The sequence below is a fragment of the Microbacterium sp. MRS-1 genome, from assembly GCF_000585455.1.
GTDB classification, from domain to species: domain Bacteria; phylum Actinomycetota; class Actinomycetes; order Actinomycetales; family Microbacteriaceae; genus Microbacterium; species Microbacterium laevaniformans.
In genome coordinates, this window is record NZ_JAUF01000020.1 from 1 (window position 1) to 56259 (window position 56259).

Here is a 56259-nt window from a genome sequence, read left to right on the forward strand (position 1 = left end):
ACATCCTGCCCGGAGGTCTTCGCCTACCTCACCCGTTCACAACCTCCCGGGGAAGTACACCTAGAGTCGGGAACGTCACCCGGCGCGGTGCCCAGGCGCGCCCGGAGGCCCCGTCGGACCCGATCGAAGGAGCACCATGGCCCGTATCGGCATCGTCCGCGAGCGGGACGGCGAGACCCGCGTCGCCGCGTCCCCCACCACCGTCGGCAAGATCCGTGCGCTCGGCTACGACGTCGTCGTCGAGGCCGGCGCGGGCGCCGCATCGTCGTTCCCGGATGCCGCCTACACCGCCGCCGGCGCCACCGTCGCCACCCGCGACGACGCCTGGGGCGCCGATGTCGTCCTGTCGGTCGCGGCCCCCACGGATGCCGAGATCGCGCTGCTGCAGCCGGGGGCGACGCTCGTCGGCATCCTGAGCCCGGCGCTCAGCCCCGACCTGCTCGCCGCCCTCGCCGCCCGCGGCGTGACCGCCCTCGCGATGGATGCCGTGCCGCGCATCTCCCGGGCGCAGTCGATGGACGTGCTCAGCTCGATGGCCAACATCGCCGGCTACCGCGCGGTCGTCGAGGCCGCGAACGAGTTCGGCCGCTTCTTCACCGGACAGGTCACCGCCGCCGGCAAGGTGCCGCCCGCGAAGGTGCTGGTCGCCGGGGCCGGCGTCGCCGGTCTCGCCGCGATCGGCGCCGCCTCGAGCCTCGGCGCGATCGTCCGCGCCACCGATCCCCGCCCCGAGGTCGCCGACCAGGTCGCCTCGATCGGCGGCACCTACCTCGAAGTCGTCGTGCCCGACGAGCAGAAGGAGGTCTCGGCCGACGGCTACGCCAAGGCCACCAGTGCCGCCTACGACGCCGCGGCCGCCAAGCTCTACAGCGACCAGGCCGCCGACGTCGACATCGTGATCACGACGGCGCTCATCCCGGGCCGCGCCGCCCCGCGCCTGCTCACCGCCGCCGACGTCGCCGCGATGAAGCCGGGAAGCGTCATCGTCGACATGGCCGCGGGCCAGGGGGGCAACGTCGAGGGCTCCGTCGCCGGCGAGCGCGTCGTGACCGCGAACGGCGTCATCATCCTCGGCTACACCGACCTCGCCGGCCGCCTCCCCCAGCAGGCCTCGCAGCTCTACGGAACCAACCTGGTGAACCTCCTCGCCCTCCTCACCCCGGGCAAAGACGGGCAGCTCGCGATCGACGACACCGACGTCGTGCAGCGCGCCGTCACCGTCACGCGTGACGGCGCCGTCACCTGGCCGCCGCCTCCCGTACAGGTCTCTGCCGCGCCCACGACGCCGGGTACGGATGCCGCGGCATCCACTCCCGCCCCGTCCGCCAAGAAGGGGCTCTCGGCGGGAGCGAAGAGCGGCCTGATCGTCGCCGGCATCGCCGCCCTGTTCCTCGTGTGCGCCGTCGCGCCCGCGCCCCTGCCCCAGCACATCCTCGTGCTGACCCTCTCGGTCGTGATCGGGTTCTCCGTCATCGGCAGGGTCGCCCACGCCCTGCACACGCCGCTGATGAGCGTCACCAACGCGATCAGCGGCATCATCGTCGTCGGCGCCATGAGCCAGATCGTCGTGCCGAACCCCGTCGTGCAGGTGCTCGCGGCGATCGCGGTGCTCCTGGCATCCATCAACATCTTCGGAGGCTTCGCGGTGACCCGTCGCATGCTCGCCATGTTCCAGAAGGGCGACCAGAAGTGACCATCGTCGCCACCTCCGAGACGGCCGGGGCGCTCGCGCTCGCCCAGTCCGTCGCCACCGCAGCGTACATCGTCGCGGCGCTGCTGTTCATCCTCGCCCTCGCCGGGCTCAGCACACAGGAGACCGCGCGCCGCGGCGTCGTGTACGGCATCGTCGGCATGACGATCGCCCTGCTGGCCACCCTCGTGCTCGTCGTCGCGAACGGCACCCTCGTTCTGGACGGCGCTTCCGCCGCGCTCGGGATCGGGCTGCTCGTCGCCGCGGTCGTGGTCGGCGGCGCCATCGGCCTGTGGCGGGCGCGCGTCGTCGAGATGACCGGCATGCCCGAGCTCATCGCCCTGCTCCACTCCTTCGTGGGCCTCGCGGCCGTGCTCGTCGGCTGGAACGGCCACCTGTACGCCGACGGGATCGCGCCCGAGCTCATCGGCATCCATCACGCCGAGGTGTTCATCGGCGTCTTCATCGGCGCCGTCACCTTCACGGGGTCGATCGTCGCCTTCCTCAAACTCTCCGGGCGGATGTCGTCGAAGCCGCTCATGCTGCCCGGCAAGAACGCCCTCAACATCGGCGCCCTGGCACTCTTCCTCGTGCTCACGGTCTGGTACGTCGCGACCCCGTCGATCTGGCTGCTCGTCGCCGTGACCGCGCTCGCCCTCGCCCTCGGCTGGCACCTGGTGGCCTCGATCGGCGGCGGCGACATGCCGGTCGTCGTCTCGATGCTCAACAGCTACTCCGGCTGGGCTGCGGCCGCCGCCGGGTTCCTCCTGAACAACGACCTGCTCATCGTCACCGGCGCCCTCGTCGGTTCGTCGGGTGCGTACCTGTCGTACATCATGTGCAAGGCGATGAACCGGTCGTTCCTCTCGGTCATCGCCGGCGGATTCGGCATCGAGGCTCCCCGCAGCGCCGAGGCCGAGGAGGGTGAGCACCACGAGACGGATGCCGCAGCCGTCGCCGAGCTCCTCCGCGACGCACGGTCGGTCATCATCACCCCCGGCTACGGCATGGCCGTCGCCCAGGCGCAGTACCCGGTCGCCGACCTCACGAAGCGGCTGCGCGAACGGGGCGTCGAGGTGCGCTTCGGCATCCATCCCGTCGCCGGGCGCCTGCCGGGCCACATGAACGTGCTGCTGGCCGAGGCCAAGGTGCCCTACGACATCGTGCTGGAGCTCGACGAGATCAACGACGACTTCGCCGACACCGACGTCGTGCTCGTCATCGGGGCGAACGACACGGTCAATCCCGCCGCGGCAGAGGACCCCGGCTCGCCCATCGCGGGCATGCCCGTGCTGCACGTGTGGGAAGCGCGCAACGTCGTGGTGTTCAAGCGGTCGATGGCCTCCGGCTACGCGGGCGTGCAGAACCCGCTGTTCTTCCGCGACAACACGCAGATGCTCTTCGGCGACGCCAAGCAGCGGGTGGAGGACATCCTGCGGGCACTGTGACCCGCCGCCCGCGTGCGCGTTCCGTATTCAGTCTGGTTGCGATGCGGCGTGGTGACGCAGCGTGCCAAGACGGGCCGCAGCGGGATGCCGCGGGCCGCGGAGACTGAATACGCGACGGCGGGACGGCGGGGCGCCGACCCCAGCGCGGGGGCCAATACGCTGGATGCCATGCGCATCGCCACCTGGAACGTCAACTCGATCCGCGCCCGCGTCGTCCGCACCGTCGACTTCGCCGTCCGCGAGGGCATCGACGTGCTGGCGATGCAGGAGATCAAGTGCAAGCCCGAGCAGTTCCCGTACGAGGCTTTCGAAGACGCGGGCTACACCGTCGAGGCGCACGGGCTCAACCAGTGGAACGGGGTCGCGATCGCCAGCCGTGAGCCGATCGAGAACCTGCAGGTCGGATTCCCGGGCATGCCCGGCTTCGCGAAGGGTCACGATGGCCCCGGCGCTCCGCTCGAGGCCCGCGCGCTCGGCGCGACCATCGGCGGCGTCGAGGTGTGGAGCCTGTACGTGCCCAACGGGCGCGGCCTCGACGATCCGCACTATCGCTACAAGCTCGACTGGCTCGAAGCGCTCCGCGGCTACACCGCCGACACGCTCGCGGCCGATCCCGACCGGGCGCTCGCGCTCACCGGCGACTTCAACATCGCCCCCACGGATGCCGACAACGGCGACCCCACCGTCATCGAAGGCGTGACCACCCACGTCTCCCCGCCCGAGCGCGCCGCCTTCCAGGCGCTCCTGGATGCCGGCTTGGCCGACACCGTCCGCCCCCTCGTTCCCACGGGGTACACCTACTGGGACTACAAGCAGCTGCGCTTCCCCCGCAACGAGGGCCTGCGCATCGACTTCATCCTCGGCTCGCACGCGTTCGCCGACGCGGTGACCGCGGCATCCATCCACCGAGACGAGCGCAAGGGCGAGATCCCGAGCGATCACGTCCCCGTCGTCGTCGACCTGGACCTCGACGGCCCGGACGACGACGACCGCCCGATGATCTGGTGACCGGGCGAACTCAGGTCATGTCGCCCGTGACGACGTCGCCGTCGGGGGCGTAGCGCAGCAGAAGCGTGCCGGTCGGTCCCGATACGGCGGGTGCGATCAGCCGCAGCCGTGCCGGTGCCGCGCCGTCCGGAAACACCTTCTTGCCCCGACCGAGCACCACCGGGTGCACCCACAGCTTCAGCTCGTCGTACAGACGGGTGCGAAGCAGCGTCTGCGAGAAGTCGACGCTGCCGATCACGTGCACCTCGGCGTGGCGGTCGCGCAGCGCATCCACGGCCGCCGCGACCTCGGCGTCCGAGCCGGTCAGCACGCTGGTGCCCGCCCATTCCGGGTCGACACCGGCCCGGGTCGCCACATACTTCGGGATGGCATCGAAGTGCCGACCGATGAACCCCTCCGGCCCGTCGGTGTGATGCGGCCAGTACCCGGCGAAGATGTCGTAGGTGCGTCGGCCGAGCAGCAGCGCGTCCATCCGGCGGATGCCGCTGCCGACGTCCTCGCCGATGACGGCGTCCTCGAACGGCGCCTGCCAGCCGCCGAACGGGAACCCGCCGCTGGTGTCTTCGTCGGGGCCGCCCGGCGCCTGGGCGACGCCGTCGAGCGTCGTGAACAGGTCGATGACGATCCGCCCGCGCATCACGCGGTCTCCGCCGGGGGTCCCTGCTCGGCCGCGACGGGGTCCATGTAGAGGAAGCCGAGGCTGTTACCGTCCGGATCGTCCAGGTCGCGGCTGTACATGAAGCCGTAGTCCTGAACGGGGTGCGGCTCGGTGCCACCGGCAGCCACGCCCGCCTCGACGATCGCGTCGACGTCGGCGCGCGAGTCCCGCGTGAACGACAGCGACACCTGGGCCCACTCCTTGGGCTCTCCGATGGGCTTGTCCGTGAAGGTCGCGAAGAACTCCCGGCGCAGCACCATGAAGAAGATGTCGTGCGACCAGACGACGCACGCCGCGTTCTCGTCGGTGAAGTTGGGGTTGATGGCGCAGCCGAGCGCCCGGTAGAAGGCGACGCTGCGCTCGAGGTCGTTCGTCGGAATGTTCACGAAGATGCTCGTCATACCCAGAGCATGCACCCCCGGCGCGATGAGGTCGAGACCCTCTCCCTCTCAGGGGGGATGCCGCGGCATCCGGCTGCCCCTAGCGTGGAAGGATGAGCTCCGCCGCCCTCGTCCGCACGACCACGCCCGCGCAGCGTCGCAACGATGTGTGGCTCGCGCTCGCACTGTTGATCAGTGCCGTGATCAGCGCGTGGCTAGGCACGGTGGCCGGCTTCTACGGTGAGAACACCCCCGCCTTCGGCTGGGCGCTCGTGTACGTCGCCGCCCTCACTCTCCCTCTGGCCCTGCGCCGGCGCTTTCCCGAAACGACGCTCATCGTCGTCGCGCTCGCATTCTTCGTCGGTGTCTCGGTACGCATCCCGGAGATCTACGTCGGCAACGTGGCCCTGTTCATCGCCATGTACACCGTCGGGGCGTGGGTGAGCGACCGCCGGCGCGCAACCGTCGTGCGGCTCGCGGTGATCGCGGGCATGTTCGTCTGGCTTCTCGTGGTGACCTTCCAGAGCGCGACCGATCCGGACGGCGACGGGCCCTCCCGGGCGGGCCTGTTCTCCCCGTTCGCCGCGTACATGATCATCCAGTTCCTCGTGAACGCGGCCTACTTCGGCGGCGCGTACTTCTTCGGAGAGCGCGCCTGGGCCGACGCCCGTGCGCGCGCGGTGCTCGAAGAGCGCACCGCCGAACTCGAACGCGAACGCGAGATCACCGCCGCCCAGGCGGTCGCCCTGGATCGCGTCCGTATCGCCCGTGAACTGCACGACGTCGTCGCCCACCATGTGTCGGCCATGGGCGTGCAGGCGGGGGCGGCGCGCACCGTGCTCGACGACGACACCGCCGCAGCCCGGGAGGCGTTGGTGACGGTGGAGACGTCGGCGCGCGAGGCGCTGACCGAGCTGCGCCAGCTGCTCGAGACCCTCCGCACCCCCGACGCCGACACCCCCGCCGCCTCGACGGTGCGCCTGGATTCGATCCCCGAGCTCATCGCGCACGCGAATGAGAACGGCATGCCCACGACCTTCGCGGTGGTAGGTGACCCGACCGAGCTGCCCGAGCTGGTGCAGGTGAACCTGTACCGCATCGCGCAGGAGGCGCTCACGAACGCGCGGCGTCACGGAGGTCCGGATGCCGCGGCCGACGTCCGGCTGCGCTTCGACGACGATCACGTCGAGCTCGAGGTCGCCAACCGCGGCCGCGAGCAGGTCGCGGGGCGGGCCGGGCTCGGCATCGTCGGGATGCGCGAACGCGCGGCGGCGTCGGGCGGAACACTCGAAGCAGGGCCGCGGCCGCGTGGCGGTTTCCTCGTGCGCGCCCGCGTGCCCTCACGGCTCGGAGGCTCCTCGACCCGAACATCATCGCCTCGCGCGGCAACGATCGCGGAGGCAGGGCGATGAGTGAGCCGGTGCGGGTGCTGCTCGTCGACGATCACGCCGTCATGCGAGCCGGCTTCCGCATGATCCTGGAGGCGCAGCACGACATCACGGTCGTGGGCGAGGCCGCAACGGGATCGGAGGCGATGGCTGCGGCATCCGCTCTGCATCCCGATGTGATCTGCATGGATGTGCAGATGCCCGATATGGACGGGCTCGAAGCGACCCGTCGCATCGTGGCCGACCCGTCGGTCACGGCCGTCGTCGTCATCGTGACCACGTTCGACCGTGACGACTATCTGTTCCACGCGCTGCACGCGGGCGCGAGCGGCTTCCTCCTGAAGAATGCCGGCCCGGAGGAGCTCGTCACCGCGGTGCGCGTCGCCGCCGCGGGCGACGCACTCCTGTCGCCGGCGGTCACCCGCCGCGTGATCGAGCGGTTCGCGGCGTCGCCGGTCGACACCGACGCCCGGATTGCCGCCGCGCTGCCACCGGCGCCCGGGCCGGCCTCGTCAGCGACCGTCCGCACAGCGCCGGCGATCGAACTCACCGAGCGTGAGGATGACGTCCTGCGTCTGCTCGCCGAGGCCTACAGCAACGCCGAGATCGCCGCCGCCCTGTTCATCGGCGAGGCGACCGTCAAGACGCACGTGTCGAACGTGCTGCAGAAGCTCGGAGCGCGAGACCGCGTGGCCGCCGTGGTCTACGCACACCGGCACGGCATGGTCTGACGCGAGCTGGCCGCCGTGTCAGGTCAGCGAGCGGCGACCGGGATGGAGCCGGTGGTGGCCGTCGTCGCGGCGCGCGCCAGGCGCTCGCGCAGCGAGACCAGGGTCGCGTCGGGACGCCACAGCACCACGAGGCTCCAGCCGAACATGCCGACCAGCAGCACGTTGCGAGCGAGCAGCACGCCCGCGGCGAACGGGTGAGCATCGATCAGCGGCAGGTACAGCACCGGGAACACGAGGGTCGTCAGGAAGCACGTGACCGCGAGCCAGACGGCGATCGACGTCCACGCCTTGCGGTCGATCAGCAGACCGGCGGCGACGACGGGGGCAAGCCACAGCATGTACTGCGGCGAGCCGACCTTGTTGAACACGATGAGCGCCGAGGTCAGCGCGAACGCACCGCGAAGGATGAGGTGCTGCTCCCCGATACGGGAGAGGGCACCCTCCTGAAGCGCGCGACGACGCGCACGCCACAGCAGCACGAGGATCACCATGAAGGCGATCGGCATGGCGTAGCCGACCAGCACGCCCGCGGCGGTGGCGCCGGGACCGGCGACCTCACGCGTCGCGAGCACGTAGTTCTGGTGGATCTGAGCACCGGGAAGACCCAGCACCGTCGCCCACACCCACGGCGTCGCGACGGGAGCCTCGAGCTGCAGGGCACGGTCGCCCTGGATCGTCGCGAAGCTGAAGAGGTTGGAAGCGCCGCCGAAGCCGACCACGAGGCCGGCGATCGCGGCGCTCAACGCCAGTCCACCCGCGATGATGCGAAGGCGCAGTGACGAGACGGCGACCGCGGCGGCGGCGAGAGCCGCCGGCGCGACCTTGATCCACGTCGCGGCGGCGATCAGCACGCCCGCGATGAACGGGCGTCGGACGAGCCAGACGAGACCGGCGATGGCCAGCGGCGCGGCGAAGCCCTCGAGACGCAGCATCGACACGGGCGCGAGTAGCACCTGGATCGCCAGCCAGTACCAGGCCGCGACGTAGCCCTTGCGGTTGCGCAGATTGTCGGTGAGGGCGAGCACGGCGAAGAAGTTCGCCCCGACCATCATGAGGAGCCAGACCAACTGGTAGTTCCAGGGGCCGACGACGATCGCGGCCATGATCGGCGCGAGAGCACCGGCCGGGTAGACCCACGGCATGTCGATCACGGGCCAGTGCCCGTGGGCCGCCTGCTCCGCCCACAGACGGTACAGCGGCAGATCGCCCACGGTTCCGCCGAAGATCATCACCTTCAGCAGGGCGAGGAAGAACAGGGCGTGCACGACGGCGAAGCCGATGAGCAGGCCTCGACGGGTGAACGCGAAGTGCAGGGCGCGGGGCCACCACTCGCGGGCACGGTCGGATACACGGGCGCCGAGGGCGCGGGTCACCTCAGGAGCGCTCGTCACTCGACAGAGTTTAGGAGAAGCCGCCTGAGCAAATGGTGGACGCCGTGTTACCCGTTCCTGGGAGTTCGCCGAGTGCGCCGCGGTTCTGCGCCGTGATTACTCCGCCCGACCGCTCCCCCGCACGGGGGAGATGGTCAACCGGCGGATGCCGCCGCGCACCGGATCACGCTGCGGATTCCCGCCCCAGGGGGGAGGTTCGCGGCATCCGCCCTTCCTAACGTGGAGTCAACGGCAAGCCGAGGAGGAGAACATGCTCGAACTGAACGGCATCACCAAGAGCTACGGCGTGAAGCGGGTGCTCGACGACGTGAGCTTCCGCGTGGCGTCGGGGCGCCTGACCGGATTCGTGGGCGGCAACGGCGCGGGCAAGACGACGACCATGCGCATCGTGCTCGGCGTGCTCGGCCGCGACAGCGGCGAGGTCACCCTCGACGGCGCCCCCGTCACCGCGGCCGACCGACGCCTCTTCGGCTACATGCCGGAGGAGCGCGGGCTGTACCCGAAGATGCGGGTTCTGGAGCACATCGTCTACCTCGCCCGTCTGCACGGGTTCGACAAGGCCGAGGCCACCGCGCGCGCCGAGGCGCTGCTCGTGGAGCTCGGTCTCGGCGAGCGCCTCCGCGACAACGTCGAGACCCTCTCGCTGGGAAATCAGCAGCGCGCGCAGATCGCCGCCGCTCTCGTGCACGACCCGCAGGTGCTCATCCTCGACGAGCCGTTCTCGGGTCTCGATCCGCTCGCCGTCGATGTCGTCGCGGGCGTGCTGCAGGCGCGGGCGGCCCAGGGCGCGGCCGTGCTGTTCTCGTCGCACCAGCTCGACGTCGTCGAACGGCTCTGCGACGACCTCGTCATCATCGCGGACGGCACGATCCGCGCGGCGGGCACGCGCGACGCCCTCCGCGCCGAGCACGCCCAGCACCGCTACGAACTGATCTCCGGGGGAGATCTCGGCTGGCTCCGCGACGAGCCCGGAGTCGATGTGCTCTCCTTCGACGGCGGCTATGCACTCTTCGACGTCGACGGGGATGCCGCCGCGCAGCGCGTGCTGCAGCGCGCGGTCTCCTCCGGCGATGTCGCGAGCTTCTCCCCCCAGCAGCCCTCTCTCGCCCAGATCTTCAAGGAGGTCATCCAGTGAATGTCGGCGCTCCGTCCTTCGCCCAGAGCACGTGGCTCGTCGCCGAACGCGAGGTGGGATCCAAGCTGCGCAGCAAGGCCTATCTCATCTCCACCGGCATCCTCTTCGTGCTCGCGCTCGTCGGTGTGCTGTGGGGAGGCTTCTCGGCACAGTCCGACAGCCGCACCCCCGTCGCCGTCACCGCCGACACCGCGGCTTCGGTCGCCGAGAACCCGCTCGTGAAGTCGACCGAGGTCGCCGACGCCGATGCGGCGCGGGCTCTGGTGCAGGACGGCACCGTCGACGCCGCGCTCATCCCCGGCGGCGCCGCGCCGTTCGAGTACACCGTCGTCGCGAAGGAGACGCCCCCGTCGTCCCTGCTGCAAGCGCTGAGCCTCACCCCGCAGGTGGAGCTGCTCGACCCGTCGAGCGTGCACCCGGGACTGCGCTACCTCGTCGCGCTCGGATTCGGGCTCATCTTCTTCATGGCGGCACTGACCTTCGGCTCGACGATCGCGCAGTCCGTCGTGGAGGAGAAGCAGACTCGCGTTGTCGAACTGCTCATCTCCGCCGTCCCCGTACGGGCGCTGCTGGCCGGCAAGGTCATCGGCAACACGATCCTCGCGATGGGCCAGATCATCGGCCTCGCCGCGATCGCGATCATCGGCTTCACCGTCACCGGGCAGAGCAGCCTGCTCGCCGGGCTCGGCGCCCCCATCGCCTGGTTCGCCGTCTTCTTCCTCTTCGGCTTCATCCTGCTCGCCGCACTGTTCGCCGCCGCGGCCGCGATGGTGTCGCGGATGGAGGACATCGGCTCGACCACGACGCCGCTGACCATGCTGGTGATGGCGCCGTACTTCCTCGTCATCTTCTTCAACGACAACCCGCTGGTGATGACGATCATGTCCTACGTGCCGTTCTCGGCCCCCGTCGGCATGCCCGTGCGCATCTTCCTGGGTGATGCGCAGTGGTGGGAGCCGCTGTTGTCGCTCGCCATCATGCTGGTCACGTGCGCGGCGGCCATCTGGGTGGGCGCGAAGATCTACCAGAACTCGCTGCTGCGGATGGGAGCGCGCGTCAAGCTCTCCGAGGCGCTCGCGGGATGAGCCCGTCGGGTCAGTGATCGGCGGATGCCGGTGCCGTCGCGGGCGGCGCGAGCACCGGCATCCGCCGATTGACGAACTGCGGAACGGCGATGCCGTGCAGCAGGATGCTGCCGACGACGGTGAACACCATGATCGCGAGGACGTCGTACGCCTCCGCGTCGGGCAGCTTGTTGAACGCCAGCAGCCCGAACACGATCGTCGCCGTGCCGCGCGGACCGACGACCCCGATGAGAGTGCGCGACCCCCACGGGACGGGCGATCCCAGCATCGACACGTACACCGGCACGATGCGGAACAGCGTGAGCGCCAGGGCAACGAGCACGAGCAGACGCCAGTCCACGCCGTTGACGATGACAACGGTGGTCATGGCCCCCAGGACGAACCACACGATGTTGGCGGCGAGGGTGCCGGCTTCTTCGACGAGAAGGATCTCGGCGTGCGGGATGGTGCGCTCATCGGTGCGCCTCGTCCGTGCGATGCGGTAGACGATGCCGGCCACGAAGGCCGCGACGAAGCCGTTCGCCGCGACGTCGCTGAGTGTCGCGACGCCGAAGGCGATGAGCGGAACGAGAAGCATGACGTAGCGGATGCCGGGGGCGTCGGCCCAGCCCCGGCGCGACGCCCAGCGCACGCACAGGCCGAAGGCTCCGCCGACGATCGCTCCGACGAGGATGGCGATCGCGGTGGCCGGAACCGCCCCGAAGAACGCCTCGAAGAACTCACCCAGCCTCTCCTCGAGCTGCGACTGGTTCTCGGGCGACAGGTTGTCGGAGTTGACCGCCGCCAGGATCGTCGGCCAGGCGATCGCCGCGGCCAGTGCCATGCCGAACACCGGCGAGACCAGCCCGTCGTTGTAGCCGCTCTCGACATTCAGGATCTGGCGCACGCGGGCGGGGATGCGCGGCGAGCGCAGCAGCGTCGCCGCCGGCGCGAAGTCGGTCGGCATGATCACGCACGCGATGACGATCAGGATGAACAGGCTGAGGTGGGGCAGCAGGAACAGTCCGCTCACCACGACCGCCAGGATCGACAGCGGCAAGGCCACGAGCACCAGCCGAGCGATCGTCCTTCCTTCGCCGCCGAAGACGCCGCCGCTCACCTCACAGGCGTCGACGAACAGCAGCACGGCGAGGATCAGCTCCACGACGTGCTCGGCGGCGTCACTGCCCACCGCATCGGAGAAGCCGGTGACGTCGATGAGCACGAGCACCGCTCCGGCAAGAGCGAGCACGGCCGGACCGGCCACGCCGGTGCGTTCGAAACGATGAGCGACGACCGACCACAGACCGATCACGACGAAGCCCAGCAGGAAGATCAGCGGCACCGTTCACCTCTCCTCGGCTGTCTCGGGCGCACGGCCCCCGGTTTCCGGGATCAGTCTGCCAGTCGATGCCGCCGCCGCGTGTCAGCGCTCCACGAGCACGCCGTCGGCATCCGCCCAGACATGGGCCCCGGGACGGAACACGACGCCGGCGATCTCCACCGGCACGTCGAGCGCGCCGACGCCCGCCTTGGCGCTCTTGCGGGGGTTCGAGCCGAGGGCCTTGACACCGAGATCGAGCGCGGCGATCGCAACCCGGTCGCGGATCGCGCCGTGCACGATGAGGCCGGCCCAACCGTTCGCGACCGCGGATGCCGCGATCAGGTCGCCCACGAGCGCCGATTCCAGCGAGCCGCCGCCGTCGATCACGAGCACGGCGCCCTCGCCCGGGGTCGCGAGCGTCGCCTTGACGAGCGCGTTGTCACGGTGGCAGCGGATCGTGCGGACCGGGCCGTCGAACGCCGCCCGTCCGCCGAAGTCGTGCAGCTGCAGGGCGAGCGAGTCCAGCGCGTCCCCGCGCTCGTCGTACAGGTCGGCCGTCGCGATGGTGGTCATGACGCCACGCTAACGAGACGCGGGGGCGCGGGGCGCCGTCATGAGCGCGGAAGTTCCGGCATCCTTCCGCCGCCGGCAAACTCATAGGTCCTCACGGGAACAAGACGTCGGTTGCATACGGTTGCATCGACCGGGCCGATGGCGTTCCACCGACAAACCGTCCTTCATCCTTCTTCAGGAGACGACCATGAGCACCATCGCCGCACACCCCGCCGACACCGACGCGCCGATTCTCGACGTCCTCGCCGAGCGCTGGAGCACCCGTATCTTCGACCCCGCGACGCCGATCGACGAGGATGCGCTCGCCAGCGCGCTCGAGGCGGCCCGCTGGGCGCCGTCCGCCAACAACACGCAGCCGTGGCGCTTCGTGGTCGCGCGCCGCGGCTCGGCCGCGCACGCGCAGATCGTGGACGCCCTGATGGGCTTCAACCAGTCGTGGGCTGCAGACGCCGCCGCTCTCGTCGTCTTCGCATCGGCCGCCGCGCTCGACGGCAAGCCGCTGCCGTGGGCCGCGTACGACACCGGCCAGGCGGCCGCCCACTCCACGGTTCAGGCGCACGCCTCGCGCCTGCACACCCACCAGATGGGCGGCTTCGACCGTGACGCGATCGCCGCGGCGTTCGGCTTCGGCGACGATCTCGTGGCCGTGACCGTGATGGCCGTCGGCGCCCTCGGCGACATCGACGCCGCTCCCGAGGCGCTGCGCGAGCGCGAGCTGGCCCCGCGCGTGCGCCGCCCCATCGCGGAGTCGCTCATCGTCAACGACTGACGCGCGGCGCCGCCCCCGACGCCCCGCCCCGCGAGAAACCACTCCCCGCACGAAAAACCACTCCCCGCACGAGAAACACGTGCAGGAGTGGTTTTTCGCATCCGGAGTGGTTTTTCGCGAGTTGTCAGTCGTCGAGCAGTTCGGCCTCGATCACGTCGTCATCGTCGGATGCCGCGGCATCCCCGCTCTCGTCGGGTGCCGCTCCTGCGCTGGTGAGCACGAGACTCGAGCCGTCGGCGGCGACGTCGACGCGCACGAGGTCGCCGTCTCGGACACCGCCCGAGAGCAGCGCCATCGCGAGCCGGTCCTGGATCTCGGACTGGATGAGGCGACGCAGCGGACGGGCCCCGAAGATCGGGTCGTACCCGCGTTCGGCGAGCCACGCCCGCGCGTCGGGGGTGACCGCCAGCGTGAGCCGACGATCGCGCAGCCGTCGCTGCAGAGCATCGACCGACAGCTCAACAATCTGAGCCAGGTCGTCCTGGCTGAGCGCATGGAACATCACGATGTCATCGAGCCGGTTGAGGAACTCGGGGCGGAACGCCGTGCGCACGAGCGCCATGACCTGCTCACGCTTCTGCGCGAGCGTGAGCGTCGGGTCGATGAGGATCGGCGAGCCGAGGTTCGACGTCAGGATCAGGATCGTGTTGGTGAAGTCGACCGTGCGCCCCTGACCGTCGGTGAGCCGGCCGTCGTCGAGCACCTGCAGGAGGATGTCGAACACCTCCGGGTGCGCCTTCTCCACCTCGTCGAGCAGCACGACCGAGTAGGGCCGGCGGCGAACGGCCTCGGTGAGCTGTCCGCCCTGCTCGTAGCCGATGTATCCCGGAGGGGCGCCGACCAGCCGCGCGACGGCGTGCTTCTCGCCGTACTCGCTCATGTCGATGCGCACCATCGCACGCTCGTCGTCGAAGAAGAACTCGGCGAGCGCCTTGGCCAGTTCGGTCTTGCCGACACCCGTGGGTCCGAGGAAGAGGAACGAGCCCGTCGGCCGGTTCGGGTCGCTGATGCCGGCGCGCGAGCGGCGCACCGCATCGGCCACCGCCTTCACGGCGTCCTTCTGGCCGATCAGCCGCTTGCCGAGCTCGGCCTCGAGGTGCACGAGCTTCTCGCTCTCGCCCTGCAGCAGGCGTCCGACGGGGATGCCGGTCCACGCAGCGATGACGGCGGCGATATCGGCATCCGTCACCTGGTCACCCACCATCCGCTCGCCGCCCTCGGCGGCCTCCGCGTTCTCGGCCTGCGCGACCTGTCGCTCCAGCGCCGGAATCTCGGCGTAGTACAGCCGCGAAGCCTTCTCGAGATTGCCCTCGCGCTGGGCGCGCTCCGCCTCGACGCGCGCCTGGTCGAGGCGCGTCTTGAGGTCGCCGACCGCGTTCAGCGAAGCGCGCTCACGCTCCCATCGCGCCTGCAGCTCGTCGAGGCGCGCCTGCTCGACCTTGAGGGTCTCGCGAAGCGTCGCCAGCCGCTCCTTCGACGCGGCATCCTTCTCGCGCTTGAGGGCCAGCTCTTCGAGCTTGAGGCGGTCGACGTGGCGGCGCAGCTCGTCGATCTCGAGAGGTGCGGAGTCGATCTCCATGCGCAGGCGCGACGCGGCCTCGTCGATCAGGTCGATCGCCTTGTCGGGCAGCTGGCGGCTCGGGATGTAGCGGTTCGACAGGGATGCCGCGGCCACCAGCGCCCCGTCGGCGATCGCGACCTTGTGGTGCGCCTCGTAGCGTTCCTTGAGGCCGCGGAGGATCGCGACGGTATCCTCCACGCTCGGCTCGCCGACATAGACCTGCTGGAACCGGCGCTCAAGCGCGGCATCCTTCTCGATGAACTCGCGGTACTCGTCGAGCGTCGTGGCACCGATCAAGCGAAGCTCGCCACGCGCGAGCATCGGCTTGAGCATGTTGGATGCCGCGACCGACCCCTCGCCGCCTCCCGCACCCATGAGCACGTGCAGCTCGTCGATGAAGGTGATGATGCGCCCCTCGGACTCGGTGATCTCCTTGAGGACGCTCTTGAGGCGCTCCTCGAACTGTCCGCGGTACATCGCACCGGCGACGAGCGCGGAGATGTCGAGGGAGACGAGCTCCTTGTCCTTCAGCGACTCGGCGACGTCGCCCGCGACGATGCGCTGGGCGAGGCCTTCTACGACGGCGGTCTTGCCGACGCCGGGCTCGCCGATGAGGACGGGGTTGTTCTTCGTGCGGCGCGTGAGCACCTGGCTGACACGTCGGATCTCGCTGTCGCGGCCGATCACGGGGTCGAGCTTGCCTTGGCGCGCACGGTCGGTCAGGTTGATGCCGAACTGTTCGAGGGCGCTCTGCTGCTCCTCCTGACCGGGCTGCGGTTGTGCGTTCATCGCTTCTCCTTGAAATCTTCGAGGCTCAAACTTGAGCCCTCTGGACTCAACTTTATCAAAACGTGATGCGCGCGGCAAGCGGTGCGGCGATGGGCAGTCCTCCCCATCGCGACGATTCCGGGGCTCACCTAGAGTGACGGCGTGGCCGATCTCGTCGTCAATACGGAGAACCTCCGAAACCTCGCGAACCAGCTCGCGACCGTCCACGGCACCCTCACTGCCGCAGACGGCGACGCGCGCGACCTGTCGGGGATGATCCCGCACCCCGGACTCGCGTCCGCCGTCGACGAGTTCACGTCAGGATGGGACCGGCGCCGCAAAGACCTCACCGATCGCGTGGACCAGCTCCAGAAGCGCGCCGACGGCGCCGCCGATGCGTTCGAAGGCGTCGACAGCCAGCTGGCCGACAAGCTCACGGAGGGGAGCAACGGATGAGCATGACACCCATCGGCGGCGACGTCGCCGGCATTCGCGGACACGCCTCGCGGTACACTTCCACGGCCCGCGCAGTGTCGGAGGCGGTGGAGATGCTGCAGGCGGTCATCGACGCGTCGCAGCAGGAGACGAGCGACGCCGTCGACGCCCTGGCCGGCACGATCGGCGACACGAAGACCTACCTCGCACGCATCCGCGAGCGCTACGAGGTCGCGGGCTCCGCGCTGAGCACCTTCGCGAACGAGCTCGAGCAGGCGCAGCAACAGGCGGCCTCCGCCATCGCGGCGCATGACGACGCGCAGCGTCGGCACAGCTACGCGCAGCGCCATCTCTCGGAGGCCCGCGACGCGACCCAGCAGACCGTCGACCCGGGCGAGCTCGCCGAGGCGACGGATGCCGCGCGGCGCTACTCCTCGATGAGCACGACGGCCGCGACGGACCTCTCCCACGCTCAGGCCGCGTACGACGCCGCGCTCGAGCGCGTGCAGCGGGCCGGCGACGCCGCGGCATCCACGATCTCGCAGACGGTGTCCAGCGATGAGCTCAACGATTCGTGGTGGGACAACGTCCTGGACTGGGTGAACCAGAACGCGGAGTGGCTGAAGGTCGTCAAGGACATCCTGACGGTCGTCACCGCCATCGTCGGCGTGCTGTCGATCTTCTTCCCCGTACTCGCACCCATCGCGCTGGGGCTCGCCGTCCTGTCGATGGGTCTCAGCTTCCTCTTGGCCTCGTCGGGCGACGGGTCATGGTTCGACTTCGCGCTGGATGCCATCGGCGTGTTGACCTTCGGTGTCGGCAGCGCCGCACTTGCCGGCATCAAGCTCGGCACGGTCGCCCTGCGCGGCGGCCGTGCGGCCACGCTGGCGGTGCGCAGCCCGGGGATGGTCTGGGGCAACGGCGCTCGCCAGGTCATCGGCAATCTGCTCGATCGGGGCCTGGTCGGCTCGGTCCGTCAGCCGATGCGGATGGTGGCCGAGGAGAGCGCGAGCGTGCTGTCTGCGCGGCCGAACTTCGCGCAGGTGGTCACGCACTGGGGCGACGACGCGATGAAGGCCATCCGCGAATCGGACAGCATCATCATCTCGGAGTTCGACCAGATCGCGTCGCAGGCACGGCTGGGCGCCGGGGGCGCCATCGACAACCTCGTGACGAGCAGTGTCGACAGCCTGAAAGGCGTCGTCGGCACGATGGGCAAGATCGGCTCGTCGCTCGACGCCTACAACATGGTCGGAATCGGGATCAACCGCAGCGACCAGCTGGTGGACTGGGTTCAGGACCAGAGGGGAGTCCAGACGCCGCTGGGCACCCTCACCAGCGGCCTCAACGAGGCGTACGGATTCGTTCCGGGGCTGTTCGAGGCGCCGATGGGGGCAGCGTGGAGCCTGCCCTCGCTCAAGTGAATCTCCCACGTCGGGTCGCGTGGGAGGCCCGCTTCGGCGACGGCCTGTTCCTCGCCACCATCCTCTGGATCATCTTCGGTGCGCTCCCGACGATCGGCTTACTGGTAGGACAGCCCGTGACCGGCTCGTTCGCGAACACTGGCAACGTGCCCGACAGCTTTCCCGCCTTCATGCCGCCGTGGTGGGCGGCATACCCGATGACGCTGCTGCTCGTGGCGCTGACACTAGGTTCGCTGCCGCTGCCGCTGCGGGGCCTGCGGGCAACGACGCGGAGCACACTTCTGACGGTGCTCGTGCTGACCTTCAGCACGACGCTCTACATCGCCGCGGCCGCCGCGGCGGCGGAAGCCCACCAGGGCCGACTCAACTTCTTCGGGGTCGACAACCTCGTGTTCATCCAGTTCTTCCTGATCATCATCACCGTCGCACGCATGCTGCTGAGCGGAATGCGCCTGGTGCCGCGAACGTGGCGGGAGTACATCGACGAGGACGGTACGGTGGTGCCGCCGAAGGAGATCGTGCGTCGCGCCCCGCGCCGCCCGTGGGACTGGAATCGCAACCGGGCGCGGCGCCGTCCGCCGCGACAGTGAGGGACACCATGAACGAGATCGCGCCCCCGCGCTACCGGCTCGTGCTGCCGCCGGGCTTCCTGCTCATCCCCGTCGCCCACTCCACAGACGACGACATCGCCGACCTCGTCCGTCGGCATTATCGGGACCTGCCGCGCGACAGCTACGGCCCGCAGATCGACCGGACCGCCGCTCAGCTCGTCGCCTCCGCACGCAGCGCCCGCGAGGCCGGCGTACTCGACCTCATCGTGCCGATGGGCGTGCCGTGGCGCGCGCCGGTATCGCTGGCGATCGCGATCAGCACCGGCCCGGCACCCACAGGCGACGACCCGGAGCCCTCGGCATCCGAGATCAGCGAGACCGTGACGACATCCGCAGGCGAGGCCGTTCGAGCAACCGAGAGGTTCGCCGTGCCGACAAGAGCCGACGAGATGGCACCGTTGATGAGAGTGCGCTTCCGATGGCCGATTGCCGATAGCGATCGGCAGCTGGTCGCGATCTGTACGATCAGCGGCACGGTCGACCCCGAACTCGCACCGATCGTCGACGCCCTCGCGGAGCTCGGCGATCTGCTGCTGCAGACGCTTCGCTGGGACTGAGAGGAACCTCATGGCCATCGACATGGACTACGACTTGGACCGCTGGGTCTACGTGCCGAACCTCTTCCCCTGGGAGTCGTTCGGCGACGAGGAGCAGTGGGCGGATGCCGTCGCACGCGCCTTCGGCGGCGAAGGCCGCACGGCCGCACCCGCAGAGCTGGTCGACTGGCTGCGGGCGTACCTGGTCGGCGCGGTGCGCAGCAACCGATCGGGAACGATCCGCTTCGTGCATCTGCCGAACATCACCGCGCCGCACGCGATCGTCGACGTTTACGACATGCCGCATCGCGACGATGTCGCGCTGGTCGACCTCACACACGAGAGGCAGGCACCGGCCGCCCGCGAGCCCGAGGTGGTGCCGTTCGATTCGGAGCATCTCGGAGCGGGAATCAAATCCACCCGGTGGGTGCGCACCGAGGCCGACACGATCGTCCGGGCGACCAACTGGGTGTGGCGAACCGTCGAGCGCGACATCGTCGTGATGACCGCCAGCTCCGACCTTCCCCTCGCCGAGGCTCTCGACCCGGTGGTCGACGAGCTGGCCCGCACGATCCGCCTGGCCTGACGCGCGCGGTCAGGAGGCCATCGCCTCCAGCTGCGCGGGCGGCGTCGTGCACGTGAAGCGCGCGCGGTAGGCGGTGGGCGTGAGCCCCAGGGTGCGCGCGAAGTTCTGCCGCAGGACGGCCGCCGAGCCGAACCCGCACGCCGACGCGATGGCATCCAGGCCCAGATCGGTCTGCTCGAGCAGACGCTGCGCGTGGATGATGCGCTGGCGTCCCAGCCAGGCCGCGGGCGTCGTGCCGTAGTCGGCTTTGAATCGGCGGGCGAAGGTGCGCGGCGACATGTGCGCGCGGGCGGCGAGCTGGTCAACCGACAGATCGAGGGTGAGGTTCTCCAGCATCCACTCGGTGACCGGTGTGAGCGAGAGCGAGGTGGATTCGGGCAGCGGCTTCGCGATGAACTGCGCCTGGCCGCCGTCGCGCTGGGGAGGGACGACCATGCGGCGCGCGATCGTGTTGGTCATCTCGGCGCCGAGCTCGAGGCGCAGCAGGTGAAGGCATGCGTCCAGCCCTGCTGCCGTGCCGGCGCTGGTGATGATGCGCCCGTCCTGGACGTACAGAACGTTGGGGTCGACGTCGATGCGCGGATACATCTCGGCCATCGTGTCGGCGTAGCGCCAATGGGTCGTCGCACGCCGTCCATCCAGCACCCCGGCAGCCGCCACCACGAACGAGCCGCTGCAGACCGTGAGCACCCAGGCGCCTCGCTCGACGGCGCGGCGGACCACGGCGGACACGCGTTCGTCCACGTGTGCCCACTGGTCGCGCGGGATCGGGGTGATGACGACGAGATCGGCCTCGTCGGCGAACGACAGATCGTCGTCGACGTTGATCGAGAAGCGCAGGTTGCTCGGCACCGCGCCCGGGTCGGGCGCGACGACGCGGAAGTCGAAGTTCGGGATGCCGTCGTCCGACCGATCGAGCCCGAACGCCTCGCAGGCCAGACCGAACTCGAAGGGAGCGAAACCGGGCTGGACGACGCAGGCGATGGTCTTCATGGCAGGAATCCTACTCCTTTGAGCAGTTCTGCCACTCATGACTCTTCGGCTACGGGCATAGCTTTTCTGCCATGCTCATCTTCTTCCTCGTTCTCACACTCGTCATCGTCGTATCGGTCGGCGCGACCGTTCGCGCCCTCATCACCGACGACTACCGGCCGGTGCGGACCGACCGGTCGCGCCTGCCGTGAGGACGCCGTTTACCCGGCGGGCGCCGTGCGCCTCGCTCGACGACCGGGGGCGGCACTCGCTCCGGTCGTTGAGCGAGCGCAGCGAGTCGAAACGCCGCCGCCGGGGTGTCAGCGCCGTCGCGGCAGCCGGTCGAGCGCATCCAGCAGCACGTCGGCCGATCGCTGCCACGAGAAGCGCGCGATGTGCGCCGATCCGGCGGCGATGAGCGCGTCACGGCGCTCGGGATCGTCGATCGCACGCACCGCGGCGGCGAAAGCCGCGGCATCCGTGCCCGGCGCGTACAGCGCACCGTCGCCGGCGACCTCTCGGAAGATCGGCATGTCGGTGACGACAGCGGGAACGCCCAGCGCGAGAGCCTCGGCGACCGGAAGCCCGTAGCCCTCGTCGAGGGATGCCGAGACCAGCACGGCCCGCTCGGCCAGAAGCCCGGCGTACTCGGCATCCGTCACACCGTTGTGGAAGCGCACCGCACCCCCGCGGCCATCGACGAGACGCTCGAGCTCAGCGCGACGGTCGGGCGAGATGCGCGACAGCAGATGGAGCGTACGTCCGGGAAGCTCCGCCATGGCGCGGATGAGGGTCTCGACGTTCTTGTACCCCATGAACGAGCCCATGTAGACGAGGTTGTCGGCGCCGGGCTCAACCCGGACGCCCGCCGGCAGCAGGTCGCCGAGGCGCTGCGGCGCGTTCGGGACGACGATGACGGCCCGCTTCGTCAGGCGCACGCGGGCGAACTCGGCCGCGCTCGTCTCGCTGACGGTCGCGACCAGATCGGCGGCGTTGAGCGTGAGGCGCTGCGGAACGTATGAGAGATGGAACAGCCGCCAGCCGACGCGGACGTACCAGGGAAGATTCCGCGGCGGCGTGCGATGCCGGTAGTAGATCGTGTCGTGGAGGGTGAGGATCACACCGAAGCGACGGCCGAGCACCCCGATCGTCTGCATCGGTGAGAACAGGGCGTCTGGACGATACCGGTTCAGCAGGAGCGCCGTGAACGGCTCGCGCACCGCGGTGGGGGCGTGAATCCGCAGCGCACGTGCACCCTCCGGCAGGAGAGCCCGCTGCGCCTCGTCGTGGATCAGGAACACGACCTCCACACCCCGCGCGGCCGCGCCACCGGCGACGGCCGCGGCGAGCTCGGCCGAGTACCGGCTGATGCCGTCATGGAAGTCGGTGCGGATGTACCGCGCATCGAACAGCAGGCGCATGTCAGCCGTCGAGGGGCTCGCCGCGGTAGAGCTTCTCGAACGTGTCGAGGGTCTTCTCGATGTCGTGGATCTCCACCCCGTCGAGCGACGCCTGCTGCATGCGCAGGTACTCCTCCGGCGGGGCCGTCAGCACGCGGCGCAGCTTGTCGGCGAGGTCGTCGACGTCGCCCGGCGCGAACAGGTACCCGTTCTCCCCGTCGTGGACGAGGTGCGGCAGAGCCACGGCGTTCGCACCGACGACCGGCAGCCCCGAGGCCATCGCCTCCATGGTGGCGATGGACTGCAGCTCGGCGATCGAGGCGATCGCGAAGACGTCGGCGCGCGTGTACGCAGCGCGCAGCTCGTCTTCCTCGACGCGCCCGTAGAACGTGACCCGATCCTGGATGCCGAGGCGCTGCGCAGTCTGCTCCAGCGCGCGGCGCTGGTCGCCGCCCCCGACGATGTCGAATGCGATGTCGGGCAGTTCCGGCGCGAGCTTCGCGATCGCCGCGAGCGTGACCTCGACGTGCTTCTCGGTGGTCAGCCGACCGACGAACAGCACGCGGTTGTGGGGCCGCGGGGTCAGGTTCGGCGTGTAGTTGCGCTTGTCGATGCCGCAGCTGATCGGGATGACGCCCGTGATGTCGATCGTGCTCTCGAGGAACTCCGCGGCCTTGCGCGTCGGCGTGGTGACCGCGCGCGACATGTCGAACGTGCGTTTCGCGTCGTCCCACGCGAGCTTGACGACCACCTTGTCCAGCAGGGGCGGCAGGGTGGTGAAGTCGAGGATGTTCTCGGCCATGACGTGGTTGGTGGCGATCACGGGGATGCCGCGCTGGCGCGCGATGCGGGTGAGCGCACGCCCGAGGACGATGTGCGACTGGCTGTGGACCACGTCGGCGGCCACCTCGTCGAGAAGTCTGCGCGAGTAGTGCTTGGCCATCCACGGCAACACGAAGCGCAGCCAGTCGTGCGGAGGCCAGCGCCACCCGGGTGGACGGTGCACGGTGAGCCGCTGGCCCTCGATGATCTCGTGGAAGGTGCCGTGCACAGAGTGCTTCACGCTCGGCGTCATGACGTGCACGTCGTGCCCACGAGCGGCGAGTCCGGCCGCGAGGCGCTCGGCGAAGCGGGCAGCGCCGTTGACGTCGGGGCTGAACGTGTCGGCAGCGATGACGATCGTGAGCGGCCGAGGCGCGGGATGCGGGTCGTCGGGTGTCGCGGAGTCGGTCACGGGGTGCGAGGCCTATCTGTGCGGCGGCGGCAAGACCGCGGATCACGGAGCCACCCAGGGAAGTCTACCCGAGGGCCCTGTTGCCGCCGGGAAGGACCCGTCCCGCGTAACGTGGTGTCATGGCCCGACTGACCGCCGATGCCGACCCGACGCGCTGGGTTCCCATCACCGACTCGTTCGGACTGCGGGGACGTCGCGCCCGCAAGAAGGCGATCCGGATGCTGCTGGGTCAGGCCAACGGCGTACTGGGCGCCGAGGCGCGCCCGGGCGGCGCGTTCGCCGCCTGGGCGATGAGCCAGGCGGCGCCCGCGCTCATGCGCAAGGCCGCCGGACGCGTCCTGGTCTGGGTGTGGAGGTCCGACCCCGAGCTGGTCGTCGTCATGGCGCAGATCCAGCAGCTCACGCCGCAGTTGCGGACCGCGCGCGCCATGATGCCGATGGAGTACGACGACACCGAGGACTTCCGCGGCACGTATCTGGGCACGGGAGAACGGCTGGTCATGCCGACTCCGCCGGCCCGGAGCGGCACCGCGACGCCGCCGCCGTTCGCCACCTACACCTGGGACACCGGGACGCATCTGATCACCGTGACGGCGACCGGGGGCGATCGGGAGCGCTTCGGCACGGTGATCCCCGCCGTCGACGAACTCGCCCGATCACTCCGGGTCGTCGACGACGTGGTCGCCGGCGAAGCGGGTCCGGTGCTGCGGATCGACCCCGCATGATCTTCCTGGAGCCGGCGGACGGCCCCGCCGATCCGCCCTCGTCGCGCCCGCACGCAGGCGTCCTCGGAGGCCCCGTGTTCCGTTTCGGCTTCCGGCCGGGCGAGGGTGCACAGCGCGTCGCGGTGCCCGGGCTCGACGCGGTCGTCTGCACCGCCGACACGGTGCTGCACTGGGCGTTCTACGCCGACGGGGATGCCGCGGTGCACGCACCATGGGCGCCGCTCGCGGTGACGGTCGACGCCCGCGTCGGCGCGGAACATCTCAGCGACGACACGCGCGTGCGCGACCGCTACGGCTTTCGCCTCGACGCGGACAGCCAGTTCGCGGCGGCGTGGAGCATGCCCGAGCAGTGGAACGCCGACACCGTGAGTCTCGCCCCCTTCGCAGGGCGGACCGCGGAGGTCGAGATCGTCCTGGGAACGAGCGCGCTCGCGACCGACGCCGGCACCCCCGACGAGGTGACCGGTTTCGTCGAGCTGCGTGTCGAGGAGCTGTCGGCATCCACCCCCTCACCCGCCGAACGCGTGGACACCCGGCGGGGCTCGCACGCCGGCGACCGGTTCTCGCGCGGCAACACGGTGCCCGCGGTCGCGGTGCCCCACGGGTTCACCTTCCTCACCCCGGCGACCGACGCCCGCGACCAGCGCTGGCCGTACCGCCCCTTCGTCCACGACGACGAGCGGGGTCGCCGCCTCGAGGCCGTGCAGTTCTCGCATCAGCCGAGTCCGTGGATCGGCGACCGCGGCGTGCTGCAGGTCATGCCTTTCGACGGCATCCCGGTCTCGGCGCCGACCGCGCGGCGGCGTTGGATCGCCCCGGGCAGCGAGCGCGCCCACCCGCATGTCTGGTCGGCGATGCTCGACGGCGGCCTGCGCATCGAGGCGACGGCGACCGACCACGTGGGCCTCTTCCGCGTCGAGGGCGACGACTCCGACGCGGAGGTCGGCTTCATCATCGACCAGCCGGGAGCCCACGGCACCGTCATCGCGCAGGGCGACAGCGTGCGGGGCTGGGTGGGCGAGGCCGACCCGTGGTGGGGCAACGGGCCACGGACGTTCTTCGCGGGTGTCGTGCGAGGTGATGCGGCCCGCTCGGGCCGCCTCGACGACGACGGGCGAGGCGAACGCGCGGGCTTCGTCGCCGGCACGGGCGCTCTCGAGCTGCGCATCGCGATCTCCTTCATCTCCCTCGAGCAGGCACAGCGCGCGCTCGCCCTGGAGGCACCGGAAGAGATGACGTTCGACGAGATCCGCGATCGTACCCGCGGCGCCTGGGACGCGGTGCTCGACAGCGTGCAGATCCCGCAGCTCACGGCATCCGAGCGCCCCTTCCGCGGCCTCGCCGACACCGACCTCCGTGCGCAGCTCGCCTCGGCGCTGTACCGCCTGCACCTCTACCCGAACGCGGCGGAGGAGAACGTCGGATCCGCCGAGAGTCCCCGGTGGGCGTACGCCGATCCGTTCACCCCCGCCGGGGCGCACACCGACACGCGCACCGGAGCGCCGATCGCGGCCGGGCGCCTCCCCGTCAACAACGGGTACTGGGACACCTACCGCACCGCGTGGCCGATGATGAGCCTGGTCGACCCGGTGCGGTCCCGGGAGCTGCTGGACGGGATGCTGGAGCCGCAGCGACGTCACGGCTGGATGCCGCGGTGGACGGCGCCCGGATACGTGGACGCGATGGTGGGCACCTCCAGCGACCAGATCCTCGCCGACGGCGAAAGGTGGGGACTGCTCGACGACCCGCGCACCGCCCTGTCGTCGGGATGGCGCAATGCCGCCGAGCGCGCACCCGACGCACGCCGCGGACGCAAGGGCATCGAGCGGGGACGCTTCCTGGGTTTCATCCCCCGGGCCATCCACGAGGGCATGAGCTGGAGCATCGAGAACGCCGTCAGCGACGCCGCGCTGGCGCGGCTGGCAGACCGACTGTCGGCGGCGTCATCGGGCGACGACGCCGCGCGCGATGAGGCGCTGTCGCGCTGGCTGGGAAACCGCGCCCTCGCCTACCGGCAGCTGTTCGATCCTGTCGTCGGCTTCTTCCGCGGACGCGACGCCGACGGCCGGACGGCGGGCGGACGCTTCGATCCGCGCGTCTGGGGCGGCGACTACGTCGAGACGAACGCCTGGGGGATGTCGGTGAGCGCGGTGCACGACCGCGCCGGCCTGGCCGCCCTCTACGACGGCCGACAGGGCCTGCGCATCCACCTCGATCGCCTGTTCGCCGAGCCCGAGACCGCGGATGCCGCGTTCGCCGGCGCCTACCGTCAGGTCATCCACGAGCAGCGCGAGGCGCGGGCGCTGCGCAGCGGCATGTGCGCCATCTCCAATCAGCCGGCGCATCACATCCCGTACATGTACACCGGGACCGATCAGCCCTGGCTCGCCGGCGCGACAGCACATCGGTTGGCACGACGCCTGTTCGCGGGCGGCCACATCGGCCAGGGCTTTCCCGGTGACGAGGACAACGGCGAGATGAGCGCGTGGTGGCTGTGGGCGGCGATCGGACTGTATCCGCTCGAGCTGGGTTCCGGCGAGCTCGTCATCGGCTCGCCGCTGCTCGACGACGTGACCGTCGCGCGCAGCGACGGGTCGCGTCTGCGCATCCGCTCGCGGCGACCGCACGCGGACGCCCATGTGCTGCGTGCCGCCCGGGTCAACGGTGCGCCGCTCACACGTGCCGTGCTGGAGGTGGATGCGCTCGGCGCCGACGTCGACCTGGAGCTCGAGTTCGGCGACGACCCCGCCGAGAGCCTGGGCGCCGACGAGCCGACCCCCGTGCGCCCGTGGCACCCCGATCTGACGGGCGGGTCGGGTCGCATCGTCCACGCGCCCGGCGTGCGCCACGCCCGCCGACTCGTCGACGACGGCGCTGCGGGCGGCGACCGCGGCGTGCGCCTGCGGCCGGGGGCCTGGGTGGGGTGGCTGTTCCCCGAGATCACGTCCGTGACGGACGCCACCCTGACCGCCGTGGACGCGGTGGGCGACGACGCGCTGGAGTGGGAGTGGTCCGCCGACGGGACGTCGTGGCACGCGGCCGAGGTCACGGCTCCGACGCCGCTCGCCGCCGATCGGACGACCCCCTTCCGCTTCACGGACGCTCTCGCCGCGCGCGCCGTGCGCGTCCGAGCGGCGCGCGCGGTGCGTGTGCGCCAGATCGAGCTGTTCGACCTCGACGCCGACCACTGATCGCGTCCTCCGATCGCGCCGGCATCGGCCGCTATCGTGGCGTTATGAGCGAGCGGGAGCGTCCCCCGACGAACCCTGTCACGGGCCGCCACGCGGGTCGCCGAGCTCCTGCCCCTCCGCGATGAGCTGATGTCCGCCAGCCCCTTCGCGTTCTACCGGGGCACGGCAGCGCTGATGGCGGACGACCTCGCCTCCGGAGCGCGCACCGACATCCTCGTCGCCTCCTGCGGCGACGCGCACGACTTCGCTTCGTCGAGCAGCCTCCGACGCTGACGCGCGTCACGCCCGAGGTGGCGGCCGCCGGCGCGTCGGGTCGTCGGGGTGGGCAGCGTGGGCACTGCTGACGCAGGTGAAAGGGGCGGGGCGCAGCGTGCTCGAGCAGTACGGCAGCTGCGCACAGCCGGAGGAGCTCACGGCGTTCGTCGACCGTCACGGTCAGGGCGGGCGTGTCGTGGCGCTGCAGCGCATTCTGCAGGGGTCGTCCGACCCGTTCCTCGGACACTTCCGCGGTGAGCGCGCCGACTACTACGTGCGCCAGTTCCGCGACATGAAGGGCGGCATCGACGCCGAAACGCTCGAGGACGGCCCGTTCCGTCGCTACGCTCAGGCCTGTGCGACGGTGTTGGCCCGGGCCCACGGCCAGTCCCCGAACGCCGCGAAGGTCATCGGGTACCTCGGTGAGGGGCGCGCGTGCGCCGAGGCGATCGTCGAGTGGGCGTACGCCTACGCCGCCCTTTCGCGGGCGGACTACGGCGCCTTCCTGGATGCCGTCGCCGGCGGCACCGCGTCGTAGCGTCTAGTCGTCGGACTCGGCATCCGCCGACGGAAGCGGACGCCACAGCACCACCTCGGTCGCCCGACGCACGCGCGTGCCGTGGCGGAGGGTCACGACCGATCCCGTCGCCCCCGCCGCGAAGACGCGGGAGCGACGAGCCAGCTCTTCCTGCAGACGCTGCTCGAGTTCGGCGACGCGACGGCGCAGTCCGCGCGCCTCGTTCTCGAGCTCGATCAGGCGCGAGATCGCCGGCAGACTCATGCCCTCGGCCGAGAGGGAGCCCACCTCGCGCAACTGCTTCACGTGCCGCAGCGAATACCGCCGCGACCCGCCCTGCGTGCGCCCGGGAACGACGAGGCCCAGCCGATCGTACTGACGGAGGGTCTGCGGGTGCATGCCGGCAAGCTCCGCCGCGACGGCGATCGCGAAGATCGGCGCTTCCTCATCGGGGTGCTCGTCGACCATGCTCACTCTCGGGCCTTGGCCATGAGGTCGGCGCGCGGGTTCTCCTTCGGCTCCAGCTCGTGGAAGCGCTGCAGTGCTTCCTTCGCCTGCTCGTCGAGGTGCGACGGCACGGCGACCTGGACCTCGGCGAGAAGATCACCGGTGCCCTTCGCGGTGTGCACGCCGCGGCCCTTCACGCGCAGCACGCGCCCGGAGGGCGTTCCCGGGGCGACCCGCAGCTTGACGGGGTCGCCACCCAGGGTCGGCACCTCGATGGTGGCGCCCAGCGCGGCTTCCGTGAAGGTCACCGGAACGGTGACGCGCAGGTTCAGCCCGTCGCGGGTGAACACGGGGTGCGGTCGCACCGTGACGCTCACGACGATGTCCCCGGGCTCGCCGCCATCGGGCGACGGGCGGCCGCGGCCGCGCAGCCGGATCTTCTGGCCGTCGGCGACACCGGCGGGGATCTTCACCTTGAACGGCTTGCCGTCCTCGCCGGCGAGAGTGATGGTCTCACCCTTGACGGCGGTCTGGAAGTCGAGCGTCGTCCGCGCGGTCACGTCCGCGCCGCGCTGCGGTCCGCCGTACCCTCGGAAGCCGCCGGTCGGCTGCCCGAAGCGCCCGGAGCCGAAGCCGCCGCCCTGTGTGAACCCGCCCTGGCCGAACATCGAGAACAGGTCGTCGAAGTCGGCCGACTGCGCCGACCCCCGGGACTGGCCGAAACGGCTGAAGACGTCCTCGAAGCCGCCGCTGCCGGTGCCGGGGGCCTGGAAGCGGGCGCCGCCGGCACCCATCGCGCGGATCTGGTCGTACTCCTCGCGCTGGCTCTTGTCCGAGAGCACGGAATACGCCTCGCTCATCTCCTTGAACTTCGCCTCCTTCGCAGGATCGCCCTGCGTGGAGTCGGGGTGATACGTGCGGGCGAGCTTGCGGTACGCCTTCTTCAGGTCGGCCTCGGACACGTCCTTGGAGACGCCCAAGACCTTGTAGAAGTCCTTGTCGAACCAATCCTGACTGGCCATGGACACCTCCTCCCGTCAGTCGGCGGAACCGGCGACGACGACCTTGGCCGGTCGCAGTTCGATCGTGCCCAAGCGGTAGCCGACCTCGACGACGTCGAGGATCGTGCCGTCTTCCACTCCCCCGGGGTTCGGGGCGTGGAAGATCGCCTCGTGCTGCTGCGGGTCGAACATCTCCCCCGCGACGCCGTAGGTCTCGACACCGAGGCGGGCGACCACGCCGCGGAGCTTCTCCGCGATGGCGGCCAGCGGCGAGCCGTCCACGAGGTCACCGTGCTTGTCGGCACGGTCGAGGTCGTCGAGCACCGGCAGCAGCCCCTTGGCGACCGATCCCTTGGCGCGGGCGATCTCCACCTCGCGCTGGTCCTCGGTGCGACGGCGGTAGTTGGCGTACTCGGCCTGCACCCGCTTGAGGTCCAACAGCAGGTCGCGGTCCTCGGGCGAAGCCTCCGCGACGGCGGCCTCGTCGGTCTGCGGCGCGTCCAGGATGTCGTCGACGGTCAGGTCGTCGCCCTCGCGCGCGTCCCCCTGCGAGTCGGGGCCGGAGGCGTGCGCCTCCGACCCCTCGTCACCGGGGACTTCGTCGATGGGCTCTTCGAAGTCCTTGTTCGTCATGGCTCGATTCTCTTACTTCTTCTCGTCCTCGTCGTCGACGACCTCGGCGTCGATGACGTCCTCTTCGGGGTTCGGGACACTGCCGTTGCCGGGGTCGGCGACGGTGGGGTCGGCCGGCTCGCCGGCGGCCTGGGCCGAGGCGTAGATGGCCTCACCCAGCTGCTGCTGCGAGGCGTTGAGCTTGTCGAACGCCGTCTTCACGGCATCCTCGTCGTCTCCCGCGAGCGCCGTCTTCAGCGCGTCGACATCGGCCTGCACCGAGGTCTTCACCTGGTCGGGGAGCTTGTCCTCGTTGTCCTTGATGAGCTTCTCGATCGAGTACGAAAGGGTCTCGGCCTGGTTGCGGACCTCGGCGGCCTCGCGGCGCTTCTTGTCCTCCGCGGCGTGCTCCTCGGCTTCGCGCACCATGCGCTCGATGTCCTCCTTCGGCAGCGACGAGCCGCCGGTGATCGTCATCGACTGCTCCTTGCCCGTGCCCTTGTCCTTCGCGGACACGTGCACGATGCCGTTGGCGTCGATGTCGAAGGTGACCTCGATCTGCGGGATGCCGCGGGGCGCGGGCGCGATGCCGGTCAGCTCGAAGGTGCCGAGCGGCTTGTTGTCACGCGTGAACTCGCGCTCGCCCTGGAAGACCTGGATGGCGACCGACGGCTGGTTGTCGTCGGCGGTCGTGAAGGTCTCGCTCCGCTTGGTCGGGATGGCCGTGTTGCGCTCGATGAGCTTGGTCATGATGCCACCCTTGGTCTCGATGCCGAGGCTCAGGGGGGTGACGTCGATGAGCAGCACATCCTTGCGCTCACCCTTGAGGACACCGGCCTGCAGGGCGGCGCCGACGGCGACGACCTCGTCCGGGTTCACGCCCTTGTTGGGCTCCTTGCCACCGGTGAGCTGCTTGACCAGCTCGGTGACCTGCGGCATACGGGTCGATCCACCGACGAGCACGACGTGGTCGATGTCGCCGACCTTGATGCCCGCTTCGGCGATGACGTCGTTGAACGGCTTCTTCGTGCGGTCGAGGAGATCCTTGGTGAGGTCCTCGAACTTGGCACGCGTCAGCGTCTCCGACAGCGACACGGGGCCCGAGTCGGTCAGCGAGAGGTAGGGCAGGTTGATGGAGGTGCTGGTCGAGCTCGACAGCTCCTTCTTGGCCTGCTCGGCCGCCTCCTTCAGACGCTGGAGGGCGATCTTGTCGCCCGAGACGTCGACGCCGGTGGTGTCCTTGAACTGCTTGATGAGGTAGTCGACGATGCGCTGGTCCCAGTCGTCGCCTCCGAGGCGGTTGTCGCCCGCGGTGGCACGCACCTGAATGGTCGAGAAGTCGTCGTCCTTGCCCACCTCGAGCAGGGACACGTCGAACGTTCCACCACCGAGGTCGAACACCAGGATGAGCTCGTCCTCCTTGCCCTTGTCGAGGCCGTAGGCGAGGGCCGCGGCGGTCGGCTCGTTGATGATGCGCAGGACGTTGAGGCCCGCGATCTCACCGGCATCCTTGGTGGCCTGACGCTCGGCGTCGTTGAAGTAGGCCGGGACCGTGATGACCGCGTCGGTCACGCTGTCGCCCAGGTAGGTCTCGGCATCGCGCTTGAGCTTCTGGAGGATGCGGGCGGAGATCTCCTGCGGCGTGTACTGCTTGCCGTCGATCGGCTGCGTCTTCCAGTCGGTGCCCATGTGGCGCTTGACGGAGGACAGGGTGCGGTCGACGTTGGTGACGGCCTGGCGCTTCGCGGTCTCGCCGACGAGCACCTCGCCGTCCTTGGTGAACGCGACCACCGACGGGGTGGTGCGGAAGCCCTCGGCGTTGGTGATGACCTTCGGCTCGCCACCCTCGAGGACGGCGACGACGGAGTTCGTCGTCCCGAGGTCGATACCCACTGCACGTGCCATGTGTGTTCCCTTTCGTGAAACGGCTCTGAGAAGTCTGCGGGGTTGAGTATTAACGGCTCAACTTCGATGTGTTCCACGATAGCCGCGGCATCCGCGACTGTCAAACGCAAGTTGATATGAATCGGCTCAACTTTTCGACCGGATGCCGGGAGTAACGTGACCTGCACGCGCAACGACGCGCCACCCGGTGTTCACCGAAGGGACATACCGTGACGAACATGTCACTGCCCGACCTGCCCGCACCCACGACGATGACTCCCCCGACGGCGACCTCTCGTCGCGCTGTCATCGCGTGGGGGCTGTGGGACTGGGGCTCGGCTTCGATCAACGCGGTCGCGACCTCTTTCGTGTTCACCGTGTATCTCACCGGCAGCGCCTTCGGTGACGCGGCGACCACGTCGCAAGCCCTGTCGCTGGCCCTCACCCTCGCCGGCCTGGTCGTGCTCATCACGGCGCCGATCACCGGACAACGCTCGGACGCCTCGGCCCATCGCAAGCGCTGGCTGGGCATCAACACCGGCGTGGTCGTGCTCATGCTGGCCCTGATGATCTTCGTCCGCGAAGACACCGCCTACCTGTGGTTCGGGCTCACGCTGCTCGCGGTCGGCACCGTCTTCTACGAACTGGCGAGCGTGAACTACAACGCGATGCTCTCCCAGATCTCCACACCGCGCACGGTGGGCAAGGTCTCCGGCTTCGGCTGGGGGATGGGGTACCTCGGCGGCATCGTGCTTCTGCTGGTGCTCTACTTCGGGCTCATCAAGCCCGAGGTAGGACTGTTCGGCGTCACGGGGGCGGACGGCATGGCTGTGCGCGTGTCGATGCTCCTCGCCGCGATCTGGTTCGCCGTGTCGGCCCTGCCCCTGCTGTTCGCGGTGCCGGAGAACACGCCGTCGACGCCCGGCGCGGCGCGCATCGGCTTCTTCGCCTCATACCGCGTGCTCTTCGGGACGGTCGCCTCGCTGTGGCGCGAGAGCCGTACGACCGTGTGGTTCCTGCTCGCCAGCGCGATCTTCCGCGACGGTCTCACGGGAGTGTTCACCTTCGTCGGAGTGCTGGCGACCGGTACGTTCGGGCTCACCGCCGCGGACGTCCTCATCTTCGCCATCGCCGCCAACGTCGTGGCGGGCATCGTGACCATGGCATCGGGCTTCTTCGACGACCGGTTCGGACCGAAGCCGGTCATGATCGTCTCGCTCGTCGCGCTCGTGGTCGGCGGCATCCTGATCTTCGTCCTCCACGACGGAGGGCCCGCCGTGTTCTGGGGCCTCGGCCTCGCGATGGCGATGTTCGTCGGCCCGGCCCAGTCCGCGTCGCGTACGTTCCTGGCCCGCAGCATCCCCACCGGTCGCGAGGGAGAGGTCTTCGGCCTCTATGCGACGACCGGCCGCGCCGCCGTCTTCTTGGCCCCGATGATGTTCGGCGTCTTCGTCACGCTCGGAGGCCATCAGTACTGGGGTGTTCTTGGGCTCGTCGCTGTGCTGCTCGTCGGGCTGGCGCTGCTGCTGCCGGTCCGCTCGCCAGCTCGCTGATCACCACTCCGGCGCAGCCCGCCGCGCCCCTCACGGGCCCCGATGGCCGCGCGCGGCTCAGTCGCCCGCCGACCTGCCGACCGACGCGCCTGCCCGCCCGACCTGCAAGGCGAGCAGCGCGACACCCCGCGGTGCGACTGACCCAGACGGCGCGTCGCCGGTGATCCCTTGCAGTTGCGTCAGCGACTCGGGCGCCGGCCGGATGCCGAGCCGCGCTCAGTCGCGGCGCGGGCGCCGATCGCCGCGGTCGTCACGGTCGCGGTCCGGACGCTTGGCGGAGCGCTGGAAGCGGTCGGGCTTGATCTCGATCAGGCGACCGCTGATGCGGGTGCCCTCCAGCCGCTGGAGCGTCTCGCGGGGAAGGTCGGCGGGCAGTTCGACCAGCGAGAAGTCGGGACGGATCTGGATCGCGCCGAAGTCCTCGCGGCGAAGACCGCCTTCATTGGCGAGTGCTCCCACGATCTGACGCGGCTCGACCTTGTGCCGACGACCGACCTCGATGCGGTAGGTCGCGGTCGGGCCTCCCGAGCGACGGCGATCGTCGCGGCGGGGCCGGTCGTCGCGGTCGCGGTCGCTGCGGTCGCGTCCGCGATCGTCACGGTCGAACCGTTCACGCCGCGCCGGCGCGGGCTGGTCCTCGTCGAGCAGCAGCGGGGTCTCCCCCTGCGCGACGACGGCGAGCGCCGCGGCGACATCCGCCTCGGGCACGTCGTGGTGGGTGACGTAGTGGTTGATGATGTCGCGAAAGCGGTCGATGCGCTCGGTCTCGGCGAGCGCCGCCGTGATCGCGTCGTCGAAGCGGGTGAGGCGCGTCGCGTTGACGTCTTCGGCGGTCGGCAGGGACATCTCGGTGAGCGGCTGGCGCGTCGCCTTCTCGATCGAAGCGAGCATGCGCCGCTCACGCGGGGTGACGAAGCTGATCGCGTCGCCCGACCGCCCGGCGCGACCCGTGCGGCCGATGCGGTGGACGTACGACTCGGTGTCGATCGGCAGGTCGAAGTTGACGACGTGGCTGATGCGCTCGACGTCGAGCCCGCGCGCGGCGACGTCGGTGGCGACGAGGATGTCGAGCTTGCCGTCCTTGAGCTGGTTGACGGTGCGTTCGCGCTGCACCTGCGCGACGTCGCCGTTGATGGCGGCCGCCGCATAGCCGCGGGCGCGCAGCTTCTCGGCGAGGGTCTCGGTCTCGTTCTTGGTGCGCGTGAACACGATCATGCCCTCGAAGTTCTCGACTTCGAGGATGCGGGTGAGTGCATCGACCTTCTGCGGGTACGACACGATCAGGTAGCGCTGCGTGATGTTGGTCGCCGTCGAGGTCTTCGCCTTGACGTTGATCTCCTCGGCATCCTTCAGATACGTGCCCGCGAGGCGGCGGATCTGGGCGGGCATGGTCGCGGAGAAGAGCGCGACCTGCTTGCCGGCGGGGGTGTCGGCGAGGATCGTCTCGACGTCTTCGGCGAAGCCCATCTTGAGCATCTCATCGGCCTCGTCGAGCACGAGGAAGCGCAGCTCGGAGAGGTCGAGCGTGCCCTTGTCGAGGTGGTCCATGATGCGACCGGGCGTGCCGACGACGATGTGCACACCACGGCGAAGCGCCGACAGCTGCTGCCCGTAGCCCTGGCCGCCGTAGACGGGCAGCACGTGCACGCCGCGCAGATGTCCCGCGTAGGACTCGAACGCCTCGCACACCTGCAGCGCGAGCTCGCGCGTCGGCGCGAGCACGAGCGCCTGCGGCGTCTTCTGCGAGAGGTCCAGCTGCGACAGGATCGGCAGCGCGAACGCCGCGGTCTTGCCCGTTCCCGTCTGCGCGGTGCCGAGCACGTCGCGACCGGCCAGCAGCGGCGGGATCGTCGCGGCCTGGATCGCCGACGGCGTCTCGTAGCCCACGTCCTTCAGCGCTTTGAGGACCGCGGCGTCGAGGCCGAGATCGGCGAAGCCGGGGGTCGACGGCGCGGCGGATGCCGGGGCGGATGCCGAGGATTCGGCGTCGGTCTGGGTGTCGGGCGCGGGCGCGGCCTCGAGGGGATCGGTCAAGCTGTCAGAGGCCATAGACCCACGGTAGCCGCCCGACGCCGTCACCACCCCATCGAACCCGGGATGCCCTTGTACGGCCCGAGGATGTTCGCCGTGATCCAGCCGCCGTAGAAGCCTCCCGGCTGCGGCGTGACGACCTCGCCGTCGGCCGTGCACTCGTCCATCGCGGCGGCGTACACGGCGACACGGTCGCGCAGCACTGCGTACCCCGGCGCGGGATGCGGATAGTTCCACGCGGCTCCCGCCCGCGTGATGCCCCCGCCCACGACGTCGAGATAGCGCGCGGCGCCCTTGAACTCGCAGAACGAGGTGCCCTCGGCATCCACGAGGGAGCCCGGGGCGAAGTCGGAGATCGGCAGGTAGTAGACGGGCGGATGGCTCGTCTCGAGCACGCGGACGGCGTCGTGGGTGTCGGCGATGAGCTGGCCACCGAGGCGGACGGTGACACGCACAGGGACCGGCTCGACGCGCGGCGGACGCGGATAGCCCCAGACCGACTCCTGTCCGGGGCCGGGAACGTCGGGGCGGATCGAGGCGGGAAGGCGAGGCACGCGCCCACTGTACGTCTGTCGGTGTTGACTGGGCGCATGACCGTCATGCCGATGTTTCCTCTCGGATCGGTGCTCTTCCCCCACACGCCTCTGCCGCTGCGCGTCTTCGAGCCGCGCTACCTGCGTCTGATGGGCGAACTGCTCGACAGCGATGATCCGCAGTTCGGGGTCGTCCTCATCGACCGCGGGCACGAGACCGGCGGCGGCGACCAGCGCTCCGGCATCGGCACACTGGCCCGCCTGGTCGATGTCGCCGCCGGGGCGGACGCCCTCCAGGTGGTCGCTGTCGGCACCGACCGCTTCACCGTGGACCGCTGGCTGGACGACGACCCCTATCCGCGGGCGGAGGTCACGCTGCAGGAGCCGCTGCCGTGGAACGATGCGCTGACGCCGTTGCGCACGGAAGCCGAGGCCATCGTGCGTCGCGTGCTCGGCCGGTTTCCCGACGCCCCCTGGGGAGCGCACATCGAGCTGTCGTCCGACCCCGTCGCCGCCGCCTGGCAGATCGCCGCGATCGCTCCCCTGGTCGAGTACGACCAGCAACGCCTGCTGCGCGCGACGACGATGGGCGGCCTGCTTCAGCAGATCATCGATCTGACCCTCGAGGTCGACGAGATCTGGCCCGAGGAGTGAGCTGCGACCTCAGCCGCGCGGCCAGGCCGCCGCGAGCTTCGTGAGCAGCCGGGCGAGCTCCGCCGCGCCCTCTGGCACGATCGCGCGCAGGCCCTCGGCGCGGAGGGCGACCCCGATGAGGGCCACCACCGTCGCCACCGTGGAGGGTTCGGCCCCCGCGTCCGCCGCTTCGGTCCGCACCGGCACGGCTTCGGACCCGGCGGACACGGTTTCGGGCGCGGCATCCACATCGATGCCGAACGCGACGGCGACGGATGCCGCGACCGCTCACCCCACCGTGACGCCGAGGGCGCCTACGAGCGCGGCTTCGCGGCCGGCTTCACCGAGGGACGCACCGCCGCGAGCGCGTGAGCGCCCTGCGCGTGATCGCGTGCGCCGGCAGGCTCAGCGTGGCGTGCGTCGCCACCATCCCGGCATCCGCACGCCCTGCTCGTTGCCACGTTCGACGTCGAGCCCGTAGTGCTCGCCGACGTAATCGACGAGCTGGGCGCGCTGGGCGCGGTCGTAGACCCGTCGCTCCCGCCGGAAGGCGATCACCGTCGACCAGCAGATGAGGAGCATGACGACGCTGAACGGCAACGCGATCGTGACCGCCGCCGTCTGCAGCGCCGACAGGCCTCCGGCCAGCAGCAGGGCGACCGCCAGCACCGCGGTCGCGAGCGTGAAGAACACGCGCACCCACCGCTTCGGCTCGACGTCGCCGCCGGTGGCCAGCATCCCCATCACGAGCGCACCCGAGTCCGCCGAGGTGACGAAGAAGATGCCGATGAGCAGGATGGCGCCCACCGTCAGCACCGGTCCGGCCGGCAGGTGGGCGAACAGCTGGAACAGAGCGCCCTGCAGATCGACCGTCCCGTCGGGTGCGAGCATCGATCCCGGCACCGTCAGTTCCTGGTACAGTGCCGAGCCTCCGAGGACGGCGAACCAGAGGATGCCGACGAGCGTGGGCACGATCAGCACACCCAAGACGAACTCACGGACCGTGCGCCCCTTGCTCACCCGGGCGATGAAGATGCCGACGAACGGCGCCCACGAGATCCACCATCCCCAGTAGAACGACGTCCACGAGGCCTGCCACTGCTCGCCGGCCTCGCCCTGGAAGGCGCTGACCGTGAAGCTCAGGCCGACGAAGTTCTGCAGGTAGGCGCCGATCGACTGCACCCACTCCCGCAGGAGGTATTCGGTGTGCCCCGCGATGAGGATGAACACGAGCAGCGCTGCTGCCAGCAGCAGGTTGAAGCTCGACAGCCACTTCATGCCCTTGCCGACGCCCGACAGCACGGACAGCAGCACGAAGATCGTGATCACGCCGATGATGACGATCTGCATCGTCGTGTCGGGGGTGCCCAGGCCGGCGCTGGACAGGCCCGCGCCGATCTGCATGACGCCCAGCCCGAGCGAGGTGGCGACGCCGAAGACGGTGCCGACGAGGGCCAGGGTGTCGATCGCGTTTCCCCACGCCCCGCGCACGCGATGGCCGAGGAGCGGCTCCAGCGCCCAACGGATGGAGATCGGTCGGCGCCGACGGTGGATCGCGTAGGCGAGGGCGACGCCGATCACGACGTAGATCGCCCACGCCTGCACACCCCAGTGCAGGTAGGTCTGGGTGAGCGCGCTCTGCGCCAGCTGCGCATCGGTGCCGGTGACGCCCGGGCGCGGTGTGACGTAGTGACTGAGCGGTTCGCTCACCCCGTAGAACACGAGCCCGATGCCCATGCCCGCCGCGAACAGCAGCGAGAACCAGGCACCGAGGGAGAACTCCGGCTCGTCGTCGTCTTTGCCCAGCTTGATCTCGCCGAAGCGGCTGAAGCCCAGGACGAGCGCGAACGCGACAAAGAACGCCGCGATCAGGACGTAGTACCAGCTGAAGGTTCGGATGATCGCGCCCTGGATGGTCGCGAACGCGGTCTCTGCGGACGAGGGGAAGATTACCGCGAATGCGGCGACGGCGACGATGATGACGGCGGCGGGCCAGAACACCCAACGCGCGAGCGGACGGGGGGCGAGCGGATCGGCGGCCGGGGCAGTCTCGGTCATCGTTTCAGGGTAGCCACGCACGCGGCGACGGCCGAGTCCTGGCCCCTTCCGGGCAACTCTGATAAAGCTGCGGCGGCGGTCGCCGCGCGCTCAGGCCCCGCGAGCGCCCGCGTCCGTCGCGCCGACGTCGGTGCGGTGGAAGTTCTGGAACGAGCGCGACGCCGTCGGGCCCCGCTGCCCGTGATAGCGGTTGAGGTACGGGCCGGTGCCGTAGGGGTTCTCCGCCGCAGACGACAGCCGGAAGAAGCACAGCTGACCGATCTTCATCCCCGGCCACAGCTTGATCGGCAGCGTCGCGACGTTCGAGAGTTCGAGGGTGACGTGACCGGAGAATCCGGGGTCGATGAAGCCCGCGGTCGAGTGGGTCAGCAGGCCGAGGCGTCCGAGCGACGACTTGCCCTCCAGGCGTGCGGCGATGTCGTCGGGGAGCGTCACCTGTTCGAACGTCGAGCCGAGGACGAACTCCCCCGGGTGCAGGACGAACGGCTCGTCGGGGCGCACCTCGATGAGGTGGGTGAGGTCGGGCTGGTCCTCGGCGGGATCGATGAAGGGGTACTTGTGGTTGTCGAACAGCCGGAAGTAGCGATCCAGACGCACGTCCACACTCGAGGGCTGCACCATCGCGGCATCCCACGGGTCGAGTCCGACGCGGCCGGAGGAGATCTCGGTGCGGATGTCGCGGTCACTGAGCAGCACGCGGCCAGCCTACTGTCCGCGGCGGGCGAGCGCGGCGCGCTCAGCGGTCGACGGAGGCCGCGATCGCCAGCGCCGAACGCGACAGGAAGGCGACGATCTCATCGGCGGGCCGGTCGGACTCGAGACCGAGCTCGATGAGCACATCCTCGGCGAACGCGACCCAGGCGCGTGCGGCCACCGACAGCATGGGCGAGTCGGCGTGACCCAGCTCGTGGAACACGTCGACGATGCGGTGCGCGTTCTCGTCGCGGGCCTCGTCGACGAGTTCGCGGACCACCGGGTCGCCGCTGGCGACGCCCCGCACCAGCGAGTAGAAGGTTCCGCGGTGGGCGCGAACGAACGCGACGATCCGCTCGATCGTGTCGTCGAGGCGGGCGCGCGGCGGCAGCTCCGCGCGGGGGGCGGATGCCGCGATCAGCGCGTCGCGGGCGGTGGTGACCACCGCGGTGTGCAGGCCCTGGCGCGTGCCGAAGTAGTGGAAGACGAGCGCACGCGACACGTCCTCGCGCTCGGCGAGGGCCTCGATCGTGAGCTCGTCGAGCGGCCGCGACGCGAGGAACGCGACGCCCGAAGCGATCAACTGTGCGCGCCGATCCTCCCGCGACAGACGACGCCGCTGCTCCGTGGACATGCCCTCGACCCTACCCACGAGGTGGGCGCGGTCCCACGGCCGCTCTTCGTGAGAGTTCTCTCACAGAGGCGCCTCCCTTATTGACTGATTGTCAATTGAGGCGCACAGTCGATGATCGAACGCGTCGGCAGCGGAGCCGGCGCCCCGGCATCCGGAGGATCGATGAGACTCTCGAACCCGACTCGCTCCCGCGCGGGACGCATCACCCTCGCCACCATTCCCGTCGTCCTCGCCTCCACGTTCCTCCTCGGAGGCGTCGCGCAGGGCGCCGTTCCGGTCTCGTTCGCGGTCTCCGGCAGCCAGTTCCAGATCAGCGCATCCAAGCTCGAAGGCACCGGGTTCTCGCAGTACGCGGGCGTGACGCAAGACACGGCGGGCGGCTCGCACAACGTAGCGATCGCCAACATCGCGTCGGCGCAGCTCTACGACCTCTGCCAGTCGGTGATCTCCGACACCCCGCTCGGCAAAGTGGGTGTGCTCATCACGGCGGGCGGCGGCGGCAACCCGGCCACCGCGAGCGACCTGCAGATCGGCATGACCGACCTCAAGGGCGACTCCTCGTTCTCCAACATCCGCATCGGCGTCGACGCCTCGACCGTGAACACGGCGGCGAAGGGCTCGGCGGGCGACTTCGCTCAGGATGCCGACAGCGTCACGATCAACAATCTTCAGCAGATCTCGTGGAGCACGCAGGCCTCGGTGTTCACGCTCACCGGGATGTCGCTGAAGCTGACGGACGGATCGAGCGGATGCTTCTGACACGCCGGGCGTCCCGCGCCGCCGAGCTCGCCGCGGAGCCCGAGAACGAGACCGCGCCCGCGGCGGGCCGGCCGGTGCGCGCGTGGCGGAAGGATCGGCCGCTCGTGGGCGGCATCCTGCTCATCGTCGGCGGCGTCGCGATGTTCGGCTCGAGTCAGCTCGACTTCGGGCGGCTGCACATCCACCTCGGCATCGAGGGACTGCAGGCGGTCGTGATCCCGCTGCTGCTCATCGTGCTGGGCGCCCTCGTGATCGCCACGCCGGCGCACCGCATCCTGTACGGCGTGATCGCGCTGGCCACGAGCGTCTACTCGATCGTGGGAGTGAACCTCGGCGGGTTCCTGATCGGGTTCGTGCTGTCGGCGGTCGGAGGCATCCTCGCGGTGTCGTGGATGCCGAGAGCCGCGCGCACCGCGGGGGCGGAGCCGACGGCTGAGGCGGATGCCGAGGAGGCGATCGTTTCCGACGAGGCGGTCACGCGATGACCACGCGGCGCGCTCGTTCCGCGCTGCTGGCGGCCGCGCTCCTCGCGCTCGCGCCGAGCGCGGTGGGTGCCGCAGCCCTGCCCGCGGCCGCCGCCGAGACCTCCGGCGCACGGCCGACCGAGTGGTGCATTCCGATCATCATGCCCTGCCACTCGTCGCCGTCCCCGACGCCCAGTCCGTCACCGTCGGCGAGCGCGTCGGCTCCCGGCATCCCGAGCCTGCCGACCGTCCCCGGCCTTCCGGAGCCGGGGCAGCCCTCGCCGTCACCGTCGCCGTCGGAAGGCACGACGCCGCCCGCGGTGGCGCCCGTCGCCGACGAGCAGGGGCCCGTGTTCACGCAGCCGTCCGCCCAGCTCGGCTCGAAGTCGCTGTCGTTCAGCGGCCTGCGCGGCATCTCGGTCGTGACCGTTCCCCTCGCCGACGGGTCGCGGACGACGGCCCTGAAGCTCGAAGCCGACCGCATCACGATCTCCGGATTCAGCCTGACCGTCCGCCACGACACCGGCCCCATCCTGACGACGACGGCCGACACGATGACCCTCGACGGGCACGTGGTGGTGTACATCAACTCGCTCAGCGCGACGCTTCCGGGAGGAAAGCTGCTCACGCTGGGCGCCGACACCCCGCCGCCCGCCGAAGGCCTGGACTCGATGTTCGGCGTGACCCTCGGCCTCGTCGGATCGACGGCCGATGCAATCACCTACACGAACACGGTGCAGCACCTGTCGGAGTGACGGGGAGTGCGGCGCCCGGCGCAGCGGGCGGGTCGCGAACGGACGGTCAGGACTGGATGAACGCGAGGATGTCGGGGTTGATGACGTCCGCGTGCGTGGTCAGCATGAAGTAGAGCAGCTGCGCGTCCCAGTCGTCGGACGAGAGGGCCCAGCCGTGGTGGAAGACGATGGGCTGGGCGTTCGGGGCGGCGGCGCGAGTGAGCCGAGGGCCATGCGTCATTGCGGCACGCTTCAATTACGCGACTGCAAGTTCAATTGTTTCCGGTTTTAGTTGAATCGATACGTGGTGTGATCAAGGGAACTTGAAGGAGAGCAGCACGGATCCCGCACGATTCGCGGCAAGTCCGATCGGCGACCTCCTTCCGATCTCCGGCACGGACGGCCGAGGGCAGACCTACGAGCGCGTCGCGTTCGCCGCTCATCCACTCGCGGCGCCGCCAGAACTCTGCACCGCCACCTGGAACCGTGTTGCGCTTCCAGGGCTGACCTACCAAGCGGTGAGCAACGCTGTACGCAAGCTCGAAGAAGTTGGGATCCTCGAGCAACGGAACGTTCCGGGGGTCATGGTGTTCCGCGCCCCCGATGTCGTCGCGATCATCTCGGCGCCCAGCGCAGCGTAGCGGCGCCCGCCCGCGCTCAGTTCGGCGATCAGTCAGCGACATTCGTGGGTATGCTGGACGGGCACGGCCGTCAGGTCGTCGTGGGGCTGTAGTTCAATGGCAGAACTTCTGCTTCATCATCCCAGACGCGCCTCGCCCCTCATCTAGGTCTCCTGGACCCAGCAATTGCTGGTGTCCAGCGGTGTCTTCGACACCATGGGAGACCACCGATGACCGCATTCTCGACGGAGTTTCGACGGAGAAACCCTGCATTGGGTGCCGATCGGCCGCGCCGACGTCACCGTTCTGCACCACATCTCACCCGAGGTTCAGCGCAGCGATGCCGCGTTGCACGGCTGTCGCACCTACGGTGCATGACACCACAGACGCCCCGACCCCGCGACCCCGCCCCGCTCGACCCGACGAGGCTCGACCTGACTGCCGACGGCGCACCGATCATGTGGACGGTCGAGGAGACGGCCGCGTTCCTCGGGCTCACCCGGCACACCCTCGACGTGTGGCGGTCGAACAGGTCCGGCGGACCGGTCTACGTCAAGATCGCAGGCAACCGCATCCGCTACTTTCCTGCCGACGTGCGGGACTGGCTCATCGCCCAGCGGCGGGGGTCGTGATGCCCAGGCCGAAGAAGCAGCCGGGTGAGCTCGGCAGGGTTAGTGTCCAGCAGTACCGGGAGCGGTTCCGCGCCGACACCCGCATTCGTGACGGCGAAGGTCGAGCACACCACGTGCAGGGGTGGGGTCCTTCCCCGGAAGCCGCGCAAGACGACCTGCAGCGCAAGGCCCACCTCATCTGGGGCGGCGTCTTCCAGCAGGTCGACCCGGCCGGGACGGTCGAGCAGCTCGCCGTCGCCTGGTTGCTGGATCTCCGGCGGAATCGGCAATGGGACGAGGCCGACCCGCAGCCGGGCAAGATCAAGCCGCAGTCGATCGATCGCTATGAGGGAACACTGCACAGCACGATCAAGCCGCTGCTCTGGGGAGTGAAGATCACGTCGTTGACGCCGGCGCGCATCTACAACTTCCTCCACGAGGTAGCCCGCACGAAATCGAATCACGAGGCCTTGATGGCTCGCAGCGTGCTCGCCGGCATGTTCGACCTAGCGATTCTGCACGGTGTCGTCTCGCCAGGAGCCAGTCCGGTGCCCTCAGTAAGGACACTCGCCATCCACCGCCCAGCCTCGAAGCTGATTGCGTTGACTGACGACGACCTCGCGGTGATCATCCAGCTCGTCCTGGCGTGGGAGCAGAATCGTGGAAGCAAGACCGGGAAGCGACCCGACGTGCGCCTCCTCGCCGATCTCCTCATACTCACGAACCGCCTGACCATCCGGCTCTCCGAAGCCCTGGCACTCCGGCGCGAAGACGTCGTGCTCCGCCCGAACAAGCAGAGTGTCCTCACCGAGCACGTCTGGATCAACGGCACGATGACCCACACGGACGAAAAGGGTCTCTACAGACAGTCCGAGCTGAAGGGCAAAGGCCAGGAGAGACTGATCGAGGTCGTGAACACCGATGTGCACGCCGTGCTCAAGCGGCGGATGGCCGACTCCCTCGGCGATCTGCTGTTCGTCACACGCGCCGGAAAGGGGATGTACCCCGAGCGCCCACAAGCGCTGGCGCGCAGGTTCCGAGCGGCACACAAGGAGGAGCTGGACGCTATCGGCGTGCCGCAGGAGATGTTCGTCTACCGCTCGATGCGAAAGTCTGCTGCGGCTGCGCTCGGCGCCGACACCGCTCAGCAGGTCCTCGCGCACGAGAGCAAGCGGACGACGACACAGCACTACACCGGCAGAGAGGAGAAGATCGTCGGCGCCGAGTCGCTGCTAGCTTTGAGCGGCTCGATCGAGCACCGCGACTGCCAACCGTAGACACGCGCGTTCGCCATGCGCGCCCACGTCCCGTATGCTGGAGGTCACCTACTCGGGGACGTCGTTCAATGGTAGGACGGCTGCTTCCCAAGCAGCCAACGCGGGTTCGATTCCCGTCGTCCCCTCTCTGTGGCCTCGGCGGACCCCCTTGATACGCGAATGTACTGTGCGTGCGGCTCGGGTCGTCATCGGTACCGGTCAGCCGTGTCTTACGTCGAGTCCTGCTTCTCCCTTGGACAACACGCGGCTGGATTGGGGCTTTGCTATGTGCTTCTAGGAGCATGTGGACGCGATCCGGGAACGGATCAGAGAACTTGATGAGCAATGTGACACCGTCGAGCGGCCCAAACCGTTCCTGATCGCGGCGCGCTCTGTCGACTAGCCAGTCGAACGGTGGAAAGAGCCTTAGCTAGCTCAAGTCGCCCGGAAGCGCCGCGTGCCGTCTACGCAGACTCGGCGGTGGTCTGGCGTACCATACGGCCCACACGCCGCTGCTGGCCGCGCTCGCGGAGTCGTGTTTTCGCTAGAAGGATGAGGCTGATGGGGCCCATGATGAGGAACTTGAGTGCCGACCAGAGGCAGACCAGCACGATCAGGTTGAGCCATCCGGGCGCGCCCGCCTCGATGGCGGTAGTGCACCAGTAGGCGATCGCGAAGTACGGAGCGGCGAGGAGCATCCCGGGGACGCCCCACTTGAGGCCCCTGCGCGTGCGGATGAGGTCGAGGACGATGTTGCTCGGCATCCACACCCGCAAGAACCCACGGATGAAAATACTGGCAGCCAGGATCATTCGGAACACAGCAGGCACCTCCCACAATGGCGACATCGTTCTTGGGGGAAGGACTCGTCCCGGAGCGGAATCTCCGGGTTCGTCGACCGCCGTGCACTGAACCGGCGGCGCATCATGTGTTGATCGCCTGTACTCAGGCTACTCCTCCCATCCCGCTCCCGGAAGGGACCGACGCAGCGGTCCGTACGCACGTCGCGCACCTGACGGTCGAAGGGAGATGAGGCCGATGGCTGATCGGATAGGCGGGCAGCTGGCGTTCGACTTCGACGAGCTGGCTCGAGAGGATGCGCGCGCCAGTCTCGGCGAGTGGTCGGGCGCGCCTTTGCACTTCACGACGGACTACTACCCGCCGCGTGAGCTGGATGAGGCGTTCGCACACTGGTGCTTCCTGAACACGCACTTCGATTCCTACGCGAGCAGCCATATGTGGCACCGCGCTATCACGATTCCCGGCGACATGACGGTCGGTGACAGCGAGCACACGGCCTCGACGTTCACTGCGGAGCTGCGACCCCGTGTCGCGCAGGAGGGGCCCGGTGGGTTGCTCACGCAGCTGATCTGCGAGCCCTGCGAGTGGCATGCGATCAGCGGGGATGAGAATCACGCTGTCGAAGCGTGGCACGATCACGCGTTCCCCGGCTGGCGCGACCTTCCGGTGATCCCTGCGCAGATCCGGGTGCGGTCCGAGTCCGGGTTGACGAAGCTCGCAACGGCGTGGATCGCAGAGCACTATCCGGTTGAGGCGCAGGTGCCGGGCGCGCCGATCATCACGGAGCGCGCCTCGCACGGAACGCGCCACGTGGCCGGCTACTCGCCGTGGGGAGGCTACGACCTCTCCGCTACTGCGCTCGATCGTCCCGCACCGCCATCGACATCTCCGAAGCGTTCTCCCGCTCGCGCGCTCCCTCAGCCATTGCCGCCCGCGGCTGGCCCTGCACGGCCCGGGCATGTCCTCGGCGCATGATCGTGCTCGCATGCCTGGGGCGAGACAACCATCGTCGTCTCGCCCCAGAAGCCGTCGTCGTCGTTTTCAGGTCAGCTCGCCGGTCTGCGTATCGAGGTGCTGGTAGAAGTCCCTCTCAGCCTGGCGGCGACGTTCGACGTCCGCGACGACGAACTTGACGAAGTCCTCGTCACGGTTCGCGATCACGATGTCCTCGACCGGCTCGGCGGCGTCCTCGCCAGGCCACACGGTCTGCCGTGTAGGCCGGTCACGATCCAACCTCGTCCCCGACGCGGCGACCCAGTCCCGTAGACGGCCGCGGGCATCGGTGAAGTCGCGGTGCCAGCCCAGCGGGGCGGAGCCGTTCTGTTCCGGGTCGTAGGCGCACAGCCAGTGCAGGTGCAGCGCGGACAGCTCCCACAGCAGCTCGGGATGCCGGTACCAGAACGGCGGCACCACGCTCGCGGGCAGCCCGTACGTGCGGCGCAGCCAGTTCACCCAGCTGTTGAGCTCCAGCCACTCGTGCTCAGCGTCATCTGCCCGCAGGAGGTTCCAGTTGATCGGGTGCGGCGGTTCCGGGAGCATCGGCATCTCGAACGCCGGCTCCGGCTCGCCGCCCTCCGGGTCGTCGCGGCCGTCGATGTCCACCGATTCGTCGTCGGTTCCGGTCATCGTCTTGGCTTCCGACTCAGCGCCCGAGTGCGGGCGCTGCCTGGGTCTGCGGACGCGGCGCGTTGAAGGGGTCATCGAGCGGCGACGACACCTGGCGCTCCTGACCCCGGCTCGCGCGTGGCGTGCGGTCGACGACGTAGGGGTGACGAGCCGGATCATGGCTGATCTTGTTCGCGATGAACTCCTCGCCCTCGACCGCCTGCCCGTCACGCTGCTGCGTGTAGGAGCGCTCGTTGCCCTGGGCAATGAAGGCGTCCCCTTTCTGCAGGTTCGCCAGCGCCCACTCCGCGGCCTCGCCGTACGCGACGATGTTGCTGAAGCTCGAGTCGAGCTGCGTGAAGGTGCCGTCGTCGTTGCGCTGCGCGTGCGACTGCGCGAACCGGGCGTAGAACTTCGTCCTGCCCTCGCGTGTCTCCGACCGTCGGGGCGTCGTCGCGATGAACCCCGAAACGGACGGCTTCGTGGTGATGGTCATGATCGTGTCCTCCTGCATCCTCGTCACCCCATCCGGGGCGTCTCTGTGCAGGAGAGGTGCACACCCTCACCACAACAGAGAAGTGTGATGCACCCCGTCACAGGATCGCGGCGTCGCCACTGTCACGGCGGGCTCGACCGGCCGACACCAGCAGGAAGGCCCAGAGAGACTGCTGTACTTCGGCGCGTACTCGCGCGAGGCGGGCTGTTGACGAGCCCGCCATTCTCACGGGCCGAGGTTTCGGCCGTTCTCGCGCCCGACTGGAGCGCCGGGAGTCTTGGGCTCGAATGCCGCCGGATGACGATCCGGATGTGAACGTATGCCGAGTGCGGGCCTGTGGGCGTTCACGACTTCCACGGTCAGTGACGCCCGCTCGGTGGCGGTCGGCTCAGGTTCGCCATTGTCCTGCATCGCGGCGAGCTGTGCCTCGACGCGGGTGAGGTCTTCCTCGGCTTCGGTGAGCGCGGTCGCATGCTTGAAGGGCAGGCCAATCCTCGCCTGCGCTTCTGCGGCTGACTGCTGTGCGATGTCACGGTCGCTGCGTGCCTGCTCGAGCAGGGTGGGGATGCCGGAGACACGGTTCTCGATGCGTTGGATGAGTCCGGTTGCGCCGTCCAGAAACGCTTCCCGGGACATGCTGAAGCTACTGCGAGGAACCCCGACGAGACCGACCTCGACCATCAGCGTTCTGAGCATCGGGTGCGTCGACAGGCGGATGTCGAATCCGCTGATCGACCCGATCATGCCGTAGTCGCGACTCGTGTAGAAGGGCACCGACGTGAAGCCTGAGTCCCGTGCCCAAGCCATGAGGGCATGGCCGGCGTCGACGCGAGAGTCGTAGTTGTGGCCGTGCAGTCGCATCCGGAACCGGTCGCCGCCGGTATCCCGGACGCGCGGTGCGGCGGCCTCCAGCCCTTCGATGTCGGCTTGAGCTCGTCGGGCATCATCGCGGGCACGATCCCGGGTGTGCACGAGCATGGACTCGTTGCGTTGGTGCGCGCGTTCCAGCCGGCGTAGGCGCGTGACTTCGTTCTGGACGGTCGAGTGCTCCAGCAGCAGCGGGTTGCCGGAGCTGATCGCCTTCGCCTCCGCTGCCGAGAGGGCGGAGGAGTCGATCTCCTCTATCTCGCGGGTGTCGAGGCGGCCCCGCATCAGCTGCGCGATGAATGTGGCCTTCCGCTCGACGCCCTGCCACATATACGAGTCGAAGGACCGCTCGGTGACGAACCGGACGATCGCGACCTCGGGGTTCTGGTTTCCTTGCCGGAGGATGCGACCCTCCCGCTGGGCGATATCGGACGGGCGCCAGGGGCAGTCGAGGTGATAGAGCGCGACGGCCCTGGCCTGCACGTTCGTACCGACGCCCATCTTCTCGGTCGACCCGACCAGCACGGCGATGTGCCCGGCGCGTGCGGCGGCGAACAGTCGGGCCTTGTCGGCGTCGGTCTTCGCTTCGTGCATGAACCGGATCGCCTCGCCGGGCATGCCGCGCAGCACAAGCTGAGCGTGGAGTTCGTCGTAGGCGTTCCACCTGTCGGGGTTGGGGGTGCCGATGTCAGAGAACACCAGCTGCAACGCGCCGCGCACGGATGAGGGCTGCCCGGTGAGGGTGTCGAGGTACTCGTTGTCGCGTGTCTTTTCCCACACACGGAAGATCGCGTCCGCGGCGGCGTCCACCTTCGTCGGCCCCGACGGCCCTCCGGATGGGAGCACCATACGGATGTCGAGTGCGGCCTTGCGCCCGTCTGTGCTGATGGTGAGCATGTTGTCTTCGTCCGGAGTGACTTGCTTGTTCTGCACCTTCTCCGCGCGATCACCGAGGGATTCGATGTATTGCTCCAGTTCCACGGTGGGCTGCACCGGGACCGTCGCCGGCACCCGCGCGCCGTCGTCCCGTGCCGCGAGGTCGGGCGTCGGGAGTTGCAGGTCGTCGGCGGTCTTCACGTCGGCGAACACCGACCAGAGCTTGAGCATCTCTGGCACGTTCTGGAACTTCGCGAACCGGGTCTTCATCCGGAACGTGTTCCCGGTCGGGGCCATCTCCATCTGCGTCACGGTCTGCCCGAACGTGGCCGCCCAGGCGTCGAACGACCCGATGCCCGCCTTCTCCAGCAGATCGGGGCGCAGGTAGCGCTGCATCACGAACGCTTCGGTCACGCTGTTGCTGATCGGCGTGGCAGTGGCGCCGGTGACCACGCGTTCGCGGCCTTGGGAGCGGAGGTGTTCGAGCTTCATATGCAGGTCCGTGGCGCGGTCGGAGCCGTCGATCGCGGCGTCGCGGATGTTCGACTCGGTGGCGAGGTTCTTGTACATATGCATCTCGTCGACCACCACGTAGTCGATGCCCGTGTCCTCGAAGCACACCCCTTGGTCGCGGCTGGTGTCGGTACGGTCTTTGAGCTTGTTCTCCAGAGCGAGGAGCTTTCGCTGCACGCGCTTGACGCTCATCCGGTCCTCGCCCTCGGCGTGCTCCAGCACGCCCTTGACCTCTTCGACCTGGGCGCGGATGTACGCCTGCTGCGTCTCGGTGCGCAGCGGGATCTTCGCGAACGCCCCTTGCGTGAGGATCACCGCGTCCCAGTCGTTCGCCGACGCGCGGGCGACGAACAGGCGCCGCTTGTCCGCCGTGAGTTCCTGGCTGGACGCGGCGAGTACTCGCGCCTGCGGGTACAGCTGCAACCATTCCCGCCCGAACTGCTCGAGCATGTGATTCGGCACGACGATGACCGGCTTAGAGATGAGACCCATGCGGCGCATCTCCATCGCGCCCATGATCATCTCTGCCGTCTTCCCCGCCCCGACCTCGTGGAACAGCCCCGCGGCAGGTTCCGCGATCATGCGGGCGACCGCAGCACGCTGGTGCGGGCGCGGCGTGAAGTTCGCCGCCAGCCCTGGCAGGGACAGGTAGTCGCCCGCATCGGTGTAGTCGCGCAGCACGATGCTGTTGAACCGCTTGTTGTACTCGGCGACCAGGTCGGCGGCGCGGGCCGGGTCTTCCCACACCCATTCGGCGAAACGCTCCTGCAACGCCTCGGCCTTCTCCTGCGCCGCGGCGGTCTCGACCGGGTTGAGGACCCGCCTCTTCGTCCCGTCCGCCTCCTCGATCTCGTCGTAGACGAGGATCGTCTTCTGCTCCATCACCGCCTGCGCGATATCCGGCGCCGGGCGGCGCAACGTACCCCATTCAGATGTCGACAGCAGGCCTTGGCGTCCGCCGCGGACTTCCCACATGCCCGGCATCGGGTTCTCCACCCGCACTTCGGGGTTTCGCAGCAGCTCGCGAAGGAAGTCTTGGTGAACCTGCTCGCTGATCCACACCGCCCCCAGTCGCGCCGAGATGTCCTCCACTCCCAGCGGCTCGGGCAGAACGCTCTGGAGCGCGTCGACGTTCCTCTGGAACTCCGGGTCTTCCGCAGCGCGGGAGGTCGCGTCATCGAGCTTGGCTCGGACGTCGCCGGAGAGATATGCGGGCGCGTGCACCAGCTCGCCTGTGACCGGATCGGTGAACACGAGCCCGTCGAGTGCGGGCCGCGCCTCGTGGTCGGTCATGCCGAGCAGGTCGGCGATGAGGGCGATGTCGATACGCCCGGTTCTGTCCAGGCTCACCGCGATCGCGTCGGCGGGGGTCTCCACGCCCTGTACCTCCGCGCGCGGTGCGACGACCCGGCGCGAGAGGATCGCTGCCTGGTGCGCCGTCTGGTCGGTGTCGTCGAACTGCTCCAGAGCCAGGACGAGGGGGCCGAACGGGTCGGATCGCAGCAGGCGCAGCGGGGTCGGGACGATGCGCGCGTACGTGGCGTCACCGGCGTCGTTCGTGCGGCCGGTCGGGCGCAGCCCGTACCTGTTCAGCGGTCCATAGGCGCCGAGGTACTTCTGATAGTCGCGCCGCAAGGCCGCGCGCGCCTCGGTGATCTCCTCGGTGTCATCGACGGTCGCCGCTTCCATCGCCAGCAGCGCGGTCGCGCGATCGCGCAGCCCGAGTAGCGCGGTCAGCTCCTTGCTGGCGGACTTCGGCACCGCGAACGGCTCCAGCCCGCCGCCCGCGACGGTCGCGAAGGCGCCGCCGGGCTGGACGACGATGCTGCCGTCCCACGCCTCCGGCGGCGACGGGGTGAACGCTGCCCGACGCGATTGCTGCGCAGCGGTGCGCTCGGTCATGACGAGCCCGCCTCGGCGCGCGGAGAACACGAGCGCATCGATCGCGCCAGCGAGGTCATTTTCGAGCCGATCGACGTCCGCAGTGACCTTCAGTGAAGCCTGACCGTACATGCCCTGCTCGACGCTGAGCTCCCCGAGGACCTGTTCGGGGTGCTCGTCGAAGTAGGCGTTGATCTTCGTCGGCTGACCATCCAGCGTGATCGTCCGCACGGTCTCCCACAGCTCGTCCGCCGGCGGTTCGCCGTCTTCGCGGCGTCGGAAAATGAGCAGATCGGTGAGCGCCTCGGTTCCGGCCGCCCTGCGGTGCGCGCCGGTCGGGAGACGGATCGCGCCGATGAGGTCGGCGAGGTCGTTCATCTCTCGCCGTGCGCCGGGGCTCTGCGCATCCATCGTGAAGTGCGACGTCAACGTCGCCACCAGGCCGCCCGGGCGGGTCAGCCGGAGCGACTTGAGGATGAAGTGGTTGTGCATCGATTGCTTGGTGGCGTTGTGCACCGGGTCGTGCAGCACCACTTTCGAGAAGGGCACGTTCCCGATCGCCGCGTCGAAGTGCGCTTCCGGGAGGCGCGTATCTGCGAACGACTCCGCCCGCACCTCTGCGTGCGGGTAGAGGCCCCGGCTGATCGCCGCGGTGATCGGATCAAGCTCCACGCCGGTCATGGTCGCGCTGTCGGGGGCGAGGCCGATGAATGTTCCCGCCCCCGATCCGGGTTCGAGCACGGCGCCGCCCTGGAAGCCCAGGGCGGTGAGGGCGCGCCACAGCTGCCGCGCGATCAGCGGGTCGGTGTAGTGGGCGTTGATCGTCGTCCGGGCGGCCGCCTCCCACTCGTCATCCGCCAGCAGGGCGCGCAACTCGTCACGCTCCCGCGCCCAGTCCGGCTTCGCGGCGTCGAACACGTCCGGGATCGCACCCCACGACGACCAGCGCGCCAGCGCCCGCTGCTCATCGCTGCGCGCCGCGCGCCCTTCATCGGCGAGAGCGCGGGTGAGGCGGATCGCCTCGACGTTGGCACGGAACCGCGCCTTCGCCCCGGACGGTGCGAGATCTTCCTGCGACGCCGGGACGAATCGTGACGCCAGCTCAGGAACCGGCGCGGATTCAGCGGTGGCTACTGGAGTTCGCGGAGGAAGCGGATCGTCGCCGCTTCCGTCAGCACCTCGGCGTTCGCCCGCAGGTACTCCCGCGGCGGCTCCGTCGCGACCAGGCCCTCCAGGAACGAGACCGGGACGGCCCAGTCCTTCGCCATCTGCTCCAGCTCCACCGAGGAGGGCATCAAGTCCGGGGAGTCCTGCATCCGCTCCGCCCAGGTCACCAGATTCTCGTCTGAGGGCCGGGTCTGCTCCCACTCCTCGCGGGCCTGATCCAGCGGCAGCTCCGGATCGTGGCTCCACACCAGCTGTGCCATCACGACCTCCTCCGCTGTTCTCCGCGCGGTCGCCAACCGGGCGACCTTCTCGGGATAAGTCTCCCTCGCCGGGTCCGTCCCTGCCAGTATCGCCTGCAGGTCCGACACCTCGGCCTCGACCTGCCGGCCCAGGCTCTCGAAGAACTCCGCCGGGTTCTCCAACGCCGCGTACCTGGCCGGCAGGTGCTGGTGCCAGTGGCTCGTCGCGAGCTGCCCGTACTTGTTCATCCGTGTTTCCTCCACCATCGTTCGCGTCGGTCGCTTCTCCGTCACGGGCGAGCGAGAGGGTCGCGTCCGCTGCGGTCTCACCGAGGCCCCACAGGTCGAACTCGAGCTGGCCCTCGTGCACCTTCGGCCCGCGCCGCCTGACCATCACAGGGCCCCCTCACCCGTCGACAGGGCGCGGCGCTTCATCGTGCGGTCGTTCGGCATGGGTGCTCCTATGGTTCGTCCTGACCGACAGGTGCGTTCTCGACATCACCGGTGGCGGGGGCGGGCCGTTCGAGAAGCCGCTCGATACCGGCCCGATCGGCACGCAGCTCTTTCGCGTCGCGGCGGACCGTCCACGCGCGCAGGCGGGTCACGATCGGCGGGGCGCTGCGCAACAGCACGAGCGCAGTGCCGAACGGCAAGGTCCTGATCGTGTCCGGCGGCATGATCGCCACCCGCCGGATCGACCGTTGTGTCGACCGGGAGCCGTGGTCGCCGACCGTTGTGGAGTCGGTGATCTCGTCGCGTTCGCCGATCAACGTCGACAGGTCGTTCAGATCCCGCGAGTTCGACGCGCCACCGAGGATGATCTTCACGATCGACGCGTCCCAGATCGCACTGGCCGCGTTCTCCGACCACTTCTCCCGTGCCTGCGCGAGCGACTGCAGCACGGGCACGGTGGTGATCCCGGTGCCGCCACCTTCGGCCATCAACGTCGGAAGGGACGGCAGCGGAGCCAGGTTGCCGACCTCATCGAGGGCCAGCAGCAGGGGCGGATCGAGGCGCGCCCCGGGGCTGGTGGCGGCGATGTGCCGGGCGGCCTCGACGAGGTCTTCCACGAAGGCCGCCACCAGCGCCGAGCTGTTGTTCGCGCCCGCACCGGTCGCCAGCAGATACAGCGTGCCCTTCGCGCGCAGGAACGACTCGGGATCGAACTGCTCGGCAGGCCCCGGTGAGACCGCGTCCAGCACTCGCGGGTCGGCGAGCGCGGCCAGCGCCAGGGAGACGCCTTGCCAGATCGAGTCGCGGGTGCGGGGGTCGGAGTCGATCATTGCCTGCAACGACTCCGCCCACCCGGCCGCCGCCCGGGGGTGGCCGACGAGGATCGCCACCGCATCGGCCGCCGCCGACGGGTCGAGGGTCCAGCGGAACAGTTCCGCCGGCTGCCGGTGGTCGAGAGCCGCAGCGTGTAGGAGGGCTTGCAGGGCTGTGCGGGTCTTGCCTTCCCAGAACCCGCCTCCTTCCACACCGCCTGCGGACAGGCCTGTGCCTGCGGCGAGTCCGGCGGCGCGGATCATCGCGGTCAGCGGGTCTTCGCAGCCGCGGATCGGTGACCATCGCAGCCCCGCAGGCAGGCCTTCGGCCAGGTGCTGCGGGTCGAACACCGCGACGGGCCCGATCGCCTGACGGGCGCGGAGGGTCGCGGTGAGGTTATCGGGTCGTGTCGAGGTGGTGACGACTGCGCCGGGTGCGTCGAGGATCATGTTGATCACCACGTGGAGGCCCTTGCCGGAGCGGGGCGGGCCGATGAGGAGGATGGAGTCCTCGACGCTCGCCCACACGCCCGGCCCTCGTGAGGTGCCGAGCAGGTAGGCGATGTCGTCTGCGGCGGGCTTGTGCACCGAGGGGCGCAGCTGGCTGCCACGACGCAGCAACGCCTTGGCCGAGGCGTTCCGCACGACGTCTGCGCGGGTGGCGATCCCGGCGATGCGGTACGGGTCGCTCTTCGATGCGCGCCCGTGCTCGCGCATCAGGCGCCACACCGACCAGCCGATCATCCCGGTCCCGGCGAGGAGGATCAGCGCGGTGGCCCAGTAGGCGATCGGGTTGAGCCCGGGGGCGCCCAGCGGGACGGCGGGGTCGAGGGGGTGCAGCAGCACGCCGAGGCCGGCCTCGACGCCGCCCGTCGGCTGCGGGAGCCCGGTGATCCATGCGGTCAGCGCGGCCGCGCCGCGCAGCACCGCGGCCAGCAGTGCGGCCGCGACGAGGATGCCGATGCCGAAGTTGGTCAGCTCGTCGCCGAGCGACCCTGCGGGTCTCGGAGTGCTCATTGCGGGTGCCCGATCTCGAGCGTTCCCGATACTCGCCCGAGCAGGATCACTTCGCGGGTCGGGCTCGCGTCGAGCTGTGTGGCTTCCAGGACGGTGCGTGCGGTGCCGTCGTGGCTGGCGTCGGTGTGGGCGACGACGACGGCGACCGCGATGTCCTCGCCGGGCACGAACCCGCTGCCGCGCAGTTCGACGAGCTCCACGGCAGCGGCGGCAGTGGCGGCTTGCGGGTCGGGCGCGGTCTCCGACGTGCGCCGCCGGGCGGGTGCGACGATATCGGTGAACACGGTGCCGTCGCTCTCGCGAACTTCGACGCGGATCGCGGAGTGCCGCTGGTCGGTGATCTGGTCGATTAGCCGGGCGAAGTCTTCCCTCCGCCAGGCGGGAGCGAACGGCTCCGACGGATACGGGACGTCATCGATGGTGACCGTCAGCTCGCCGGTCTCGGCGACGGCGATGACGACGCTCGGCAGCACTGTCGGCGCCTGGTCGGTCGGTGCCGCGGCGCGGCGGGCTGCACGTCGGGTCTTCGGCTGTTCATGGTCTGGGCGTTGAGGTTTCACGCCCTGCAGGTGCACGCGCGCATCCGCCCTCACCCCGGTGGGGCGAGGGCGGCGGGCGGATCAGAGCGACGGGGCGGGCGGGGCCGGCCCGCGCCGGTCGGGACCGCCGAAGGCCTGCTCCTGGTCGGCGAGGTTCTTGGTGCGTCGCACCCACCGCTCCACTGTCGTCAGCAGCTCCGGAAGCTGTTCCGGGAAGCTCTCTCCGAACTGTTCCTCCGCCCAGACGTGCGTGCCGTCCGGGTGGCGGGTTCTGCGCTCGGCGCGCCAGAGCCATGATGTCGGCACCCGGTCGGGGTCGTCCCAGCCGACGCCGGGCGCGTACTGCTCTTCGATCGCGAACCGTGTCCGTGAGTGTGCTTCCGGGTAGAACACGTAGTGCCCTGCTCCGAACGTCTCCGGGTCTTCCTCCAGCAGCGACACGGTGCCTTCGTACTTGCGCGCGATGCGGCGTAGCCCCTCGTCGAGCATCAGTATCGCCTGCGTCAGCCGCTCCTCGGCCTCGTTCTCGCTCATGACGCACCGCCCCGGCCGGTCTGCAAGTAGCGGGCGTCTGTCCGGAAGAGTTCGAGCTCAGCGGGGTGCAACTGGTGTTGCGTCACGAAGGATCTGTCCTTGATCCGCCACAGCCCTTGCCCGACGCCCAGTCCGGGCAGGAGTTTCTGCTCGGTTCCCGTC

55 protein-coding genes and 1 tRNA gene (1 of these 56 only partly in view) are annotated in these 56259 nt (G+C 69.5%); 27 read left to right on the top strand and 29 right to left on the bottom strand.

Annotated elements, in window-relative coordinates:
- The first annotated feature begins 136 nt into the window (after positions 1-136).
- The 3 genes from AS96_RS05530 (at position 137) to AS96_RS05540 (ending at position 4146) form a co-directional block, all read left to right on the top strand.
- Entirely contained in the window at positions 137-1693 is a 1557-nt protein-coding gene (locus tag AS96_RS05530; RefSeq protein WP_036286584.1) for a Re/Si-specific NAD(P)(+) transhydrogenase subunit alpha, read from the top strand.
- A 2-nt stretch (positions 1694-1695) separates the two neighbouring features.
- Positions 1696-3138, top strand: a complete 1443-nt coding sequence (gene pntB, locus AS96_RS05535) for a Re/Si-specific NAD(P)(+) transhydrogenase subunit beta (protein ID WP_036286708.1) — start codon at positions 1696-1698, stop codon at positions 3136-3138.
- 168 nt (positions 3139-3306) lie between these two features.
- Positions 3307-4146, top strand: coding sequence for an exodeoxyribonuclease III (locus AS96_RS05540; RefSeq protein ID WP_036286585.1), 840 nt, complete (start codon positions 3307-3309; stop codon positions 4144-4146).
- A 10-nt stretch (positions 4147-4156) separates the two neighbouring features.
- Here the strand turns inward: AS96_RS05540 and AS96_RS05545 are convergent, their stop codons facing one another.
- Entirely contained in the window at positions 4157-4783 is a 627-nt protein-coding gene (locus AS96_RS05545) for a dihydrofolate reductase family protein (RefSeq protein WP_036286586.1), read from the bottom strand.
- Complete coding sequence (locus AS96_RS05550) at positions 4783-5205, bottom strand: VOC family protein (RefSeq protein WP_036286587.1); 423 nt, start codon at positions 5203-5205, stop codon at positions 4783-4785. Before AS96_RS05550 ends, AS96_RS05545 begins: the two co-directional genes overlap by 1 nt.
- 92 nt (positions 5206-5297) lie before the next feature.
- Between AS96_RS05550 and AS96_RS05555 the strand changes: the two genes are divergently transcribed.
- Positions 5298-6596 carry a sensor histidine kinase gene (locus AS96_RS05555; protein WP_036286589.1) on the top strand — a complete coding sequence of 433 codons (1299 nt, stop codon included), beginning with the start codon at positions 5298-5300 and terminating at the stop codon, positions 6594-6596.
- Positions 6593-7303: a response regulator gene (locus AS96_RS05560; protein ID WP_005051858.1), complete on the top strand. Its 711-nt coding sequence runs from the start codon at positions 6593-6595 to the stop codon at positions 7301-7303. Before AS96_RS05555 ends, AS96_RS05560 begins: the two co-directional genes overlap by 4 nt.
- A 23-nt stretch (positions 7304-7326) precedes the next feature.
- On the opposite strand, the gene AS96_RS05565 is transcribed toward AS96_RS05560, so the two are convergent.
- Positions 7327-8694, bottom strand: a complete 1368-nt coding sequence (locus tag AS96_RS05565; RefSeq protein ID WP_231477128.1) for a hypothetical protein — start codon at positions 8692-8694, stop codon at positions 7327-7329.
- Positions 8695-8944: 250 nt separating this feature from the next.
- On the opposite strand from AS96_RS05565, the gene AS96_RS05570 reads away from it, so the two are divergent.
- Complete coding sequence (locus AS96_RS05570; protein WP_005051856.1) at positions 8945-9829, top strand: ABC transporter ATP-binding protein; 885 nt, start codon at positions 8945-8947, stop codon at positions 9827-9829.
- A complete protein-coding gene (locus AS96_RS05575) occupies positions 9826-10914 on the top strand; it encodes an ABC transporter permease (RefSeq protein WP_036286593.1) in 1089 nt (362 codons plus the stop codon). The genes AS96_RS05570 and AS96_RS05575 overlap by 4 nt, the downstream gene beginning before the upstream one ends.
- Before the next feature lie 10 nt (positions 10915-10924).
- Here the strand turns inward: AS96_RS05575 and AS96_RS05580 are convergent, their stop codons facing one another.
- Together AS96_RS05580 and rraA are read right to left on the bottom strand one after the other, a co-directional pair.
- Complete coding sequence (locus AS96_RS05580; protein WP_005051854.1) at positions 10925-12238, bottom strand: cation:proton antiporter domain-containing protein; 1314 nt, start codon at positions 12236-12238, stop codon at positions 10925-10927.
- An 81-nt stretch (positions 12239-12319) separates the two neighbouring features.
- Positions 12320-12790, bottom strand: coding sequence for a ribonuclease E activity regulator RraA (rraA, locus tag AS96_RS05585; RefSeq protein ID WP_005051853.1), 471 nt, complete (start codon positions 12788-12790; stop codon positions 12320-12322).
- Positions 12791-12977: 187 nt separating this feature from the next.
- Here rraA and AS96_RS05590 point away from each other — a divergent pair, with 187 nt between their 5' ends.
- Entirely contained in the window at positions 12978-13559 is a 582-nt protein-coding gene (locus AS96_RS05590; RefSeq protein WP_036286596.1) for a nitroreductase family protein, read from the top strand.
- Positions 13560-13683: 124 nt separating this feature from the next.
- On the opposite strand, the gene AS96_RS05595 is transcribed toward AS96_RS05590, so the two are convergent.
- A complete protein-coding gene (locus AS96_RS05595) occupies positions 13684-15909 on the bottom strand; it encodes an ATP-dependent Clp protease ATP-binding subunit (protein WP_081767978.1) in 2226 nt (741 codons plus the stop codon).
- Positions 15910-16050: 141 nt separating this feature from the next.
- Here AS96_RS05595 and AS96_RS05600 point away from each other — a divergent pair, with 141 nt between their 5' ends.
- The 5 genes from AS96_RS05600 to AS96_RS05620 are packed head-to-tail and all read left to right on the top strand — an operon-like array spanning position 16051 to position 19480.
- Positions 16051-16344 (top strand): hypothetical protein, encoded by a 294-nt coding sequence (locus tag AS96_RS05600; RefSeq protein WP_036286598.1) that lies wholly within the window; start codon positions 16051-16053, stop codon positions 16342-16344.
- On the top strand, positions 16341-17747 hold the full coding sequence (locus AS96_RS05605) for a hypothetical protein (RefSeq protein ID WP_036286600.1): 1407 nt from the start codon (positions 16341-16343) through the stop codon (positions 17745-17747). Before AS96_RS05600 ends, AS96_RS05605 begins: the two co-directional genes overlap by 4 nt.
- Positions 17744-18337 (top strand): hypothetical protein, encoded by a 594-nt coding sequence (locus AS96_RS05610; RefSeq protein WP_036286602.1) that lies wholly within the window; start codon positions 17744-17746, stop codon positions 18335-18337. The genes AS96_RS05605 and AS96_RS05610 overlap by 4 nt, the downstream gene beginning before the upstream one ends.
- 8 nt (positions 18338-18345) lie before the next feature.
- Positions 18346-18915: a hypothetical protein gene (locus tag AS96_RS05615; RefSeq protein WP_036286605.1), complete on the top strand. Its 570-nt coding sequence runs from the start codon at positions 18346-18348 to the stop codon at positions 18913-18915.
- A 10-nt stretch (positions 18916-18925) separates the two neighbouring features.
- Positions 18926-19480 (top strand): hypothetical protein, encoded by a 555-nt coding sequence (locus AS96_RS05620; RefSeq protein WP_036286607.1) that lies wholly within the window; start codon positions 18926-18928, stop codon positions 19478-19480.
- A 9-nt stretch (positions 19481-19489) separates the two neighbouring features.
- On the opposite strand, the gene AS96_RS05625 is transcribed toward AS96_RS05620, so the two are convergent.
- From AS96_RS05625 to AS96_RS05635, 3 genes are all read right to left on the bottom strand, one after another.
- Positions 19490-20473, bottom strand: a complete 984-nt coding sequence (locus tag AS96_RS05625) for a GlxA family transcriptional regulator (protein ID WP_036286609.1) — start codon at positions 20471-20473, stop codon at positions 19490-19492.
- A 299-nt stretch (positions 20474-20772) separates the two neighbouring features.
- On the bottom strand, positions 20773-21873 hold the full coding sequence (locus AS96_RS05630; protein ID WP_036286613.1) for a glycosyltransferase: 1101 nt from the start codon (positions 21871-21873) through the stop codon (positions 20773-20775).
- A gap of 1 nt (position 21874) precedes the next feature.
- On the bottom strand, positions 21875-23086 hold the full coding sequence (locus tag AS96_RS05635) for a glycosyltransferase (RefSeq protein WP_036286624.1): 1212 nt from the start codon (positions 23084-23086) through the stop codon (positions 21875-21877).
- A 119-nt stretch (positions 23087-23205) separates the two neighbouring features.
- On the opposite strand from AS96_RS05635, the gene AS96_RS05640 reads away from it, so the two are divergent.
- From AS96_RS05640 to AS96_RS15665, 4 genes are all read left to right on the top strand, one after another.
- A complete protein-coding gene (locus AS96_RS05640) occupies positions 23206-23811 on the top strand; it encodes a hypothetical protein (RefSeq protein WP_036286626.1) in 606 nt (201 codons plus the stop codon).
- Entirely contained in the window at positions 23808-27002 is a 3195-nt protein-coding gene (locus AS96_RS05645) for a glycoside hydrolase domain-containing protein (RefSeq protein ID WP_036286628.1), read from the top strand. The genes AS96_RS05640 and AS96_RS05645 overlap by 4 nt, the downstream gene beginning before the upstream one ends.
- Before the next feature lie 129 nt (positions 27003-27131).
- Positions 27132-27275, top strand: a complete 144-nt coding sequence (locus AS96_RS15660) for a DUF2252 family protein (RefSeq protein ID WP_231477129.1) — start codon at positions 27132-27134, stop codon at positions 27273-27275.
- Between the two features lie 97 nt (positions 27276-27372).
- Positions 27373-27795 carry a DUF2252 family protein gene (locus tag AS96_RS15665; RefSeq protein ID WP_051498763.1) on the top strand — a complete coding sequence of 141 codons (423 nt, stop codon included), beginning with the start codon at positions 27373-27375 and terminating at the stop codon, positions 27793-27795.
- A 3-nt stretch (positions 27796-27798) separates the two neighbouring features.
- Here the strand turns inward: AS96_RS15665 and AS96_RS05655 are convergent, their stop codons facing one another.
- Genes AS96_RS05655 through dnaK form a run of 4 tightly spaced genes read right to left on the bottom strand, consistent with a single transcriptional unit; the run spans position 27799 to position 31739 of the window.
- A complete protein-coding gene (locus tag AS96_RS05655; protein ID WP_036286630.1) occupies positions 27799-28242 on the bottom strand; it encodes a heat shock protein transcriptional repressor HspR in 444 nt (147 codons plus the stop codon).
- 2 nt (positions 28243-28244) lie between these two features.
- Complete coding sequence (locus tag AS96_RS05660; protein WP_036286634.1) at positions 28245-29243, bottom strand: DnaJ C-terminal domain-containing protein; 999 nt, start codon at positions 29241-29243, stop codon at positions 28245-28247.
- Positions 29244-29258: 15 nt separating this feature from the next.
- The gene (locus AS96_RS05665) at positions 29259-29855 is read right to left on the bottom strand and encodes a nucleotide exchange factor GrpE (RefSeq protein ID WP_036286639.1); all 597 of its coding nucleotides are present in this window, start codon (positions 29853-29855) and stop codon (positions 29259-29261) included.
- Positions 29856-29867: 12 nt separating this feature from the next.
- Positions 29868-31739 (bottom strand): molecular chaperone DnaK, encoded by a 1872-nt coding sequence (gene dnaK, locus AS96_RS05670; RefSeq protein ID WP_036286642.1) that lies wholly within the window; start codon positions 31737-31739, stop codon positions 29868-29870.
- A 218-nt stretch (positions 31740-31957) separates the two neighbouring features.
- On the opposite strand from dnaK, the gene AS96_RS05675 reads away from it, so the two are divergent.
- Complete coding sequence (locus tag AS96_RS05675; protein ID WP_081767979.1) at positions 31958-33271, top strand: MFS transporter; 1314 nt, start codon at positions 31958-31960, stop codon at positions 33269-33271.
- Positions 33272-33487: 216 nt separating this feature from the next.
- Here the strand turns inward: AS96_RS05675 and AS96_RS05680 are convergent, their stop codons facing one another.
- Together AS96_RS05680 and AS96_RS05685 are read right to left on the bottom strand one after the other, a co-directional pair.
- Positions 33488-35320, bottom strand: a complete 1833-nt coding sequence (locus AS96_RS05680; protein WP_051498764.1) for a DEAD/DEAH box helicase — start codon at positions 35318-35320, stop codon at positions 33488-33490.
- A gap of 26 nt (positions 35321-35346) precedes the next feature.
- Positions 35347-35856, bottom strand: coding sequence for a DUF427 domain-containing protein (locus AS96_RS05685; protein ID WP_081767980.1), 510 nt, complete (start codon positions 35854-35856; stop codon positions 35347-35349).
- A 36-nt stretch (positions 35857-35892) separates the two neighbouring features.
- Between AS96_RS05685 and AS96_RS05690 the strand changes: the two genes are divergently transcribed.
- The gene (locus tag AS96_RS05690; RefSeq protein WP_016464024.1) at positions 35893-36489 is read left to right on the top strand and encodes an LON peptidase substrate-binding domain-containing protein; all 597 of its coding nucleotides are present in this window, start codon (positions 35893-35895) and stop codon (positions 36487-36489) included.
- Between the two features lie 9 nt (positions 36490-36498).
- On the opposite strand, the gene AS96_RS05695 is transcribed toward AS96_RS05690, so the two are convergent.
- The 4 genes from AS96_RS05695 to AS96_RS05710 all read right to left on the bottom strand — a co-directional run bounded on the left by AS96_RS05695 (position 36499) and on the right by AS96_RS05710 (position 39853).
- Entirely contained in the window at positions 36499-36696 is a 198-nt protein-coding gene (locus AS96_RS05695) for a hypothetical protein (protein WP_155947529.1), read from the bottom strand.
- 177 nt (positions 36697-36873) lie between these two features.
- Positions 36874-38526 carry a BCCT family transporter gene (locus AS96_RS05700; protein WP_036286648.1) on the bottom strand — a complete coding sequence of 551 codons (1653 nt, stop codon included), beginning with the start codon at positions 38524-38526 and terminating at the stop codon, positions 36874-36876.
- Positions 38527-38616: 90 nt separating this feature from the next.
- Complete coding sequence (dcd, locus tag AS96_RS05705) at positions 38617-39222, bottom strand: dCTP deaminase (protein WP_036286662.1); 606 nt, start codon at positions 39220-39222, stop codon at positions 38617-38619.
- A 40-nt stretch (positions 39223-39262) separates the two neighbouring features.
- Positions 39263-39853, bottom strand: a complete 591-nt coding sequence (locus AS96_RS05710; protein WP_036286665.1) for a TetR/AcrR family transcriptional regulator — start codon at positions 39851-39853, stop codon at positions 39263-39265.
- A 162-nt stretch (positions 39854-40015) separates the two neighbouring features.
- Between AS96_RS05710 and AS96_RS05715 the strand changes: the two genes are divergently transcribed.
- Genes AS96_RS05715 through AS96_RS05725 form a run of 3 tightly spaced genes read left to right on the top strand, consistent with a single transcriptional unit; the run spans position 40016 to position 41831 of the window.
- Positions 40016-40612, top strand: a complete 597-nt coding sequence (locus tag AS96_RS05715) for a DUF6230 family protein (RefSeq protein ID WP_016464019.1) — start codon at positions 40016-40018, stop codon at positions 40610-40612.
- Positions 40603-41097 (top strand): DUF6114 domain-containing protein, encoded by a 495-nt coding sequence (locus AS96_RS05720; RefSeq protein ID WP_036286668.1) that lies wholly within the window; start codon positions 40603-40605, stop codon positions 41095-41097. Before AS96_RS05715 ends, AS96_RS05720 begins: the two co-directional genes overlap by 10 nt.
- The gene (locus AS96_RS05725) at positions 41094-41831 is read left to right on the top strand and encodes a hypothetical protein (protein ID WP_036286671.1); all 738 of its coding nucleotides are present in this window, start codon (positions 41094-41096) and stop codon (positions 41829-41831) included. Before AS96_RS05720 ends, AS96_RS05725 begins: the two co-directional genes overlap by 4 nt.
- Positions 41832-41877: 46 nt before the next feature.
- Here AS96_RS05725 and AS96_RS15240 read toward each other — a convergent pair whose 3' ends face one another.
- Positions 41878-42051, bottom strand: a complete 174-nt coding sequence (locus tag AS96_RS15240) for a hypothetical protein (RefSeq protein WP_155947530.1) — start codon at positions 42049-42051, stop codon at positions 41878-41880.
- An 82-nt stretch (positions 42052-42133) separates the two neighbouring features.
- Here AS96_RS15240 and AS96_RS05730 point away from each other — a divergent pair, with 82 nt between their 5' ends.
- From AS96_RS05730 to AS96_RS05745, 4 genes are all read left to right on the top strand, one after another.
- Positions 42134-42451 (top strand): hypothetical protein, encoded by a 318-nt coding sequence (locus AS96_RS05730; protein WP_036286674.1) that lies wholly within the window; start codon positions 42134-42136, stop codon positions 42449-42451.
- Between the two features lie 353 nt (positions 42452-42804).
- Entirely contained in the window at positions 42805-43062 is a 258-nt protein-coding gene (locus AS96_RS05735; RefSeq protein WP_036286677.1) for a helix-turn-helix transcriptional regulator, read from the top strand.
- Positions 43062-44318 (top strand): tyrosine-type recombinase/integrase, encoded by a 1257-nt coding sequence (locus AS96_RS05740; protein ID WP_113681432.1) that lies wholly within the window; start codon positions 43062-43064, stop codon positions 44316-44318. The genes AS96_RS05735 and AS96_RS05740 overlap by 1 nt, the downstream gene beginning before the upstream one ends.
- A 54-nt stretch (positions 44319-44372) precedes the next feature.
- A tRNA-Gly gene (locus AS96_RS05745) sits at positions 44373-44443 on the top strand.
- Positions 44444-44761: 318 nt separating this feature from the next.
- On the opposite strand, the gene AS96_RS05750 is transcribed toward AS96_RS05745, so the two are convergent.
- Entirely contained in the window at positions 44762-45061 is a 300-nt protein-coding gene (locus tag AS96_RS05750; RefSeq protein WP_231477130.1) for a sulfate permease, read from the bottom strand.
- A 274-nt stretch (positions 45062-45335) separates the two neighbouring features.
- On the opposite strand from AS96_RS05750, the gene AS96_RS05755 reads away from it, so the two are divergent.
- Entirely contained in the window at positions 45336-46073 is a 738-nt protein-coding gene (locus tag AS96_RS05755) for a DUF6349 family protein (RefSeq protein ID WP_036286684.1), read from the top strand.
- A gap of 66 nt (positions 46074-46139) precedes the next feature.
- Here AS96_RS05755 and AS96_RS05760 read toward each other — a convergent pair whose 3' ends face one another.
- From AS96_RS05760 to AS96_RS05795, 8 genes are all read right to left on the bottom strand, one after another.
- Positions 46140-46643 (bottom strand): hypothetical protein, encoded by a 504-nt coding sequence (locus tag AS96_RS05760; protein WP_425545988.1) that lies wholly within the window; start codon positions 46641-46643, stop codon positions 46140-46142.
- A gap of 97 nt (positions 46644-46740) precedes the next feature.
- Positions 46741-47199: a single-stranded DNA-binding protein gene (locus AS96_RS05765; protein ID WP_036286723.1), complete on the bottom strand. Its 459-nt coding sequence runs from the start codon at positions 47197-47199 to the stop codon at positions 46741-46743.
- A gap of 225 nt (positions 47200-47424) precedes the next feature.
- Positions 47425-52254, bottom strand: coding sequence for an SNF2-related protein (locus tag AS96_RS05770; protein ID WP_231477131.1), 4830 nt, complete (start codon positions 52252-52254; stop codon positions 47425-47427).
- Positions 52255-52466: 212 nt separating this feature from the next.
- Entirely contained in the window at positions 52467-52991 is a 525-nt protein-coding gene (locus tag AS96_RS05775; RefSeq protein WP_036286729.1) for a hypothetical protein, read from the bottom strand.
- A gap of 212 nt (positions 52992-53203) precedes the next feature.
- On the bottom strand, positions 53204-55024 hold the full coding sequence (locus AS96_RS05780; protein WP_036286691.1) for a TraM recognition domain-containing protein: 1821 nt from the start codon (positions 55022-55024) through the stop codon (positions 53204-53206).
- The gene (locus AS96_RS05785; protein WP_036286694.1) at positions 55021-55497 is read right to left on the bottom strand and encodes a hypothetical protein; all 477 of its coding nucleotides are present in this window, start codon (positions 55495-55497) and stop codon (positions 55021-55023) included. The genes AS96_RS05780 and AS96_RS05785 overlap by 4 nt, the downstream gene beginning before the upstream one ends.
- A 147-nt stretch (positions 55498-55644) precedes the next feature.
- Complete coding sequence (locus AS96_RS05790; protein WP_036286697.1) at positions 55645-56097, bottom strand: hypothetical protein; 453 nt, start codon at positions 56095-56097, stop codon at positions 55645-55647.
- On the bottom strand, positions 56094-56259 hold the end of the coding sequence (locus AS96_RS05795) for an ATP-binding protein (RefSeq protein WP_036286700.1). 1337 nt of this gene lie beyond the right edge of the window; the window shows 166 of its 1503 coding nt (coding positions 1338-1503); its start codon lies off the right edge, out of view — the gene reads right to left on this strand; its stop codon occupies positions 56094-56096. The genes AS96_RS05790 and AS96_RS05795 overlap by 4 nt, the downstream gene beginning before the upstream one ends.

Bases quoted from the DNA above. Each gene is read 5' to 3' on its own strand.
- AS96_RS05530 (WP_036286584.1), top strand. From the start codon at position 137: ATGGCCCGTATCGGCATCGTCCGCGAGCGGGACGGCGAGACCCGCGTC.
- AS96_RS05540 (WP_036286585.1), top strand. From the start codon at position 3,307: ATGCGCATCGCCACCTGGAACGTCAACTCGATCCGCGCCCGCGTCGTC.
- AS96_RS05545 (WP_036286586.1), bottom strand. From the start codon at position 4,783: ATGCGCGGGCGGATCGTCATCGACCTGTTCACGACGCTCGACGGCGTC.
- AS96_RS05550 (WP_036286587.1), bottom strand. From the start codon at position 5,205: ATGACGAGCATCTTCGTGAACATTCCGACGAACGACCTCGAGCGCAGC.
- AS96_RS05555 (WP_036286589.1), top strand. From the start codon at position 5,298: ATGAGCTCCGCCGCCCTCGTCCGCACGACCACGCCCGCGCAGCGTCGC.
- AS96_RS05560 (WP_005051858.1), top strand. From the start codon at position 6,593: ATGAGTGAGCCGGTGCGGGTGCTGCTCGTCGACGATCACGCCGTCATG.
- AS96_RS05570 (WP_005051856.1), top strand. From the start codon at position 8,945: ATGCTCGAACTGAACGGCATCACCAAGAGCTACGGCGTGAAGCGGGTG.
- rraA (WP_005051853.1), bottom strand. From the start codon at position 12,790: ATGACCACCATCGCGACGGCCGACCTGTACGACGAGCGCGGGGACGCG.
- AS96_RS05590 (WP_036286596.1), top strand. From the start codon at position 12,978: ATGAGCACCATCGCCGCACACCCCGCCGACACCGACGCGCCGATTCTC.
- AS96_RS05595 (WP_081767978.1), bottom strand. From the start codon at position 15,909: ATGAACGCACAACCGCAGCCCGGTCAGGAGGAGCAGCAGAGCGCCCTC.
- AS96_RS05605 (WP_036286600.1), top strand. From the start codon at position 16,341: ATGAGCATGACACCCATCGGCGGCGACGTCGCCGGCATTCGCGGACAC.
- AS96_RS05615 (WP_036286605.1), top strand. From the start codon at position 18,346: ATGAACGAGATCGCGCCCCCGCGCTACCGGCTCGTGCTGCCGCCGGGC.
- AS96_RS05620 (WP_036286607.1), top strand. From the start codon at position 18,926: ATGGCCATCGACATGGACTACGACTTGGACCGCTGGGTCTACGTGCCG.
- AS96_RS05625 (WP_036286609.1), bottom strand. From the start codon at position 20,473: ATGAAGACCATCGCCTGCGTCGTCCAGCCCGGTTTCGCTCCCTTCGAG.
- AS96_RS05630 (WP_036286613.1), bottom strand. From the start codon at position 21,873: ATGCGCCTGCTGTTCGATGCGCGGTACATCCGCACCGACTTCCATGAC.
- AS96_RS05640 (WP_036286626.1), top strand. From the start codon at position 23,206: ATGGCCCGACTGACCGCCGATGCCGACCCGACGCGCTGGGTTCCCATC.
- AS96_RS05645 (WP_036286628.1), top strand. From the start codon at position 23,808: ATGATCTTCCTGGAGCCGGCGGACGGCCCCGCCGATCCGCCCTCGTCG.
- AS96_RS15660 (WP_231477129.1), top strand. From the start codon at position 27,132: ATGTCCGCCAGCCCCTTCGCGTTCTACCGGGGCACGGCAGCGCTGATG.
- AS96_RS05655 (WP_036286630.1), bottom strand. From the start codon at position 28,242: ATGGTCGACGAGCACCCCGATGAGGAAGCGCCGATCTTCGCGATCGCC.
- AS96_RS05660 (WP_036286634.1), bottom strand. From the start codon at position 29,243: ATGGCCAGTCAGGATTGGTTCGACAAGGACTTCTACAAGGTCTTGGGC.
- AS96_RS05665 (WP_036286639.1), bottom strand. From the start codon at position 29,855: ATGACGAACAAGGACTTCGAAGAGCCCATCGACGAAGTCCCCGGTGAC.
- dnaK (WP_036286642.1), bottom strand. From the start codon at position 31,739: ATGGCACGTGCAGTGGGTATCGACCTCGGGACGACGAACTCCGTCGTC.
- AS96_RS05675 (WP_081767979.1), top strand. From the start codon at position 31,958: ATGTCACTGCCCGACCTGCCCGCACCCACGACGATGACTCCCCCGACG.
- AS96_RS05680 (WP_051498764.1), bottom strand. From the start codon at position 35,320: ATGGCCTCTGACAGCTTGACCGATCCCCTCGAGGCCGCGCCCGCGCCC.
- AS96_RS05690 (WP_016464024.1), top strand. From the start codon at position 35,893: ATGACCGTCATGCCGATGTTTCCTCTCGGATCGGTGCTCTTCCCCCAC.
- AS96_RS05700 (WP_036286648.1), bottom strand. From the start codon at position 38,526: ATGACCGAGACTGCCCCGGCCGCCGATCCGCTCGCCCCCCGTCCGCTC.
- AS96_RS05710 (WP_036286665.1), bottom strand. From the start codon at position 39,853: ATGTCCACGGAGCAGCGGCGTCGTCTGTCGCGGGAGGATCGGCGCGCA.
- AS96_RS05715 (WP_016464019.1), top strand. From the start codon at position 40,016: ATGAGACTCTCGAACCCGACTCGCTCCCGCGCGGGACGCATCACCCTC.
- AS96_RS05720 (WP_036286668.1), top strand. From the start codon at position 40,603: ATGCTTCTGACACGCCGGGCGTCCCGCGCCGCCGAGCTCGCCGCGGAG.
- AS96_RS05725 (WP_036286671.1), top strand. From the start codon at position 41,094: ATGACCACGCGGCGCGCTCGTTCCGCGCTGCTGGCGGCCGCGCTCCTC.
- AS96_RS15240 (WP_155947530.1), bottom strand. From the start codon at position 42,051: ATGACGCATGGCCCTCGGCTCACTCGCGCCGCCGCCCCGAACGCCCAG.
- AS96_RS05735 (WP_036286677.1), top strand. From the start codon at position 42,805: ATGACACCACAGACGCCCCGACCCCGCGACCCCGCCCCGCTCGACCCG.
- AS96_RS05740 (WP_113681432.1), top strand. From the start codon at position 43,062: ATGCCCAGGCCGAAGAAGCAGCCGGGTGAGCTCGGCAGGGTTAGTGTC.
- AS96_RS05750 (WP_231477130.1), bottom strand. From the start codon at position 45,061: ATGCCGAGCAACATCGTCCTCGACCTCATCCGCACGCGCAGGGGCCTC.
- AS96_RS05755 (WP_036286684.1), top strand. From the start codon at position 45,336: ATGGCTGATCGGATAGGCGGGCAGCTGGCGTTCGACTTCGACGAGCTG.
- AS96_RS05760 (WP_425545988.1), bottom strand. From the start codon at position 46,643: ATGCCGATGCTCCCGGAACCGCCGCACCCGATCAACTGGAACCTCCTG.
- AS96_RS05765 (WP_036286723.1), bottom strand. From the start codon at position 47,199: ATGACCATCACCACGAAGCCGTCCGTTTCGGGGTTCATCGCGACGACG.
- AS96_RS05775 (WP_036286729.1), bottom strand. From the start codon at position 52,991: ATGAACAAGTACGGGCAGCTCGCGACGAGCCACTGGCACCAGCACCTG.
- AS96_RS05780 (WP_036286691.1), bottom strand. From the start codon at position 55,024: ATGAGCACTCCGAGACCCGCAGGGTCGCTCGGCGACGAGCTGACCAAC.
- AS96_RS05790 (WP_036286697.1), bottom strand. From the start codon at position 56,097: ATGAGCGAGAACGAGGCCGAGGAGCGGCTGACGCAGGCGATACTGATG.